The organism is Pelodictyon luteolum, from assembly GCF_001622165.1.
Lineage (GTDB): Bacteria > Bacteroidota > Chlorobiia > Chlorobiales > Chlorobiaceae > Chlorobium > Chlorobium luteolum_B.
This window is the reverse complement of record NZ_LVWG01000035.1, coordinates 56,420-111,717: the sequence shown is the minus strand read 5'-3', so window position 1 is coordinate 111,717 and position 55,298 is coordinate 56,420. Positions and strand designations below refer to the sequence as shown.

At 57.5% G+C, this 55,298-nt stretch carries 56 protein-coding genes, 3 tRNA genes and 1 pseudogene (2 of these 60 running past the window's edge); 32 read left to right on the top strand and 28 right to left on the bottom strand.

All coding sequences use genetic code 11. The features are described from left to right. The 4 genes in view from A3K90_RS09330 to A3K90_RS09315 are tightly spaced (at most 3 nt apart) and all read left to right on the top strand, a layout consistent with a single transcriptional unit that may run on beyond the window. Window positions 1-599 carry the 3' portion of a YicC/YloC family endoribonuclease gene (locus tag A3K90_RS09330; protein ID WP_303682343.1) on the top strand. The gene continues 289 nt to the left of window position 1, outside the view, so the window shows 599 of its 888 coding nt (coding positions 290-888); the start codon falls outside the window, past its left edge; it ends in the stop codon at window positions 597-599. Window positions 600-602: 3 nt separating this feature from the next. Beyond that, window positions 603-1,196, top strand: a complete 594-nt coding sequence (gmk, locus tag A3K90_RS09325; RefSeq protein WP_303682342.1) for a guanylate kinase — start codon at window positions 603-605, stop codon at window positions 1,194-1,196. A gap of 3 nt (window positions 1,197-1,199) precedes the next feature. After that, on the top strand, window positions 1,200-1,553 hold the full coding sequence (locus A3K90_RS09320) for a DNA-directed RNA polymerase subunit omega (protein WP_303682341.1): 354 nt from the start codon (window positions 1,200-1,202) through the stop codon (window positions 1,551-1,553). Further along, complete coding sequence (locus A3K90_RS09315; protein WP_303682340.1) at window positions 1,531-2,007, top strand: VOC family protein; 477 nt, start codon at window positions 1,531-1,533, stop codon at window positions 2,005-2,007. The genes A3K90_RS09320 and A3K90_RS09315 overlap by 23 nt, the downstream gene beginning before the upstream one ends. A gap of 266 nt (window positions 2,008-2,273) precedes the next feature. Here A3K90_RS09315 and A3K90_RS09310 read toward each other — a convergent pair whose 3' ends face one another. From A3K90_RS09310 to dprA, 5 genes are all read right to left on the bottom strand, one after another. Continuing rightward, on the bottom strand, window positions 2,274-3,008 hold the full coding sequence (locus A3K90_RS09310; RefSeq protein WP_303682339.1) for a sugar phosphate nucleotidyltransferase: 735 nt from the start codon (window positions 3,006-3,008) through the stop codon (window positions 2,274-2,276). A gap of 61 nt (window positions 3,009-3,069) precedes the next feature. After that, window positions 3,070-3,456 (bottom strand): aspartate 1-decarboxylase, encoded by a 387-nt coding sequence (gene panD / locus A3K90_RS09305; RefSeq protein ID WP_303682338.1) that lies wholly within the window; start codon window positions 3,454-3,456, stop codon window positions 3,070-3,072. Window positions 3,457-3,481: 25 nt separating this feature from the next. Continuing rightward, window positions 3,482-4,066, bottom strand: a complete 585-nt coding sequence (lptC, locus tag A3K90_RS09300; RefSeq protein ID WP_303682337.1) for an LPS export ABC transporter periplasmic protein LptC — start codon at window positions 4,064-4,066, stop codon at window positions 3,482-3,484. Between the two features lie 26 nt (window positions 4,067-4,092). Beyond that, window positions 4,093-4,641, bottom strand: a complete 549-nt coding sequence (locus A3K90_RS09295) for an OmpH family outer membrane protein (RefSeq protein ID WP_303682336.1) — start codon at window positions 4,639-4,641, stop codon at window positions 4,093-4,095. 164 nt (window positions 4,642-4,805) lie between these two features. Further along, complete coding sequence (dprA, locus tag A3K90_RS09290) at window positions 4,806-5,654, bottom strand: DNA-processing protein DprA (protein WP_303682370.1); 849 nt, start codon at window positions 5,652-5,654, stop codon at window positions 4,806-4,808. Between dprA and A3K90_RS09285 the strand changes: the two genes are divergently transcribed. Next, a complete protein-coding gene (locus A3K90_RS09285; protein WP_303682335.1) occupies window positions 5,544-5,786 on the top strand; it encodes a hypothetical protein in 243 nt (80 codons plus the stop codon). The two genes, dprA and A3K90_RS09285, sit on opposite strands and share 111 nt — an antisense overlap. On the opposite strand, the gene A3K90_RS09280 is transcribed toward A3K90_RS09285, so the two are convergent. Next, window positions 5,741-6,733 carry a polyprenyl synthetase family protein gene (locus A3K90_RS09280; protein ID WP_303682334.1) on the bottom strand — a complete coding sequence of 331 codons (993 nt, stop codon included), beginning with the start codon at window positions 6,731-6,733 and terminating at the stop codon, window positions 5,741-5,743. The two genes, A3K90_RS09285 and A3K90_RS09280, sit on opposite strands and share 46 nt — an antisense overlap. Before the next feature lie 11 nt (window positions 6,734-6,744). Further along, entirely contained in the window at window positions 6,745-7,830 is a 1,086-nt protein-coding gene (fni, locus tag A3K90_RS09275; RefSeq protein WP_303682333.1) for a type 2 isopentenyl-diphosphate Delta-isomerase, read from the bottom strand. Between the two features lie 108 nt (window positions 7,831-7,938). Here fni and A3K90_RS09270 point away from each other — a divergent pair, with 108 nt between their 5' ends. Both A3K90_RS09270 and A3K90_RS09265 read left to right on the top strand, forming a co-directional pair. Then, window positions 7,939-9,207 carry an FtsX-like permease family protein gene (locus tag A3K90_RS09270; RefSeq protein ID WP_303682332.1) on the top strand — a complete coding sequence of 423 codons (1,269 nt, stop codon included), beginning with the start codon at window positions 7,939-7,941 and terminating at the stop codon, window positions 9,205-9,207. 1 nt (window position 9,208) lies between these two features. Continuing rightward, window positions 9,209-9,286: pseudogene (locus tag A3K90_RS09265) on the top strand (hypothetical protein); the annotation flags it as partial. 130 nt (window positions 9,287-9,416) lie between these two features. Here A3K90_RS09265 and A3K90_RS09260 read toward each other — a convergent pair. The 3 genes from A3K90_RS09260 to glmM all read right to left on the bottom strand — a co-directional run bounded on the left by A3K90_RS09260 (window position 9,417) and on the right by glmM (window position 13,214). Next, entirely contained in the window at window positions 9,417-9,707 is a 291-nt protein-coding gene (locus A3K90_RS09260; protein WP_303682331.1) for a nucleotidyltransferase family protein, read from the bottom strand. 263 nt (window positions 9,708-9,970) lie between these two features. Next, entirely contained in the window at window positions 9,971-11,809 is a 1,839-nt protein-coding gene (locus tag A3K90_RS09255) for an ABC transporter ATP-binding protein (protein WP_303682330.1), read from the bottom strand. Then, on the bottom strand, window positions 11,802-13,214 hold the full coding sequence (gene glmM / locus A3K90_RS09250; RefSeq protein ID WP_303682329.1) for a phosphoglucosamine mutase: 1,413 nt from the start codon (window positions 13,212-13,214) through the stop codon (window positions 11,802-11,804). The genes A3K90_RS09255 and glmM overlap by 8 nt, the downstream gene beginning before the upstream one ends. Before the next feature lie 235 nt (window positions 13,215-13,449). Here glmM and rpsT point away from each other — a divergent pair, with 235 nt between their 5' ends. The 9 genes from rpsT (at window position 13,450) to A3K90_RS09205 (ending at window position 20,120) form a co-directional block, all read left to right on the top strand. Next, window positions 13,450-13,725 (top strand): 30S ribosomal protein S20, encoded by a 276-nt coding sequence (gene rpsT / locus A3K90_RS09245; protein ID WP_303682328.1) that lies wholly within the window; start codon window positions 13,450-13,452, stop codon window positions 13,723-13,725. Between the two features lie 42 nt (window positions 13,726-13,767). Then, complete coding sequence (gene ruvA / locus A3K90_RS09240; RefSeq protein WP_303682327.1) at window positions 13,768-14,370, top strand: Holliday junction branch migration protein RuvA; 603 nt, start codon at window positions 13,768-13,770, stop codon at window positions 14,368-14,370. Between the two features lie 10 nt (window positions 14,371-14,380). Next, window positions 14,381-15,682, top strand: coding sequence for a folylpolyglutamate synthase/dihydrofolate synthase family protein (locus A3K90_RS09235; RefSeq protein ID WP_303682326.1), 1,302 nt, complete (start codon window positions 14,381-14,383; stop codon window positions 15,680-15,682). A 264-nt stretch (window positions 15,683-15,946) separates the two neighbouring features. After that, a complete protein-coding gene (gene rho / locus A3K90_RS09230; RefSeq protein WP_011358482.1) occupies window positions 15,947-17,236 on the top strand; it encodes a transcription termination factor Rho in 1,290 nt (429 codons plus the stop codon). Between the two features lie 253 nt (window positions 17,237-17,489). Continuing rightward, a tRNA-Lys gene (locus tag A3K90_RS09225) sits at window positions 17,490-17,562 on the top strand. A gap of 36 nt (window positions 17,563-17,598) precedes the next feature. Next, a tRNA-Leu gene (locus tag A3K90_RS09220) sits at window positions 17,599-17,680 on the top strand. A 75-nt stretch (window positions 17,681-17,755) separates the two neighbouring features. Next, window positions 17,756-18,505: an electron transfer flavoprotein subunit beta/FixA family protein gene (locus A3K90_RS09215; protein ID WP_303682324.1), complete on the top strand. Its 750-nt coding sequence runs from the start codon at window positions 17,756-17,758 to the stop codon at window positions 18,503-18,505. Next, window positions 18,505-19,467, top strand: coding sequence for an electron transfer flavoprotein subunit alpha/FixB family protein (locus A3K90_RS09210; protein ID WP_303682323.1), 963 nt, complete (start codon window positions 18,505-18,507; stop codon window positions 19,465-19,467). The genes A3K90_RS09215 and A3K90_RS09210 overlap by 1 nt, the downstream gene beginning before the upstream one ends. 56 nt (window positions 19,468-19,523) lie before the next feature. Continuing rightward, window positions 19,524-20,120: a bifunctional nuclease family protein gene (locus A3K90_RS09205; RefSeq protein WP_303682321.1), complete on the top strand. Its 597-nt coding sequence runs from the start codon at window positions 19,524-19,526 to the stop codon at window positions 20,118-20,120. 104 nt (window positions 20,121-20,224) lie between these two features. On the opposite strand, the gene A3K90_RS09200 is transcribed toward A3K90_RS09205, so the two are convergent. The 3 genes from A3K90_RS09200 to A3K90_RS09190 form a co-directional block, all read right to left on the bottom strand. Then, complete coding sequence (locus tag A3K90_RS09200) at window positions 20,225-20,797, bottom strand: outer membrane protein (RefSeq protein WP_303682320.1); 573 nt, start codon at window positions 20,795-20,797, stop codon at window positions 20,225-20,227. Between the two features lie 178 nt (window positions 20,798-20,975). Beyond that, window positions 20,976-23,438 carry an outer membrane protein assembly factor BamA gene (bamA, locus tag A3K90_RS09195; RefSeq protein WP_303682319.1) on the bottom strand — a complete coding sequence of 821 codons (2,463 nt, stop codon included), beginning with the start codon at window positions 23,436-23,438 and terminating at the stop codon, window positions 20,976-20,978. Further along, window positions 23,435-24,310, bottom strand: a complete 876-nt coding sequence (locus A3K90_RS09190; protein ID WP_303682318.1) for an isoprenyl transferase — start codon at window positions 24,308-24,310, stop codon at window positions 23,435-23,437. Before A3K90_RS09190 ends, bamA begins: the two co-directional genes overlap by 4 nt. 225 nt (window positions 24,311-24,535) lie before the next feature. Here A3K90_RS09190 and gatA point away from each other — a divergent pair, with 225 nt between their 5' ends. Both gatA and sucD read left to right on the top strand, forming a co-directional pair. After that, the gene (gene gatA / locus A3K90_RS09185; RefSeq protein WP_303682317.1) at window positions 24,536-25,993 is read left to right on the top strand and encodes an Asp-tRNA(Asn)/Glu-tRNA(Gln) amidotransferase subunit GatA; all 1,458 of its coding nucleotides are present in this window, start codon (window positions 24,536-24,538) and stop codon (window positions 25,991-25,993) included. A 12-nt stretch (window positions 25,994-26,005) separates the two neighbouring features. Then, window positions 26,006-26,905: a succinate--CoA ligase subunit alpha gene (gene sucD / locus A3K90_RS09180; RefSeq protein ID WP_303682316.1), complete on the top strand. Its 900-nt coding sequence runs from the start codon at window positions 26,006-26,008 to the stop codon at window positions 26,903-26,905. A 115-nt stretch (window positions 26,906-27,020) separates the two neighbouring features. Here sucD and A3K90_RS09175 read toward each other — a convergent pair whose 3' ends face one another. After that, on the bottom strand, window positions 27,021-28,001 hold the full coding sequence (locus tag A3K90_RS09175) for an SIS domain-containing protein (RefSeq protein WP_303682314.1): 981 nt from the start codon (window positions 27,999-28,001) through the stop codon (window positions 27,021-27,023). A 113-nt stretch (window positions 28,002-28,114) separates the two neighbouring features. Here A3K90_RS09175 and A3K90_RS09170 point away from each other — a divergent pair, with 113 nt between their 5' ends. Both A3K90_RS09170 and A3K90_RS09165 read left to right on the top strand, forming a co-directional pair. After that, entirely contained in the window at window positions 28,115-28,468 is a 354-nt protein-coding gene (locus A3K90_RS09170) for a hypothetical protein (protein ID WP_303682313.1), read from the top strand. A gap of 19 nt (window positions 28,469-28,487) precedes the next feature. Next, a complete protein-coding gene (locus tag A3K90_RS09165) occupies window positions 28,488-30,008 on the top strand; it encodes a lipopolysaccharide biosynthesis protein (protein WP_303682312.1) in 1,521 nt (506 codons plus the stop codon). Here A3K90_RS09165 and A3K90_RS09160 read toward each other — a convergent pair. From A3K90_RS09160 to A3K90_RS09140, 5 genes are all read right to left on the bottom strand, one after another. Continuing rightward, window positions 30,005-30,826, bottom strand: coding sequence for a DUF4405 domain-containing protein (locus A3K90_RS09160; protein WP_303682311.1), 822 nt, complete (start codon window positions 30,824-30,826; stop codon window positions 30,005-30,007). The genes A3K90_RS09165 and A3K90_RS09160 overlap by 4 nt on opposite strands. Window positions 30,827-30,854: 28 nt before the next feature. Then, on the bottom strand, window positions 30,855-31,370 hold the full coding sequence (locus A3K90_RS09155; RefSeq protein WP_303682310.1) for a periplasmic heavy metal sensor: 516 nt from the start codon (window positions 31,368-31,370) through the stop codon (window positions 30,855-30,857). Window positions 31,371-31,441: 71 nt separating this feature from the next. Next, complete coding sequence (locus A3K90_RS09150) at window positions 31,442-31,819, bottom strand: hypothetical protein (protein ID WP_303682309.1); 378 nt, start codon at window positions 31,817-31,819, stop codon at window positions 31,442-31,444. 95 nt (window positions 31,820-31,914) lie between these two features. After that, window positions 31,915-32,457 (bottom strand): RNA polymerase sigma factor, encoded by a 543-nt coding sequence (locus A3K90_RS09145; RefSeq protein WP_303682308.1) that lies wholly within the window; start codon window positions 32,455-32,457, stop codon window positions 31,915-31,917. A gap of 74 nt (window positions 32,458-32,531) precedes the next feature. Continuing rightward, a complete protein-coding gene (locus A3K90_RS09140) occupies window positions 32,532-33,914 on the bottom strand; it encodes a phosphoglucomutase/phosphomannomutase family protein (protein WP_303682307.1) in 1,383 nt (460 codons plus the stop codon). A gap of 171 nt (window positions 33,915-34,085) precedes the next feature. Here A3K90_RS09140 and lpxB point away from each other — a divergent pair, with 171 nt between their 5' ends. Together lpxB and A3K90_RS09130 are read left to right on the top strand one after the other, a co-directional pair. After that, a complete protein-coding gene (gene lpxB / locus A3K90_RS09135; protein ID WP_303682306.1) occupies window positions 34,086-35,234 on the top strand; it encodes a lipid-A-disaccharide synthase in 1,149 nt (382 codons plus the stop codon). A gap of 38 nt (window positions 35,235-35,272) precedes the next feature. Further along, complete coding sequence (locus A3K90_RS09130) at window positions 35,273-35,533, top strand: hypothetical protein (protein WP_303682305.1); 261 nt, start codon at window positions 35,273-35,275, stop codon at window positions 35,531-35,533. On the opposite strand, the gene A3K90_RS09125 is transcribed toward A3K90_RS09130, so the two are convergent. The 4 genes from A3K90_RS09125 to ychF form a co-directional block, all read right to left on the bottom strand. Further along, complete coding sequence (locus A3K90_RS09125) at window positions 35,513-37,477, bottom strand: FAD-dependent oxidoreductase (protein ID WP_303682304.1); 1,965 nt, start codon at window positions 37,475-37,477, stop codon at window positions 35,513-35,515. The genes A3K90_RS09130 and A3K90_RS09125 overlap by 21 nt on opposite strands. Further along, the gene (locus A3K90_RS09120; protein WP_303682303.1) at window positions 37,474-38,436 is read right to left on the bottom strand and encodes a 4-hydroxy-3-methylbut-2-enyl diphosphate reductase; all 963 of its coding nucleotides are present in this window, start codon (window positions 38,434-38,436) and stop codon (window positions 37,474-37,476) included. Before A3K90_RS09120 ends, A3K90_RS09125 begins: the two co-directional genes overlap by 4 nt. A gap of 104 nt (window positions 38,437-38,540) precedes the next feature. Continuing rightward, window positions 38,541-39,356: a glutamate racemase gene (gene murI / locus A3K90_RS09115; RefSeq protein WP_303682302.1), complete on the bottom strand. Its 816-nt coding sequence runs from the start codon at window positions 39,354-39,356 to the stop codon at window positions 38,541-38,543. Window positions 39,357-39,370: 14 nt separating this feature from the next. Then, on the bottom strand, window positions 39,371-40,462 hold the full coding sequence (gene ychF, locus A3K90_RS09110; RefSeq protein ID WP_303682301.1) for a redox-regulated ATPase YchF: 1,092 nt from the start codon (window positions 40,460-40,462) through the stop codon (window positions 39,371-39,373). A 108-nt stretch (window positions 40,463-40,570) separates the two neighbouring features. Here ychF and cmk point away from each other — a divergent pair, with 108 nt between their 5' ends. Both cmk and rpsA read left to right on the top strand, forming a co-directional pair. Next, complete coding sequence (gene cmk, locus A3K90_RS09105; protein WP_303682299.1) at window positions 40,571-41,287, top strand: (d)CMP kinase; 717 nt, start codon at window positions 40,571-40,573, stop codon at window positions 41,285-41,287. Window positions 41,288-41,384: 97 nt separating this feature from the next. Beyond that, a complete protein-coding gene (rpsA, locus tag A3K90_RS09100; RefSeq protein ID WP_303682298.1) occupies window positions 41,385-43,157 on the top strand; it encodes a 30S ribosomal protein S1 in 1,773 nt (590 codons plus the stop codon). A 136-nt stretch (window positions 43,158-43,293) separates the two neighbouring features. On the opposite strand, the gene era is transcribed toward rpsA, so the two are convergent. Continuing rightward, window positions 43,294-44,211 carry a GTPase Era gene (gene era, locus A3K90_RS09095; RefSeq protein WP_303682297.1) on the bottom strand — a complete coding sequence of 306 codons (918 nt, stop codon included), beginning with the start codon at window positions 44,209-44,211 and terminating at the stop codon, window positions 43,294-43,296. 96 nt (window positions 44,212-44,307) lie between these two features. On the opposite strand from era, the gene rodA reads away from it, so the two are divergent. Further along, on the top strand, window positions 44,308-45,531 hold the full coding sequence (gene rodA / locus A3K90_RS09090) for a rod shape-determining protein RodA (protein ID WP_303682296.1): 1,224 nt from the start codon (window positions 44,308-44,310) through the stop codon (window positions 45,529-45,531). A 51-nt stretch (window positions 45,532-45,582) separates the two neighbouring features. Here the strand turns inward: rodA and A3K90_RS09085 are convergent, their stop codons facing one another. Continuing rightward, the gene (locus A3K90_RS09085) at window positions 45,583-46,029 is read right to left on the bottom strand and encodes a hypothetical protein (RefSeq protein WP_303682295.1); all 447 of its coding nucleotides are present in this window, start codon (window positions 46,027-46,029) and stop codon (window positions 45,583-45,585) included. Window positions 46,030-46,326: 297 nt separating this feature from the next. On the opposite strand from A3K90_RS09085, the gene mtaB reads away from it, so the two are divergent. Genes mtaB through A3K90_RS09065 form a run of 4 tightly spaced genes read left to right on the top strand, consistent with a single transcriptional unit; the run spans window position 46,327 to window position 50,046 of the window. Beyond that, window positions 46,327-47,643, top strand: a complete 1,317-nt coding sequence (gene mtaB, locus A3K90_RS09080) for a tRNA (N(6)-L-threonylcarbamoyladenosine(37)-C(2))-methylthiotransferase MtaB (protein WP_303682294.1) — start codon at window positions 46,327-46,329, stop codon at window positions 47,641-47,643. Between the two features lie 39 nt (window positions 47,644-47,682). Further along, entirely contained in the window at window positions 47,683-48,216 is a 534-nt protein-coding gene (locus tag A3K90_RS09075; RefSeq protein WP_303682293.1) for an adenine phosphoribosyltransferase, read from the top strand. Continuing rightward, window positions 48,217-49,620 carry a sodium:proton antiporter gene (locus A3K90_RS09070; RefSeq protein ID WP_303682292.1) on the top strand — a complete coding sequence of 468 codons (1,404 nt, stop codon included), beginning with the start codon at window positions 48,217-48,219 and terminating at the stop codon, window positions 49,618-49,620. A 39-nt stretch (window positions 49,621-49,659) separates the two neighbouring features. Then, window positions 49,660-50,046, top strand: coding sequence for a hypothetical protein (locus A3K90_RS09065; RefSeq protein ID WP_303682369.1), 387 nt, complete (start codon window positions 49,660-49,662; stop codon window positions 50,044-50,046). Window positions 50,047-50,088: 42 nt separating this feature from the next. Here the strand turns inward: A3K90_RS09065 and A3K90_RS09060 are convergent, their stop codons facing one another. Genes A3K90_RS09060 through ftsH form a run of 3 tightly spaced genes read right to left on the bottom strand, consistent with a single transcriptional unit; the run spans window position 50,089 to window position 52,800 of the window. Next, the gene (locus tag A3K90_RS09060) at window positions 50,089-50,397 is read right to left on the bottom strand and encodes an HU family DNA-binding protein (RefSeq protein ID WP_303682291.1); all 309 of its coding nucleotides are present in this window, start codon (window positions 50,395-50,397) and stop codon (window positions 50,089-50,091) included. A 34-nt stretch (window positions 50,398-50,431) separates the two neighbouring features. After that, entirely contained in the window at window positions 50,432-50,812 is a 381-nt protein-coding gene (locus A3K90_RS09055) for a sulfite exporter TauE/SafE family protein (RefSeq protein WP_303682290.1), read from the bottom strand. Then, a complete protein-coding gene (ftsH, locus tag A3K90_RS09050) occupies window positions 50,812-52,800 on the bottom strand; it encodes an ATP-dependent zinc metalloprotease FtsH (RefSeq protein WP_303682288.1) in 1,989 nt (662 codons plus the stop codon). The genes A3K90_RS09055 and ftsH overlap by 1 nt, the downstream gene beginning before the upstream one ends. A gap of 250 nt (window positions 52,801-53,050) precedes the next feature. Here ftsH and gltX point away from each other — a divergent pair, with 250 nt between their 5' ends. The 3 genes from gltX to A3K90_RS09035 form a co-directional block, all read left to right on the top strand. Beyond that, window positions 53,051-54,559: a glutamate--tRNA ligase gene (gene gltX, locus A3K90_RS09045; RefSeq protein ID WP_303682287.1), complete on the top strand. Its 1,509-nt coding sequence runs from the start codon at window positions 53,051-53,053 to the stop codon at window positions 54,557-54,559. Window positions 54,560-54,669: 110 nt separating this feature from the next. Further along, a tRNA-Phe gene (locus tag A3K90_RS09040) sits at window positions 54,670-54,742 on the top strand. A gap of 374 nt (window positions 54,743-55,116) precedes the next feature. Further along, window positions 55,117-55,298, top strand: the start of a protein-coding gene (locus A3K90_RS09035) for a carotenoid 1,2-hydratase (protein ID WP_303682286.1). It continues 961 nt past the right edge of the window; the window shows 182 of its 1,143 coding nt (coding positions 1-182); its start codon is at window positions 55,117-55,119; its stop codon lies beyond the right edge, outside the window.

The window sequence follows — 55,298 nt, the reverse complement described above, 5'->3', positions numbered from 1 at the left end:
AGGCTGCGGGCATCGACTCTCCCGTAACCCTTGAGCACCTGCTCCGTTTTCCTGAAGTCTTCGACAACGGTACCACCCCGCTTGACAACAGCGAGGTTCTCTGGCCAATGGTGAAACCAGTGGTGCTGGAGGCTGTCGAACGTCTTAAAGAGATGCGTCGCCGGGAGGGTGAAGAGCTGCTGCAGGATTTTGCCTCCAGGATTGCTGAAATTGAAGACACGCTTGCCCTTGTCAGCAAGCAGGCCGAGGGCAACCTTGAAGTGGTCCGCAAAAAACTTTCGGCAAAGGTCGAAGCCGTTGCCGGCAAGGATCTTGCCTACAGCCGCGACCGGCTCGAAATGGAGCTTGTGCTTGCTGCCGACCGGCTCGATATCACTGAGGAACAGATCCGGTTCAGAAGCCACAACAAGTTTTTCCTCGAGGAGATGCATAACGACGAGAGCGGTACGGGACGGAAACTGAACTTCCTTCTCCAGGAGCAGCTTCGCGAGGCCAATACGATCGCATCTAAATCACAGAGCGCGGAAATCTCCCAGAAGGTTGTCCATATCAAGGAGGAGCTCGAGAAGATCCGCGAGCAGCTCCAGAACATAGAGTAGCCAATGGCAGAAGAGAGAGAAAGAGAGGGGCGGCTTGTGGTGTTTTCAGCCCCGTCGGGAACCGGCAAGTCGACGATTGCCCGCCGTGTGCTCGAGCGCTTTCCCTCCATGCGGTTTTCCGTGTCGGCCACCACGCGTCCCATGCGGGAGGGAGAGGTTGACGGGGTCAATTACCATTTTCTTTCGATAGAAGAATTTGAGAGGGAGATAGAGAAAGGGGGGTTCATCGAACATGAATTCTTCTTCGGCAATCATTACGGTACCCTTTTCCAGAAGACCCGTGAGGCCATGGCGGAGGGCACGGACCTTCTGCTTGACCTTGATGTGAAGGGGGCCATGAACCTGAAAAAGCTTTTTCCGGACAGTTCGCTTCTGGTCTTTCTGGCGCCTCCCTCGATGGATGTGCTGAAAGAGCGGCTGCAGTCCCGCAAGAGCGAAGATGAAGAGAGCCTGAAGCTGCGTCTCGAGCGTGCAGAGCTCGAGCTGGGATTTGCCGACCGGTTCGATACGGTTGTCGTCAACGATATTCTGGAAGACGCGGTAGACGCCGTGAGTCTTGCCATCAGCAATTTTCTTTCAACCAAGCAAACTACCTGAACGATGTCAGTCAAACCCATTGACCTGAACAAGTTGAGAAGCGCCCACGACAACCTGTATGAAACAGTGGTCGCCATTTCCAAACGGGCAAAGAAGATCCACGAGGAAGAGCGGGCTGAACTCGAAGAGAAGCTCCTTCCTTACAAGGAGATGATCCGCAATCCGAGCAGCGAGTCGGAATCCGACCGTGTATTCCCCGAGCAGATCGCCATCAGTCTGGAGTTCGAGACCCGCGAGAAAGCATCGCACCGCGCTGTTGAAGAGTATTTCAACCACAAGTTCGATTACACCCTCGAGAAACCTGCAGAACCGAAAGTGATAAAACTCGAAGAAGATGCTGAAACTGACGGGGATTAACCAGATCACGCTCCGGGTAAACGATCTGCGTGAATCTGAAGCGTTCTACATCGATATCCTCGGGCTCGGCCTCGACCACCGGGTCGGGGCCAACATCACCTACCTGCGCATCAACTCCGATCTGCTTGTGCTGGTGAAGGCCGAGACCCCGGGCACCCGTGAGGCACGCGACATCCGCGTCGATCACTTCGGGTTCCGTCTTCCCTCCAATCATGAGGTCGACGATGCTGCAGCCTATCTGGAGTCCAATGGCGTACACCTCGTCACCCGTCCATCGAACCGCCGTGAAGGCCGTGCCTTTTTCGTCATGGATCCTGACGGCAACCTCGTCGAATTCTACTCCATGCGCGACAGCGGCATTGAGAAAGGGCATGAGGGCATCGACACCTCATCGCCGTCCGCAACCCTTCCACTAGGCGCACCGGAAGACAAGCCCCGCCGTTCCCGCAAATAAACCGACGTACCACCAGTTCACTGCCGAATACCCCTCATCAGGGGATCAATACGGCCTGTCCTCATTTCCAATTCTCTACGTAAGCTCCTCAGTGCGTCATACTGCTTAGGCTTCTTGATTGGTGTAAGGTTACTTTGTTATTGAGATGTAAGATAACTTTGTTTTTGCCCTGAAAAGCTGAGTGGCGTTTTCGCTCCAAGGCCTATGAACAAAGGCGCCCGTGGGTTTCACGGGCACTTTTGCATGGATGTTGCGTGTTCGTTTTTTTACGACTGCAGGAGGAGGCGTTCGGCGTGCAGCAGCTGCTCGGGGGTGTTGATGCCGTGGATCTCGTCGGGGTTGGGGGTTTTCCATGCGGCGACACGCAGGCCTTTCTGGAAACAGACACCAAAGACGTCGGTAAGGTAGTACTCCGCCTGGGCGTTGTCGGTCGTTATTTCCTTGAGGGAGCTGAAAAGAGTATGGGCATTGAAGACGTAAACGCCGGAGTTGATCTCCTGAACGGCTTTTTCCTCCTCTGATGCGTCTTTCTCTTCAACGATCTTTCTGACGCTGTCGGTGCCGGTATTTCTGATAATACGGCCGTATCCGGTGGGGTTATGCAAGTCGGCAGTGAGGACGGTGGCTGCTGCCCCGGTTTCCCGGTGGAAGCTGATGAGCGTTCGGAGCGTTTCCTCGGTAAAGAGCGGCGCATCGCCGGAGAGTATGAGGACTTCACCCCGGAACCCCTCGAGGGCAGCTTCGGCCTGCATGACGGCGTGACCGGTGCCCTGCTGTGGTTCCTGCAAAGCACAGGTGACCTGGAAGTGCCGGACGGCGTCTCTTACCAGCTCCGCCTTGTGGCCGACGATGAGGATGATGGTGTCGGGCTTGAGGCTTTCTGACTTCAGTATGACGTGCTCAATGAGCGCGCGCCCTGCCGCCTTGTGGAGGACCTTCGGCAGGTCAGACTTCATGCGGGTGCCTTTGCCCGCTGCCATGATGACGATTGCGAGGGACATGGGTAGGTGACTTGACTGATAGGTGGTTCGTTCTTCCGTGCTTCCCTTTTCCGGTTTCTGTTCAGTCGAGCTGCTCGTCTTCCTCCCCGATGCGGTGGCGGCGCTTGGGGTTGTTGTTGCGGTCGACGATGAGCACCATGGGCTTGAACTCCCTGGCCTCTTCGGCATCGATTTCACAGAAGGTCATGATGATGATTTCGTCTCCCGGAAGCGCACAGCGCGCTGCTGCGCCGTTCAGCTGGATTACCCGCGATCCCCTGACACCGTTGATGATGTAGGTTTCGAACCGTTCGCCGTTGTTGTTGTTGACGACAAGGACCTTTTCGTTGGGGATCATGTCAGCTTTTTCGAGCAGCTCACAGTCGATGGTGATGCTGCCTTCATACTCGAGGTCGCCGCTGGTGACGATTGCGTTGTGGATTTTTGATTTGAGCAGGTGTACTTTCATGAAAAACTGGACTTCGTTGTGTGTGTTACTTGTTGATCAGGCCTTCGCCGCTGCCACGGAATATACGATAATGCTTGAGTTCCTGATCGCTTTCAAATCCGTATCCGCTGATTGATTGTCCGGGCCTCTTGATGGTGACGAACCGGTCAGAGCGGATCTTGTGGTCGACGCCCGAGCGCTTGGCGTACTCTGTTCTGATGATGGTGCTGTCTTTGGAGGATATCACCACGTTGCCCATTCCCTCTATGTCCTGGTTCTCATAGACGATGGCACGGTCTGCCGAAATGTGGGTGGTGGTGTTGCCGTCTGCATCGAAAAAGTTGACCGCAACGCCCTCATCAAGATGCTGCTCGCTGCCGCCCTCAATCCTGAATTCGGCGGCATGGCCGGCCGTGATCAGTGATTTCCTGGTTCCCGCTTCGGTGACTGTGAACCGGAAGTTCCAGCTTTCCTGGACCGGGCTGTTATTTTTGACGACAGGGGCGTCCGGCCGGGCCTTATTGCCCTGCGGGGCCTGGCAACCTGCAGTGAAGAGGAGGATGAAGGCAGTAATAAGGATGGTATGGGCACCCCGTTGTGCGGTGGCGGTATGCTGTCGAGGGATGCCCATGAAACTGACTGGTGGTCTGCTGGAGGTTACTTGATGTTGAGCTGGTTCATGACCTTGAAGGTAAGATCGCTCTCCGCAGAACCGTACACCATGGCCTGCTTGTCAAGGACGAGCGAGTAACCCTCAGCGTCGGCGACGGTTTTGACCGCTGTGAGGAGTTTCTGGCGGATCGGGGTGATGAGCGCCTGCTGCTTGAGGTCAAGCACGCCGCCCTGGCCGAACTTGTCCTGTTTGTATTTCTGCATGCCCTGAGCCTTCAGGTTCAGATCTTTCTCTTTGAGATCGCGGGCCTGCTTGGTCATTGATGCGCGTGCGGTGCCGTATGCCTCAGCTGATTTCTGCAGTTCGGCCTGCTGGCGCTGGAGCTCCTTTTCAAAGGGAGCGGCAGTGGCTTTCAGGGTTGCTTCGGCCTGTTTGGCTTCCGGCATCTGCTGGAGGATCCTCGGAAAATCAACGACTCCGACCTTGCCGGCGGCGGGAGCGGCCTGCAGGGATGGGACGGCGACGATGATGCTGAATACGGCGGCCAGAGCGGTGCGGCGGCACAGGGTCATAAGGTCTCGGGTGCGGTTCATCTTGGTCGTGTTTTATTTTGAAGTGATTCCTTGCGGTTCCATGGTCGTTCCATGGAACGAAATACATGTTCAAAGGTAATAATTCCGCGATTAAAAACTATAGCGCCTCCGGTTCGGCTTCAGGAATTCTTTTACTGCTTCCTTGCTCCGCAATGCTGATCACTTCACCCCTTTCGGGAAGACGGCAGCATCGTCCCGAATTCCGCCAGTACGTCATCTATCTTCATGACCGGTTTGGCCCTGCCTTCCTGGATGAGCATGTTCGTGCCCTCTGAATGGGCGCTGAAGATTGAGCCGGGAACGGCGAACACCTCCCTGTTCTGTTCAAGGGCGCTTGATGCGGTGATGAGCGAGCCTCCCTTGAGGGCGGACTCGATGACGATGGTGCCGCTGGTGATGCCGGAAATGATGCGGTTGCGCTTTGGGAACTTCCCCGCACTGAGTTCCGAGCCTATCCACTCTTCCGAGATGAGTGCCCCCTGTTCGATGATCTTCGGCCAGAGCCGCCCTTTGGGGTCGGTGTATACGGTATCAATGCCGCTGGCGAGTACGGCTACGGTTGTGCCTCCGGCCTTGAGTGCTGCTTCATGGGCGGCCATGTCGATGCCGTAGGCAAGGCCGCTGTAGATGGTGATGCCGCATGCCGCAAGTCCTCCGGAGAACAGCGCGGCGCAGGCTTTGCCGTAGGTCGAAGAGTGCCGTGTGCCGACAACGGCGAGCCCCGGTTGCGGCGGAGGGGGCAGGGTGCCACGGATGAACAGGCATGCCGGCGGGTCGTAGATTTCGCGGAGCAGGGGAGGGTAGTCCGGGTCGAGGATCGTCATCATCCTGCCGCCGAGGCGGTGGAGCTCTTCGAGCTGTCGCAGGGCTTCGTCGAGTGACTGCTGAAGCCCCATGGGGCGGTGGAAAAAGGAGTGGATTTCACCCGAGAGCTGTTCGCCGATGCCGGGGATGAGGGCGAGCCGGTTCCGGCTGAGACCGGCAAGCTCCGCCGGTTCAGTGACGCTGGCCAGAAGTGCCTTCGTTTTTGCCGGGCCTATGCCCGGAATCCGGGTGAGGGCGAGCAGGAGGGTTCGGGGGTCAAGCCGCCCGGGCTCCTTCAGAAGTCCCTCTTCATGAGGATGTTGGCAAAACCCCTGAGGTAGTCCCTGCCCTCGGCGTTCGGGAGGTTCTCGAGTGCCTGAAGCGCCTCTTCGGTATCGCTGTTGATGAGGGCTGCAGTTTCCTTGAGCACCCCGCAGCGTTCGAAGACGGCCTTGACGTCGGGAACGCGTTCCTTGCCGATTCCCTTGTTCATATAGATGGAGCGGAGAAGTTCGTTGTCCGCACCGCTCGTGAGCTCGAGCGAGCGGAGCAGGAGGTAGGTTTTCTTGCCGTTGATGACGTCTCCTCCGGCCATCTTGCCCGACTTGCCGTCTTCGGCCATGATGTCGAGGTAGTCGTCCTGGATCTGGAAGGCGCGGCCGATCTTCTCTCCGAAAAGAACGAGGCTCTGGAGCTGCTCCTGGGTTGCATCGGCCGACACGCCGCCCGCCTCGAGCGCTGCGGAGATGAGCCGTCCTGTTTTTTTCGAGATCATGTCGAGGTAGTCGGCGATGGTGGCGTCCTGCTTCTCCTCAAGCTCCATGTCGAGTGCCTGGCCTTCGCAGATGGTGATGTTGGCATGGTTGAGGATGTGGATGAGCTCGCAGTGGCGGTGGCTCTCGGCCTCGAGCGCAAGCTCGTAGGCGTAGGCGATCATCATGTCGCCGGAGAGGATTGCGACATTCGCGTTCCACTCCCGGTGCACGGTCGGGCGGTTATGGCGGAGTTCAGCCTCGTCCATGATGTCGTCGTGCATGAGGGTGAAGTTGTGCAGCACTTCGACGGCGAGCGCAACCTTCAGGGCATTTTCAGAGCTGCCGCTGACGGCTTCGGAGGCGAGCAGGGTGAGGAATGGGCGGATGCGCTTGCCCTTGCCTTCAAGGATGTATCGGGCCGGAGCATAGAGGGTGGCCGGAGTCGTGGCGCTGAAGCACTCATTGAGCGCATCGTTGATCCGCTTGTGGTATGCCCTGTATTTTTGTTCTACGAGCTCGTGCGTTACGGTCATGGCTGGTTGTGTCAAGGTTGCTTGGCGGTGTCGCCGATGGGTCTGTTGTTCTGCAGTTCCGCTACATTGGCCGATCCGGTGAGGAACATCGAGGCCCTGAGGTCCTGGAGCCATGCGGTGATGGTTGCCTCAAGGGTCCCGTGGTGGAGCGCGCGCAGGAGTGCTCCGGCCGATGCGGCAAGGTCCGCGCCGAGCGCGATTGATTTTGCGATGTCAAGGCCGCTTTGGATGCCGCCGGAGGCAATGATGGAGAACGGGCGGGTTCCGGCTGTTTTCGGCCGGAGGGCGTCGACTTCCAGCACGCAATCTGCCGTTGGGATACCCCAGTTCAGCAGTTCCTCGATCCCTTCCTGGCTGAAGCGCGTGTCGGTGCCGAACCGTCTTGTATAGCGCGCCTCCTCGACTTTCTGCCAGCTGATGCCGCCGGCACCGGCAACATCGATCACCTGGACCCCTGCATCAAGGAGTTTCCGGGCGACAGGACCGGAGATGCCGCAGCCGACCTCCTTGGCGATGACCGGTACGGGGAGTTTGGCCGCAATGTCGGCGATGTTGTCGAGCACCCGGCGGAAATCGGTTCCGCCTTCCGGCTGGAAAAGTTCCTGTGCGGCGTTGAGATGGATGATGAGCCCGTCGGCCCGGATCATCTCCAGCATGATGTGAAGATCCTTTTCCGACAGGCCTTTGGCGACCTCTGGTGCGCCGATGTTGGCGAATATCTGTATGGTGGGGGCGTGGCGGCGCACGACGGAGAAGCTGTCGCGGTATGCGTCGTCTTCAAGCGCCTGGCGCATGCTGCCGACACCGAGAGGCAGCTGGAAGCGTTCGGCGGTTTCTGCCAGCTGGCGGTTGAGTTCAGCAGCCTCGCTGTAGCCTCCTGTCATGGAGGAGATCATGAGCGGTGCGCCGATCCTGCGGCCGAGGAACCGGCTTTCTGTCGTGATGTCGGCGAAGCTTACTTCAGGCAGGGCGTTGTGGCGGAGCCGGTAACGCTCGAACCCGGTCGTAGGGGTGCTGAATGCAACATCGCCGTTCAGGCAGATGTCGACATGGCTGTGTTTGCGTTCCGCGGTGCTGTTGGTGATGATTGTGCTCATGCCGCCCGGTTGCTTCTCTTGCCCTTTACCTGTGTTTCATACTTCTATGTAAAAGTCATAACTTAATAAAAAATCCCATAATATTTCCTTCTGAACCGCCCGTCCGCCATGCTGAAGACATTGTTCCAGATAGCCATGCGGCACCTGCTCGGCCGGCGTCGGCAGAGCTTGACCACCATCATCGGCGTGGCCGTCAGCACCATGGTGCTGATTACAACGATTTCCCTCACGCGCGGTCTGCTTGATTCCTTCGTAGAGACCATTATCGACGTCGCACCGCACATCACCCTGAAGGGGGAAAAGATCGATCCGGTGCCGGTCAACGTGATTGCTGGAACGCGCCCGTCATCGGTGGCGTTTGTTGTGGACAATATTGAGAAACTGGAGCGCGACGAGGTCCGGAGTTACCGGCGCATCCTTTCGGTGCTTGCCGCTGCCCCCTACGACCTGCTTGTGAGGGCTGCCTCTCCTTATGTGGAGTCGCAGGTGATGCTGGTGAAAGGCCGGCTGAACGAGCCGCTGCTCCTGAAAGGGGTGGACCTTGAGCGGGAGGACAGCATCAGTGGCATCAAGGGGAAACTGACAGAGGGCGATGCCGCGCTCTTCGCCCGCACCGCGAACGGTCTGCTTGTCGGCCGAACGGTCGCTCGCGAAATGGAGCTCAAGCTGAACGATGAGGTGACCATCATTCCCGGAACGGGCCCAAGCCGGCAGTGCAAGGTGTCGGGGATTTTCTTTTCGGGGGTCAACGCCACCGACAACAGCGTCTATTCCTCCCTCAAGCTCGCCCAGATTGTTGAAGGCATGCCGCCGGACAAGGTGAGCGGCATCGCCCTGAAGGTGCAGGATCCACTCAACAACACAGCACTTGCCCGTGAGCTCCAGTCGCTCACCGGCTACCGCACCCTTACCTGGCAGGAGGCCAACTCGGGCGTGCTTTCCCTGTTTGCCCGCATCGGCACTATCGTGTTTTCGCTGGTGGCGTTCGTGGGGGTGGTTTCCGGGTTCGGTGTGGCCAACATTCTCGTGACCACCGTGTTCGAGAAGAGCCGCGATATTGCCATCATGAAGTCGTTCGGCTTCTCACGCCTGCAGCTGGTGTCGCTCTTCGTGCTCGAGGGGTTCCTTGTGGGGCTTGTCGGGGCTGTGCTCGGCGGGATTCTTGCCATCGGCTCCATCGATATCTTCGCCAGCATCCCCATCGAGAACTCGCAGGGCCCCATCTCGAAAACCGGGTTCAGCATGTCGACGAACCCACTCTACTTCCTCTATGTGATCGGCGTCACGGTATTCATCAGCACCTTCGCCGCCATATTCCCTTCCGCCCGTGCCGCGAAGCTCGAGCCGGTGCAGGTGCTGCGCGACAGCTCGCTGTAACTGGAACAGCATCGGGCATCGACTGTTCTCCTTCATCAGCATGCATTGGCGCGCTCAGCCCTTGATCAGTCATGAGGTGGCATAAGGTGACATGAGGTGGCATGAGGGGTGCGGCAGTTCGTTGCTGACCCCCTGGTCTCGACCTTGCCCGGGCGGGGGCTCTCATATCGTACTATTGCCTTGACAAACGCCACTGGCGCTGGTTGGCATCAGACATTGATCTGCTCCCGTTCTATAAATGGGCGTAACGCTGTTCGAAGGGCTTTTTCAGTAACCAGATCTACCGGGCGGCCAAGGAGGTCTTCAAGAAAGAACTGCACCCCGAAATAGCGCTTGGCGGTGGCAGGTCCGTCGAAAGCAACCAACACATCAACATCGCTTTCACTGGTTGCCGTATTGCGGGAAGTAGAACCGAACAACGCCAGCCTGACTACACCGAAACGGGCTTGCAGTTCAGGCTTGCTGCTGCTCAGCAGTTCGAGAGCGCTTTGTTTGTTCATCGTATAGCCTCCGGTCTGACTGTACGCATCAATAGTATCATAACGTGACTGAGCCCGTGACAGAAGCAGTCACTTGAGCCTTCCTGTTTGGTAGAGGAGTACAGCTGAGCCTCATACTTTAATATATACATGAAAAAGGAAAACCATAGGGCTCGATGGTAACCGTTGTGGAGGGGGCGGCGACTGCTTCGGGATTTTCGGTCAGTACCACTGACAGGGGGAGTGTTGCAGTACTGAGCGGTCGTAACCGCAAGCGTGTTGCTTTACGCGCCTTCGGCGGTAAGGGTCTCGGGGTGCTGCAGGAGGTAGAGTTTGTGGTAGAGTCCGCGCTCTTTCAACAGTTCCTGATGGGAACCGGTTTCGCGGATGACCCCTTTGTGCAGGACGATGATGCGGTCCGCTTTCTGCACGCTGGAGAGGCGGTGGGCGATGATGATGGAGGTGCGGTCTTTCATGAGCCGCTCGGTGGCGCGGTCGATGAGCCCTTCGGTTTCGGTGTCGACAGAGCTGGTGGCTTCGTCGAGGACGAGGATCTCGGGGTTGTAGAGCAGAGCGCGGACGAAGGCGATGAGCTGTTTCTGGCCGGTTGACAGGCCGGTGCCGTTTTCAAGGACGCGGTAGCTGTAGCCGCCGGGAAGTTTCCGGATGAACCGGTCGGCACCGACTGTTTCTGCGGCTTCACGGAGCGTTTCAAAAGGCACGGAAGGGTTGCCGAACGCGAGGTTCTCCTGAATGGTGCCGGAGAACAGGAACACGTCCTGCATGACCACGCCGACAAGGCTGCGCAGAGACTGCTGGGGAATCTCTTCGAGCCGGATGCCGTCAACGAGGACTTCGCCCTGCTGGTAGGGGTAGAGGCGCGAGAGGATGTTTATGATGGTGGTTTTTCCGCTGCCGGTTGCACCGACGATGGCGATCTTTTCACCGCGCCGGATACTGAAGGAGACGTCCCTCAGAACCCAGTTCTCATGTTCATAGGCGAACCAGACGTTCTTGAACTCGATGCTGCCGGTGAAGGTGTCGAGGGGGGAGGCGGCGCTGCCCTCTTCCCCCCCTTCCTCAAGGCCCTCCTTTTCATCGAGCAGCCGGAATATGCGGTCTGAGCTTGCAATGGCGGTCTGCATGGTGTTGAACTTGTCGGACAGGTGCTGCAGGGGGCGGAAGAAGAGCGAGATGTACTGCACGAACGATATGACGATACCGATGGTGAGATCGGCCTTCAGGAGGCGTACACCGCTGTACCATATCACCAGGCCTGCGGCTACGGCACTGAGGGTTTCGATGAGGGGGAAGTAGATGGAGAAGTAGAAGACGGTGCGGATGTTGGCATCGCGGTGGTCGCGGTTGATTGATGCGTACGCTTCGCTTTCCCGCTCCTGGCGGTTGAAGAGCTGCACGATCGCCATGCCGGTGATATGTTCCTGGAAGAAGGTGTTGAGCCGGGCGACATGGGTACGCACGTCCTGGAATGCGATGCGGACCCGGCTCTTGAAGAAGACGGTGGCGTAGAGCATGAGCGGCAGGATGGCAAGCACCACCAGCGTGAGCTGCCAGTCGATCCATACCATGATCCCTACGATGAAGACGAGCTGGAGCGTGTCGCCGAGGATGGTGACGATGCCGCTCGAGAGCAGTTCGTTCAGGGACTCGATGTCATTGGTCGTTCGGGTGATGAGCCGGCCGATGGGGTTGCGGTCGTAGAATCGGGCGGGGAGTTTCTGGAGGTGGCGGAACACGTCCATGCGGATGTTGAAGACCGCTTTCTGTCCGATGACCTGGGCGAGCCAGGTGGCGGCGTACTGCTTGATGCCGTCGAGGAGGATGACGGCGCCGAGGATGAGGCTGATGGTGCCGAGCCCGTGAAGGTCACCTTTCGAGATGTGGTCGTCGATGGCGACTTTCGTGAGGTAGGGGCGCAGGGGGCCGAGGAACGAGCCGCCGACGGTTATGATGATCGCCGTTGCGACAAGCCCCTTGAGCGGCTTGATGTACTGGAGCAGGCGGGAGACGATATAGCTGTCCACCGAGCCCTTTTTCCGCCCGCGGAGGGTGTCGTCCTGCTGGGTCGTGAATCCGCCCTGCCCTCTTGGCCCTTTACCCATTGAGCGACTCGAGGGACTTCTGTATCGAGGAAGCGAGTGCTTCGGCCTCCTCCTTCGTGGGGGCCTCGGAGTATATACGTACGATCGGTTCGGTGTTGGAGGGGCGGAGGTGCACCCAGCTCCTCGGGAAGTCGAGTTTCAGGCCGTCCTGCAGGTCCGCCGCCGCTTCGGGGAACATACGCCGGACGGCTTCAAAGATTTCGGGGAGCCTGTCGCGGCCGTTTTTGCCGAGTTCGACCTTCTGCTTTGACATCTCATAGTCAGGAAACTCTTTCCTGAACGCCGACAGGGGGCCACGGGGGTGGCTCTGGCGCCAGAGGGCGAACGCCTGGAGGAAGATGGCGATGGCGACGAGGGCGTCGCGGCCGTAATGGAGCTCCGGGAGGATGACTCCTCCGTTGCCCTCTCCGCCGATGACGGCCCCTTTGGCCTTCATGACTTCGGTGACGTTGGCTTCGCCGACCTTGCCGCTGTAACACGCTACCCCGTAGCGTTCTGCGATGTCGCGGAGTGCGCGGCTGCTGGAGAGGTTGTTGGCCACCGGGCCGGGGGTGTGGCGGAGATGGAAGTCGGCGCAGGCGACGAGGGTGTACTCTTCGCCGAAGAGGGTGCCGTCTTCATTGATGAGGGCGAGGCGGTCGACATCGGGGTCGACGACGAGTGCGAAGTCGGCACCCGATTCCTTCAGGGCGGCAATCGTCGACTGCAGGTTCTCTTCAATGGGTTCGGGGTTGCGCGGGAAGATGCCGGTTCCGCCGCAGGCTACAGGAATGATTTCCTTGACGCCGAGCTGGCGGCAGAGTTCGGGGACGATTGAGGCTCCTGCGCCTTCGACGCAGTCGACAAGCACCCGGAACCCTTCCGCTTTGATGGCGTCAGTGTCGATGAAGGGCAGCCGGAGGATCTTTTCGATATGGAGGCCGTCATGGCGGCGGCTTTCGCTGAGGGTCCCGATGGCGTCCCACCGGGCACTTTCCGGCGCATCTTCAGCAGCAATCCGGAGCAGTTCCTCTACTTCGGCGGCGTCGAGGAACTCCCCGCGGCTGTTGAGCATCTTCAGTGCGTTCCACTTGACGGGGTTGTGCGATGCGGTGATGATGAGCCCTCCGTCGGCACCCTCCTCAGTCACGGCAAGCTCTACCGTCGGGGTAGTGGCGATGCCGATGTCCAGAACGTCGCACCCTGAGAGGACGAGGGCGTTCTCGACGAGGCCGCTGATGGCGGGGCCTGTCGGGCGGGTATCGCGACCGATGACGATGCGGGCTTTCCCCTCCGTGCTCCCTCGCCGGACCCTGTCGGCAGAGATCCACCGGGCAAAGGCCATGCTGAATGCTGTAAGGTTTTTCGGGGTGAGGCTTTCGCCGACGACGCCCCTGATGCCGGAAACGCTGATCATCAGGCTCATGCGGATGAGAGATATGGGTTGTGCCGGGAGCGGCTTATTTCTTTATCTATGCAGGGGTTGCCGGTTCGATGAACGTTTTGGGCCAATATAAGAAAAAAGAGGGGATGGGTTTTTGATTTTTTGTATGCTTCTGCTATATTACATGCCCTTTGTTATTGAATTGCCGGCGTGATGCCGGGATTTCGATGGACACCCGGGTTTCGTTACATCAATTTTCATCAAGAGCGATCGATTTATGCCTTTACACAAGTCGGCTGAAAAAAGACTGCGTCAGTCTGAAAGAAGGAATGCCAGGAACAGGGCTCGCAAAAAAGAGCTGAAGACCCTGATCAAGAATATGCAGAAACTCATTGAGGCCCGTGCCGCAAAGTCCGAGGTCGAGTCTGCATACCGTTCCGCCGTCCAGAAGCTCGACCGTCTGGGCGTGAAGAACTACATCCATGCCAACAAGGCATCGCGCAAGAAGTCGCAGCTTACACGCCTGTTCAACGGCTACGCCGAGGCCGAGTAACCCGCGTCCGGTCCCTCTGGGGCCGGGCTTCCACAGTCTTCCATGTACGCATATTTCCGCGGCAGGGTCGTTTCGGTCCTGCCTGAAGAGGCGGTTCTTGAGGTATCGGGCATTGCATACCGGTTCCTGATCTCCAGTTCTACGTCCCGCAGTCTGCCCCCGACGGGCAGCGAAGCCATCCTCTACACGCATCTTTCCGTAAGGGAGGATGCCCTCCAGCTCTACGGTTTTTCAAGTGAAGAGGAAAAGCAGCTGTTCCGCCTGCTTCTCCTTGTATCCGGCGTCGGCCCGAAGCTCGCCCTTGCGGTGCTTTCAGGGCTTCCGGTCGCTGAGGTACACGAAGCCATCCTCGCCAATGCTCCCGAACGCCTGTTCGGCGTGACCGGCGTCGGCCGCAAGACGGCGGCGCGCATCATTCTCGAACTGCGCGACAGGATTTTAAAGCTCTCTGCCGAGGGAACCGCACCTGCACCGGCCGGAGCGCTCTCGTGCGGAATACGCGAGGATGCCACAAGCGCCCTTCTGACGCTCGGTTTCTCGCGCACCGCAGCCCAGCAGGCGGTTTCTGGCGTGCTTGAGGCGAACCCCGGTGGGAGTGTCGAGGATGTGGTCAAGTCGGCGCTGCTTTTCATGCATAACCGTTAGCCGTTACCCCGTGACCTACCAGGAAACGCTTGATTTTCTGTTTCCCCTTCACCGCTTCGGCATCAAGCCGGGCCTCGAGCGGGTGCGCCTGCTTCTCCAGGCAGCAGGCTCGCCAGAGCGGCGCCTCGGCATGGTGGTGCATGTGGCGGGAACGAACGGGAAGGGAACGGCCGCTTCAGCCATGGCATCGATGTTCACGGCTGCGGGGAAGAAGACGGCGCTCTACACCTCTCCACACCTTGTCGACTTCACTGAGCGGATACGGATTGACGGCCGGAGGATCCCGGAAGATGCGGTCGCCCGTTACGCAACCCTTTTGAAGCCTGCCGCACTGGAGCATCAATCGACGTTTTTCGAGGTGACGACTGCCATCGCCTTCGCCTGGTTCGCCGACTGCGGTGTTGAGGTGTCGGTGCTTGAAACGGGGATGGGCGGCCGGCTGGATGCGACGAACGTGGTTGAGTCCGACTATGCGGTGCTCACCAGGATCGGACTTGATCATACCGAATGGCTCGGCTCCACGATCAGTGCCATTGCTAGGGAGAAGGCGGCCATCATCAAGCCCTCCTCCCGGGTGTTTACTTCCATCAATCCTGATGTTGATCCGGTGCAGGAAGAGGCGTTCGGGCCCGTCAGGGATGCGGCACAGGGGAACGGTGCTCCGCTGCATGTGGTAGGGCGGGATTTCAGTTTCGGGGGTGTTTCGGCTGAGCCGGGGATGCTGCAGCTGGATGTCGAGACTGGTTCCTGTCACTATAAGGGGCTCAGGGTCCCTGTGACGGGTGCTTTTCATGCTCCTGGCATCGCGACTGCGGTTGCGGTGGCTGAAGACGCCGGCGTGGGGCCGGAAGCAGTGCGGGCGGGGCTGGAGGCGCTTGCTTCGACAGGCTACCGCGGACGCCTTGAGCTTCTGGGACGCCGGCCGGACACCTTTCTCGACGTGTCGCACAATGCCGACGGCATGAGGGCCACCGTCGATGCCCTCATGCCGTTTCTTTCCCGGTACCGGGACGCCCGGGTGCTCTTCGGTCTTGTTTCCGACAAGGATTCGGAATCGATGATCCGGGAACTCATGCGGCTCCGGTGCCGGTTCGCCACTACCGGACTTCCGAGCGAGCGGGGTGTCGCATCTGAAGAACTGGCGGAAATATGCCGCGGCCTAGGGGCTGAAGCGGTTTCGTTTTCCTCGCCGCTCGAGGCGCTGCAGTTCCTTCGGGAAGAGGCCTCGCCGGATTCGCTTATTCTTATTACGGGGTCTTTTTATCTGGCCGGAGCCCTGCTTGAAAAAGGAACAGCGGGGAAGGCCGGGTGAACAGGTTTTTTTATCGAAAAAGTTGTATATTCAATCAGGATCTGCGCTTAAACGAACCTGGCTTCAATGCTTAGGGAGAAGCATCCCGAAGGATCCTCTTCACGACACTATCCCATTGCCAATACAGCTATTCCCCGATTGTTCCCATTCCATGCCATTGATGGCGTACTGCCGTCCGCATGCGGGTTTCGGGACTTCCTTTTTCCTCTCCATCATGTATTAAAAGGCGCACCAAAGGGCGCTTAACACAAGCACACCGAAAAAATGTCGAACAATCCTGTTGCCGCAAGTCTGGACATCAACATGCTCCAGAAAAAGAAGGTTTACGAGCTGAACGCCATGGCCAAGGAGATTGGCGTTTCTGCCGCAGGGCTTCGAAAAGAAGAGCTTATTTTCAAGATCATCGAAGCGCAGTCGCAGAAGAGCTCCGATCCGGAAAGCGGCAATGTCATGGTAAATACCGGCGTTCTGCAGGTGATCCCCGAAGGTTACGGCTTCCTCCGCTCCTCAAACTACAATTACCTCTCCTCTCCCGACGACATCTACGTTTCTCCCTCACAGATCAAGCGCTTCAGCATGCGGACCGGCGACACGGTTTCCGGCCAGGTGCGTGCGCCGAAAGAGGGCGAACGGTTCTTCGCGCTGCTGAAGATCAACACCATTGACGGTGCCGATCCCGACATTACCCGGGAGCGGCCGTTCTTCGAGAACCTGACCCCGCTGTTCCCGCATGAGCGTCTGAAGCTCGAGACGAAGCAGAACGAGTACTGCGGCCGCATCATGGACATCTTCACCCCGATCGGCAAGGGGCAGAGGGGACTCATCGTCGCACAGCCCAAAACCGGCAAGACCATGCTTCTCCAGATGGTCGCCAATGCCATCATCAAGAACCACCCGGAGGTTTACCTTATTGTGCTCCTCATCGACGAGCGCCCTGAGGAGGTGACCGACATGGCCCGCAGCGTTGAGGCCGAGGTGGTGAGCTCGACCTTCGACGAGGATCCCGAGCGCCATGTGCAGGTGGCTGACATGGTGATGGAAAAGGCCAAGCGACTGGTAGAAGTTGGCCGCGATGTGGTGATCCTGCTGGATTCAATCACCCGCCTTGCCCGAGCCCACAACACCATCATCCCGCACTCCGGCAAGATCCTGTCGGGCGGTATCGATGCCAACGCGCTGACCAAGCCGAAGCGCTTTTTCGGCGCAGCCCGCAACATCGAGGAGGGAGGCAGCCTTACCATCATAGCCACGGCGCTCGTCGACACCGGCTCAAGGATGGACGATGTCATCTTCGAAGAGTTCAAGGGTACCGGCAACATGGAGCTGGTGCTTGACCGCCGCCTCAGCGAACGCAGGATCTTCCCTGCCATAGACATCCTTCGTTCCGGCACCCGTAAAGAAGAGCTGCTCTTCAGCCAGGAAGAGCTGTCCCGCACCTGGCTTCTCCGCAAGTACCTTGCCGAGAAGAACCCGATAGAGTGCATGGAGTTCATGCGCGAGAAGCTCTCCGACACCAAGGACAATAAAGAGTTTTTCAAGTACATGAACCGATGAGTTCCGTTCAATCTGGATTGAAGTTGCGAATTCTTTCATTTTCTGTTTTTGGTTTATAAAAAAGTTCATATATTATCAGCCTTTAAAACAAGAGGAAAGGTTACTACATGCCCTGCGGAAAAAAGAGAAAAAGACATAAGATGGCGGTCCACAAACGCAAAAAAATGCGTCGTAAGAACCGTCATAAGAAGCGTCTGCGTTACCAGAACAAGTAAGTTCGGGTGTTGTCGCTGAGCGGATTGTAAGTCAGGTTGAGAATATAGCTCAGTTGGTAGAGCATCTGCCTTTTAAGCAGAGGGTCGAAGGTTCGAGCCCTTCTATTCTCACAATTGTTCATTGCAGAACGTTGGAATTTGTTTCGTGCCCGAGTGGTGGAATTGGTAGACACACTATCTTGAGGGGGTAGCGCCGCAAGGTGTAGGAGTTCGAATCTCCTCTCGGGCACACAGTCAAGAAAAGCCGCTTTCAAGCGGCTTTTCTTGTTGATATGGCTTTCTGAATCGATTGAGTGGGTGCCCTATGGAAATAGCCGTCTGCGTCTGCCTCGTTCCCGATACCGCTTCCGTCATCGGCTTTCAGGATAACCGGCTTGATATGACGAGGGTGAGTGAGGTCATGAACCCGTATGATGAATATGCCCTCGAGGAGGCGCTCCGGATGCGGGAAGGTGCCGGAGGGGGAGTTGTGCGGGTGTTCAGTGTCGTACCCTCAGAAAAGAAGGAGCTGCTTCGCAAAGCCCTCGCCATGGGAGCGGACCGGCTGGTGATCGTGGACGCTCCACACGCTCTCGATCCATGGCAGACGGCTTCTGCTCTCAGGGATGCGTTCCTTGACGTCTACGGGGACAGCATGCCGGAAATGGTGTTCTGCGGTCGTCGTTCAACCGATTTCGGGAGTGGTGAAGTGCCGGGGATGCTTGCCGCACTTCTCGGTGTGCCTTCAGTCTCCGCTGTCGTGTCGCTTGAGGCCGTTCCGGACGGGTCGTTTCTTCTCGTGCGCGAGATTGAAGGCGGTACGGAGCAGTTGAGGGTTGCGGTGCCCGCTCTGCTCAGTACGGAAAAGGGGTTGAACATACCGCGTAAAACCAGCATGAAAGGGGTCATGGAGGCCCGCAAGAAACCCGTGGACATCCTGCCGGATAGAGCCTTGCCCGCCCCGAGGGCGGCTCTTTCTGCCATCCGGCCTGCCGTGAAGAGAAAACCATGCCATATGGTTGAAGGGGTGGATGAGCTTGTCCGGCTGCTCAACCGGACGGAGGGCCTTTTCTGATGGGAAAGGTGCTGGTATTTCTTGAGCAGCGCGAAGGGCAACTGAAAAAGGCATCTCTTGACATTCTGCTCCGCGCCTATGAACTGGCCCGCATGACGGGGGACGGTCCGGTTGCCGCCGTGCTTCCGGGACCGGTCGATACAGCCTCCCTCCCTTCTCTCGGGGTGAGGCTCTACCACGCATCCGATCCCTCCCTTGCCCATTACAGTCAGTACAGCTATGCAGCCCTGATACAGGAGGCTTTCGCTCTTGAGGGTGCTGCCGACCTCCTGTTTGCCGATACTGCACTCGCACGCGATCTTGCTCCTTTGCTCTCCATCCGCATGAACGCATCTCTGCTTCAGGGTTGCTCCGCGCTCCCCGCGCCTGGCGAACCCTCCATCCGGCCGCTCTATTCGGGTGCGGCAACGGGGGAGTTCACTCCCTCCGCTCCTCTTCGCATCATTACCCTCATCCCGTCAGGGGAGCGCCCGGAACCCTCCACAGGAGGCCTGCTCCGTGTGATTCCTCTTCCGACCCCCAAGCCCGTCGGCCTTTCAGCCGTGGTCCGGGAAGTGGTTCTCCAGAGCGGCATGCCGGACGTCTCGGAAGCCGGGATCATCATTGCCGGTGGCAGAGGCGTGGGCGGTCCGGAAGGGTTCCGGCTTCTTGAAGAGCTTGCTCTCCTGCTCAAAGGGGCGGTAGGGGCAAGCCGTTCGGCGGTTGATGAGGGCTGGCGGCCGCATAGCGAGCAGATCGGCCAGACCGGTAAATCCGTTGCTCCTGCCCTCTACATCGCCTGCGGCATCTCCGGGGCGGTGCAGCATCTTGCCGGCATCTCCCGTGCCCGAACGGTCGTTGCCATAAACCGCGATCCCCATGCGCCGATTTTCGGAGCAGCAGACTACGGCCTTGTCGCCGACCTCCATACAGCCCTTCCTGCCTTGACTCTTGCCGTGCGGGAGTTGCAGGAATTGAAATGATTAGCAGTACATTGTTGTTGACATCTGGAAAGCAAATCCCCCCAAAGACCGATACCATGGAGAAAGTACAGGTAGATATACTGGGGCTGTCGACCAGCCCCCATACGAACGGAGCCTATGCACTCATTCTGTATGAACTGGAGGGGAACCGTCGCCTCCCGATCATCATCGGCGGGTTCGAAGCTCAGGCCATTGCATTGAAGCTTGAGAATATCAAGCCGCCCCGTCCGTTCACTCACGACCTTTTCAAGAACATCGCCGATGCCTTCAATCTTCATGTGAACGAAATCTTCATCGACGAACTGCACAACGAGACGTTTTATGCCAAGGTGGTGTGCGAGGTGAACGGAGAGATACAGGAAATCGATGCCCGGCCGAGCGATGCCATCGCCATTGCGGTGCGCTTCGGCGCACCTGTGTATGTAAGCGAGGAAATCATGGCTGAAGCAGGCATCAGGGAGGAACAGAAAGATGATGATGAGTCGGCTGAAACCGCGGCTGAAGAAGCCATCGAGCCGGAGCAGGCGGCCCCCGGTCCCGGTGCCCGTCTCGATGAGTTGCAGTCAGCTCTCGGGGAGGCTGTGAAGAGCGAGAACTACGAGGAGGCTGCCCGGCTGCGCGATGAGATCTCAAGGCTGAAGAGCAGCTCCTGAAGCGCACTGTTTCCATGAAACGAAGAGAGGGGGTGCCGCGGCAAAGCCGCGACACCCCCTCCGTCGTTTAGACCCCTTCAGCCTCTCAGCTGCGGATCATCTGTTCAGAACCCGACTCTGAATCCCAGAAGGGCGCTGTGGCTTCCAGCCTGCGTATTGTCAAGGAATTCCAGGGTGGAGAAGTAGCGGTAGCGTGCGTCGAGCATGACACCATCAGCAACCGGTATGGCCAGACCTGCACCGATCTGGTAGGCCAGTGTGGTTTCATTGGGGTCGGTGACGGCTACATTGTTGAAGTTGACATTGGCAACGCCGACGCCGGCTGTCAGATAGGGCTCGAAGCCGCCGGCATCGATGTCATAGTAGCCATTAGCCAGAAGCGAAAAGATCTTCACGTCGCCGCTTGAAGCAACGGCGTTGTAGCTGTCTACCTCGCTCTCCTGATAGCCGGCTTCAGCCTCAACACGGTAGCTGCCGTAATCGCAGCCGATGGCTCCGAGTACCATGTAGCTGCCATTCATTTCAAGATCGTCTCCCGCATTGGGCGCATTGTCCATGTCATCCATCCATGAGATGCCTCCGTTCAGGCTGCCGTACATGTCAGCAGCGACTGCTGGCTGGGCTGTAAATCCAGCCAGAGCCAGTCCGGTGAAGAGTAGTGCTAGTTGCTTTTTCATAGCAGTGATCATTTAGTGATTGTCATGTTGTCTGTTCTTATGATATACATATTACTGCTTTGGGAGTGCCTTCTTATATATAATGTATATGTTTTCGTAGAGTTTGGCAATAGAATAGGCAATAAAAAAACCGGCCTGTTCAGGGCCGGCTTTTTTATTGCTGCTGATTTGTCAGCAGTTATTCCATGCCGGTGCCGAAACTGAAGAGGAAATTCCATCCCTGCTTATCCTCTCCGGAGCGCGGGGCATCAAACCCGTATCCGTAGTCCAGACCCACCTGGCCGATGATGGGCAGGTAGAGGCGCAGGCCGACGCCTGCTGACTTTTTCAGCTTTGACAGATCCACGTCCGAAGTGCTCATCCAGAGGTTGCCGGCTTCGGCAAACAGCAGCGCGTAGACGCTGGCCGAAGAGGAGAGGGTCAGCGGGTAGCGGATTTCGGATGTGAATTTCGAATAGATCTTTCCACCGTACAGATCGGAGTTTGGGTCTGTTCCGAACTGCGTGCCGAGGCTGCGGTCGTCATAGCCGCGCAGCGCCACGGTCGGGAGTGACGACATGCCGCTGCCGCCCATGTAGAAGTACTCGGTGTAGGGGATGTAGTCCTTGTCGTCGAAGGTCGAGAGGTAGCCGTGCTGGGTCGAGAGGTTCAGGACGAACTTCCTGTCGAGCGGGATATACCAGCTTGAGCTGCCGGTGAACTTGTAGAAATCGACGGTTCCGGGCAGAACACCGCCGGCCAGCTGGGCCGATAGCGAGCTTTTGCTGCCGTGTCTTGGGTAGATCGGGTTGTCGATGCTGTTGCGCGAGATGGTCTGTGTGATGGAAAATTCGTCGGCCTGTTCAGGGGCAGTGTCGTCAATGAAGGAGAGGAAGCTTCCTTCACTGTGGAGGTACTTGAGTCTCCAGTTGATGGAGAAGTAGTCGTCGGGCCATGTCAGGCGCTTACCGATCGACACGGTTGTGCCGTACTGGTCAATGGGTTGCGGATCATATACGTCGTTGGTCGTGTAGTCGTAGGAGCGGTGGCTGGTGAAGGCCGAAAAGCCGACGGAGGTCGGGGTGTCGAACGCCCAGGGCTCGGTGAAGTTCAGCGAGATGGTCCGGTATTCGTCGCTTCCGAACTGCCACTGGAAGCCGAGTTTCTGTCCGTCGCCGTGCGGGATGGGTTTGTAGGCCTCGGCATTGAAGATGTCTTCAAGTGAGAAGTTGTTGAAGGTCACGCCGAGTGCTCCGGTGAATCCGGCATCGCTGTATCCGACCGATGCGTTGAAGGTGTCGGTCTGCTTCTCCTCGACATTGTAGGTCAGATCGACCGTGCTGTTTTCCGGGTTCGGGTCGATGTCGGGGGTCAGGGTTTCGGGATTGAAGTAGTTGAGCATGTTGAGCTCACGGATGCTTCTGACAACATTTTTGCGGCTGAACATGTCGCCGGGTACGGTGTACAGCTCGCGGCGGATGACATGGTCTTTCGTTTTCGTGTTGCCCTTGATGCTGATGCTGCTCAGCTGGAACTGGCCGCCTTCTTCAATGTTGATGAGGAGGTCGACGGAGTCTGGCTGAACGATCTGTTCCTGCAGCTTCGCGCGGAAAGAAAGATAGCCGCGGTCGAGGTAGAGCGAGCTGACGTCGGTGTTGTCCTCCGAGTAGTTGAGGCGCTCCTGTATCCTCTTTGCATTGTATACGTCGCCTTTCTTGATGGCGAAGGTGGTGTTGAGGATGTCGGTGGTTGCGAAATCCTTCGAGTTGCCGGTCCAGGTGATGTTGCGGATGAAGTACTTGGGTCCTTCAAGAATGTAGATGTCGAGCAGCAGCCCCTTGTTGTTTTTCGTGTAGGCGACATCGTGGCGCAGGATGCGTGCATCACGGTAGCCGTTGTTGCGGTAGAACTCCACGAGGAGGTCCTGATCCTCCTGCAGCTTGTCGCGGTCGAGTTTCGGGCTGCCGAATATCTTCCTCCACCAGGAGTTCTGGTGGGTCTCCTTGAAGACGCTGCGAAGTTTCCCCTGGTCGAAGGCCTTGTTGCCGTGGAACGTTATTTTGTCGATAGATACTTTCCGTCCTTCGGTGATGGTGAAGACGGCATTGACATGGTTCTTCTTTTTTGAGCTCTGCAGCTTGAACTCGGCGCCGGCCGCCAGGTATCCCTTGCCGGCGTAGATTTTCTCGATTTTGTTTGCTGCTGTGACCAGCTCCTGCTCGGTTACGGTTTTGCCTACCGGGAGGGCTGCGGTCTTTTCAAGTTCTTCGGTCTTGATTTTTTTGTTTCCCCTGAATGTCACTCCCTCCAGTACCGGCAACTCTCCAACAACGAACTTCAGGGCGATTCTCCGGCCTCCGAGGTCGTTCTGTTCGATCCGGATGTCGCTGAAGTAGCCGAGGTTCCAGAGATACTGCATCGCCGTGGAGAGCTCGGCGCCGGGGATGGCGATCCGCTGGCCCTCCTTCAAGGGCAGGCTTCCTTTGATGTCCTCCTCCTTGAGGGCCTGAAGGCCGCTGAATGAGATGGAGTCAAGGGTGTAGAGCTCATTCTGGGGGGCAGCGGCCGTTTTCTGTGGCGTTGCGGCCCCGGCTTCTCCCGTAGGGGAAAGAAGAAGTGCGGCAAGGAGGAGGAAAAATGCGGGTTTCTGTGGAATGTTCATCGAGCGTTCTCTTTCAGACGGGTTAATGCTTCTGTGTGATGTTCAACGGTTTTCCGGATCTGGTCGCTGGTCTGACCGAAACGGCGCTCACGGCCCTGATAGTCCCGGATGGCCTCGTAAAGCTGTGCCCGGCGGAAATCGGGCCAGTAGGTGTTGGTGAAATAGATTTCCGAATACGCACTCTGCCAGATCATGAAGTTGCTGATCCGGAATTCCCCGCTTGTGCGGATAATGAGCTCCGGGTCCGGCATGGATGCTGTCGAAAGGCGTGACTCGATCAGCTGCTCGGTGACGGCATTGGGGTCCAGGAGCCCGGTCTTCACATCGCGGGCGATGGTGGCGCAGGCCTGGGTGATGTCCCATTTGCCGCTGTAGCTGAGGGCGATGTTGAGGACAAGGCGGCTGTTGTTCTTGGTGAGCTCTATGGTGTTTTCCAGCACCGTGCGGACTTTCTCCGGCAGGAGTGCCGTGTTGCCGATGACGTTCAGCCTGACATTGTTGTCGTGCAGTGCGCGGGTTTCACGGCCGAGGATGCGCACAATCAGCTGCATCAGGGCGGAAACCTCTTTTTCAGGGCGCTTCCAGTTTTCGGTGGAGAACGTGAAAAGGGTGAGGTAGGGAATGCCGAGCTGGATGCTTGCCTCCACCACGTCGCGGACCGAGCTGACTCCTGCGGCGTGCCCTTCGATGCGTGTTTTGCCCTTCAGGCGCGCCCAGCGGCCGTTGCCGTCCATGATGATGGCTATATGGGCAGGCAGTTCACACGTTTCCTTCAACTCTCGTTGTACCCTGCCGTCTTCGGTTTCAATCTCCCCGGAAAACCAGTGAGCTTTTTTTGTGGCCGACGGGTCCAGTTTTTTTATCAGGGCCATGTTCTTTGTTCGCTCGGTGTCTGTGGTTCCGGTGCTGTTCGGGGACGTGATGCAGCGGGATCTCGAATAGCTGTTCAAAACGGTTCAAATTGAATAATATGGATCTATTTGTTATTATACAAACCTTACAGTCAATCGGGCCCCCTGCAATTTCAAAGGGTTTTCGGGGCCGGGTGTCAAGGCTCCGCTGTCCCGGGCCGTCCATTAAAACCATTCAGTAGAACCGTGCAATTCAGTAGTTACGAAGATCTGCGCTCCAGACTGCTGTCGCATGCGGTGACGTGTGAAGCGGTGGTTCGCCACTACCTCGACCGCATACGAAGCCACGAGGGCGACAACATATACATAACGGTGTTCGAGGATGAGGCTCTGCAGCGGGCCCGCGCACTCGACCGGAAGCTCGCCCTTGGCGCTACTCCCGGCCGGCTGTTCGGCATGCCGATGGCCATCAAGGACAACATCTCGATGAAGGGGGCCCCGCTTACCTGCGCTTCGAAAATGCTTGAGGGATATACGAGCGTCTATGATGCCACAGCTGTGATCCGCCTTGAAGCCGAAGACGCCATTTTTCTCGGCAAAACCAATATGGACGAGTTTGCCATGGGCAGCTCGAATGAAAACTCGGCGTTTGGTCCGGTGCCGAACCCGTTCGACAGCACACGGGTTCCCGGCGGAAGTTCGGGCGGATCGGCAGCTGCCGTTGCCGCAGGACTCGCAATGGTTGCCCTTGGGTCCGATACCGGCGGTTCGGTCCGCCAGCCGGCAGGGTTCTGCGACATTGTGGGACTGAAGCCGACCTACGGAAGGATTTCCCGGTACGGCCTGGTTGCGTTTGCTTCCTCGTTCGACCAGATCGGTGTGCTTGCCCTGAACTGCGACGATGCCGCTCTCGTGCTCGAGGTGATGGCAGGAGTCGATGGCAAGGATGCGACCTCCTCGGCAAACGAGGTTCCGTCCTATGCCTCCGAAATGACGGATGTGTCTCTCAAGGGGCTCCGGATCGGCGTTCCCGAAGAGTTTTTCAACGAGAGTCTGAACCCCGATGTTGCCGGTGTCGTACGTGCCAGGCTTGAGGAGCTTCGTCTGCAGGGTGCCGAGCTTGTCAACCTCACCCTTCCGCAGAGCGATTACGCAATCGCTGCATACTACATTCTCGTAACAGCCGAGGCCTCATCCAACCTTGCCCGCTTCGACGGCGCCCGGTACGGGTACCGTTCGGAAGCCGCCGACGACCTCTCCTCGATGTATGTAAAGTCGAGGACTGAAGGGTTCGGGGCTGAAGTGAAGCGCCGCATCATGCTCGGCACCTATGTGCTCTCTGCCGGCTACTACGATACCTACTACAAGAAAGCCCAGCAGGTCCGCCGCCTTTTCCAGGACCGTTACCGCGAGGCGCTCAAGGGGGTTGACGTCATCGCCGGCCCCACTTCACCCTTTCCTCCCTTCGGCATCGGTGACAAGACGGCTGACCCGCTTGAAATGTACCTGGCCGATGTGTTCACGGTGCCGGCAAGCATCGTCGGCATGCCGGCACTCAGCGTCCCGGTGGGGTACGACAGCCTCGGCCTTCCGGTTGGCATCCACCTTATCTGCAATTTCTTCGAGGAGGGTAAACTGCTCGGCATCGCCCGCCATATGCAGCGGCCGGACTCCTCGCGCAAACCAGCTCCCAGCAACCATTAAATCATCGATATTATGAGTGTATTGGTCAACAAGGATACCCGCCTGGTCGTCCAGGGCATCACCGGCGGCGAGGGGACCTTCCATACTTCCCAGATTCTTGAGTACGGCACCAACGTTGTTGCTGGCGTAACGCCCGGCAAGGGCGGGGTGCTTTACCACGGCAACGACCGCGACAAGTTCTGCCGCCCCGTTCCGGTGTTCAACACCGTGAAGGACGCTGTTGAGAAAGCCGAGGCGAATGCCACGGTGATTTTCGTGCCGGCTGCATTTGCAGCCGACGCCATCATGGAGGCCGCTGAGGCGGGGCTGAAGGTCATCATCTGCATCACCGAGGGCATTCCGGTGAACGACATGATGAAGGCATATGCATTTGTTCAGGAGAAGGGCGCGGTGCTTGTCGGGCCGAACTGCCCTGGCGTCATCACCCCCGGTGAAGCGAAAATCGGCATCATGCCGGGCTTCATCCACAAGAAGGGCACCATCGGCGTGGTTTCGCGCAGCGGCACCCTGACCTATGAGGCCGTTCACCAGCTGACGAGCGTCGGGCTCGGCCAGTCGACCTGCATCGGCATCGGCGGCGACCCTATCATCGGCACCCGCTTCATCGATGCCGTAAAGCTTTTTGCCAAGGACGATGAAACCGAAGGACTCATCATGATCGGCGAAATCGGCGGCAGCGCCGAGGAAGAGGCTGCCGAGTACATCAGGAAATATTTCAAGAAGCCTGTCGTCGGCTTCATTGCAGGCCGCACCGCGCCTCCGGGCCGCAGGATGGGCCATGCCGGTGCCATCGTTTCGGGCGGCAAAGGTACTGCCGAAGAGAAGATCAAGGCGATGGAGGCCGCAGGCATCCACGTCGTTGACAGCCCTGCCGATATCGGTGAAGCAATGCTGAAAGCGCTTGGTCGCTGAGAGTCGCTCTTTTTCCCGCTCATACCGGGTACTATAACACTGAACCCCTGCCTTTGGCGGGGGTTCAGTGCTTTATGGATGTTGCTTCCCGGGGTGCTGCTTCCCGGGTGGCGGTTCAGAGACCGAGTGTCAACAGGTCATGCAGGTGGATGAGGCCTATAGGGCGGTTCATGGCATCGCAGACCATGAGCTGCGTTATGCGCCAGGTTTCGAGGATGTCGAGGCACTCTTTTGCGAGCATGTCAGCCCCGGCGGTTTTTGCGCCTGCCGTCATGACCTCTCCTGCGCTGTGGGAGAGGAACTCTTCGCCTTTCTGGACAAGGCGGCGGAGGTCGCCGTCGGTGAAGATCCCTTTCAGGCGACCATCGCTATCAACAACGGCACTGACTCCGTAACGCTTGGAGGTCATTTCAAGGATCAGCTCAGCAATGGATGCGCTTTCGTGAACCACTGGTACCGCATCTCCCTTTGCCATGATGTCGCTGACACGGACGGTCAGGCGCCGTCCTAGCGCCCCTTTTGGGTGGCTGAGGGCAAAGTCGCGTTGTGTAAACTGTTTTTCCTCCATGAGGGCAATGGCCAGGGCGTCTCCCATGGCGAGCATGGCTGTTGTGGAGGTGGTCGGCGCCAGATCGTAGGGACAGGCTTCCGTGTCGATGCCGGTGTCGAGCGTGATGTCAGCGTTTTCACCGAGGAAAGAACGACGGCTTCCGGTCAGGGCGATGATTTTTACCCCGATCTGACGGAGCGGGGGAATGATGAAGTTCAGCTCCTCGGTGGTGCCGCTTTTGGACAGGCCGATGACAACATCTTCCTTCTGGACGATGCCAAGGTCACCGTGGGCGGCTTCGGCCGGGTGGAGGAAGACTGCCGTCGATCCGGTCGAGGACATGGTGGCCGCCATTTTCTGGCCGATGATGCCCGACTTGCCCATGCCGGATATGATGATCTTGCCTTTGCAGCCTGCAAGAAGGCTCACTGCACTTGAAAAACTGTCGTCGAGGCGTTCGGCCATCCGGCTGATGGCTCCTGCTTCCTGCAGGAGGATCCGGCGGCCTTTTTCGGTGATGGTATCGGGGGCTGCTGCTCGATTCATGGATTTGTCTTGCGGGGTTCGCCAAAAGAACCTGAGTTGTACTTTCAATAAAAAGGAATATCGGCTACATTGCAATAACTACCGTTTTCTTCATCAAACAGAGTGCTGCGATTATGAGCTGGATCCCCATCATGGTGTTTTCGCTGCTGGTGTTTTTTTTCTTCATCTTTCTGCTCAGGAAGTTCGTCGGGTACATGAAAAAGGAGCAGTCTCTGGAAATTGAATCCTTCAAGTCTTCACTCATTGACCCTGACAACCCCGTCGGCCTTTCGGGCACGGAACTCGAAAAGCTCAAGCAGCAGCAGAAGGAGGCCCAGGCCCACCTGCGCGAGGTGATCTCGAAAATTCCCGTCATGGAGAAAGACGGCCGGTTCCAAGTTGACGCGGATGCTGTGCGCCGCCGCCGTGAAGCCGAAAACGGCAGCGCGGAAGGTGCCGGGAAGTCCGGCGTTTCAGAAGAGGCCTAGGCCGAGAGGAGCACCATCAATGCTGCTTGGAAAGCTCAAGCTTCTCTTCAAGGATACCGTCATCTACGGGACGAGCACCATTCTGGCCCGCAGCCTCAACTATCTGCTCGTCCCGCTCTATGCCAACCAGCTCTCTACCTTCGACAACGGCATCCAGACCCTGGTGTACGCCAATATCGCCATCGCCAACGTCATCTTTTCCTACGGGCTTGAAACCTCGTACCTGAAGACAGCTTCCGATGCGATCCGCCTGCAGAAGGATGAGCGGGGCCTGTTCTCGACGGCCTTCATCTCACTCTTTACGACCGCAACCCTTTTTACCGCGATACTCTTTCTGCTGGCTCCATCGGTTTCCTCCATGATCGGCCTCTCGCCCGCCGAGCAGCCATTCATCCGCTATGCGGCCGTGATTCTCTGGATCGACACCCTGCTTGTGATTCCTTTTGCAGAGCTTCGCCTCAAGCGCCAGGCGGTGCGATTTGCCGTGGCGCGCATCGCGGGCGTCGTGGCCGTTGTCATCAGTGCCTTCATCCTCCTCGGGCCCCTGCAGGCGGGCCTCGGCGGTGCATTTCTCTCCAATATTCTTGGTTCCCTCCTTACCCTCATCCTGCTCATTCCCGTCCTCCGGCGCCTTCGGGCGGCGTTCTCTTTCGCCGACCTTCGCGATATGCTTCGTATCGGACTTCCCTATGTGCCGACCGGCATTGCAGGCCTCCTCATACACCTCATAGACCGCAACATCCTGATCCGCATGCCCTCGGGCGATATCGAGAGGATATATGGCAAAGGGCTCGAGGCCTCCGATGTGGTGGGTATCTACGGCAGGGTAGTAGCGTTCGGGGTGGTGCTGCAGCTGTTTATCCAGGTGTTCAGGTTCGCATGGCAGCCGTTTTTCCTCCAGCACTCCAGCGACCCCGACGCCAAACGCTTGTTCCGCCACGTGCTCAGCATTTCGACCATGCTTACCATGTTCATGGCGCTTGCAGCGACCTTTTTCGTTCCGGACCTGGTTCGTTACCACTACGGGGGTTCACTCTACCTGCTGCCGCCGGGCTACTGGATAGGTCTTTCGGTGCTGCCGTGGATTTTTCTGAGCTATGTGTTCGACATGGTTTCAACAAACCTCTCGGCCGGTATCCTCATCACAGGGACGACCCGGTACCTCCCGGTCGTGACCTTTGCCGGAGCATCGGTGACCGGCTTTTTCTGCTGGTGGCTGATTCCCGTTTCGGGGATGGAGGGGGCGGCTTATGCCATCGTTGCCGGTACGGTGGTGATGTGCATGATGATGGCCTATTATTCCCTGCGTGCATACCCGGTGCAGCATGACTGGGGGAAACTTTCACTCCTGCTTGTCGGGGGTATCGGGGCCGGCTGGGTCGGCATGTCTGCCATTGTGTTCCTTCCTGCCGGGCCCTGGGTTGGACCCGGCTTCAAAATCGCACTGCTCGGTCTCTACGTGCTCTTTTCTGCCCTCATGTTTCCTCAGGAATCCGGGCTCCTCATCGAAAAACTGCGAGGCAGGATCCGGCGCATCTAGCGCAGGATTTCCTCTACACGCTGGCGCAGTTCCTGAACGCTGATGCCGTTGGATTCGGCAATGCTTCTCATGCTGTCTGATGGCTCTGCCTTCATACCCTTCGCTTCAAGGGCGAGCTGCAGCGATGCAGCCGAAACGCCGTTTTCTTCGGCTACCTCAAGCAGTGTCTTTCTGCCGAACCCCTCTTTCTGCAGTTCCTTGTTCGCCGGGGCAAGGAGCTGGTATGCCTGCTCGGCCGAGATGCCGCTCTTTCGGGCTATTTCACCGAGGGTTTCGGATGTTGAGGACGCCTTAAGGCCGGCTTTCTGGAGGGTTTCGAGGATCTCTTCTGCGCTTTTGCCGACAGAGGGCTGCTGGGCGAGCTCTTCAAGCGTCATTGTTTCGGCATGGGCGACGGGTGGCTGCCTGATGCTGCTTTCCCATGATCCTTTAAGCTGTTCGCCAAGCGTGGTGATAGCTGAGAACGGCTGCATGTGCTGTGCGGTTCCGACACCGAAAAGGATGGTGAGCAGGAGAATGGATACGAGCTCAAGCGGATGGCTGAGCCCGCTGGTGGCTTTGGCCTTGATGTAACTGACAAACGCCTTCCAGTTGATGACGAAGAGGTGGAACACCGACAGCAGGGCGAAGGTGAATCCGAAAATGGTATGCTGGTCCTGCCATTCGCTCTTGCTGAGAGCGAGAAGCTGCCATCCGGTCCAGTTCGCCACCCTTCCGGGAGGGGCGATGAAGAGCACGATGCCGGAGACGAGGAGCATCATAAACGAGGTGACGAGCCCGAGGCTGATGAAGATGCGCCAGTTGAGAACTTTTTTCATGTTGTTTAGGAGTGGGTTGGTCGCTGTTTTACCGGGTTGCTTCAGCCGGAGTGCTCCGCCAGTGCTCTTCGTGCATGGTGATTTTGCGGATTGCGAGCTGTCCGAGCATGGATTTGAGTGAGTCACGCTGGGCGGGCGTGCAGGTCATTGCGAGTTCATGGAAGTGATGGGCGAGTTCACGCTCTATTACCGCCTGGTGGTTGCCGAGCTCTGTGGCAAGCGCGGTGATCTTCATGGTGTCGGGGGCCTCCTTGAAGGACTCTTCTACAAGCTGCTGCTTCAGTGATCCGATGGCCTGTATCTGGGGGCGGACTGTCTGGAAGTGCTGACGGCGGAGCTCCCTGAAGTCGGCAACCTGTCTGCGGCTGAGGGAGAGCGGGAGCTGGAAGTAGATCTGCCGGCTCACCTCGCGGGTGAGGGTCACCGGCCGTGGTGCCGGGGCATGGGTGTTCTGCCACCAGAGTACGCTGAGCAGGGTCACGTTCAGGATGACGAGCAGGATGAGGGCAGTGGTAACGAGCCGTTTTGTTGTAAGGAAGTTCATGGTATCGGTGAAGTCATGTTGAGGGTGCCCGGCAGGGGGGGGGACGCCATCCGTTTGTGGCGGAGCTCCCCTCAGGGAGCCTGCAGGTCTGCAGGTGCTGCTTCGAGGGGTTCCCCGGCGTAGGGGGCCGGCTCCTGGTAATAGGCAAACGTTGAACTTGAATACTCATCGCCGAAATTCCCCAGTATTTCGCTGATGGCCGGAGCTGAGTCGCCTGCGTTCTGGAGCAGAACGACCAGTGCGGAGCCCAGATTGATGATGATGAGCAGAAGCATGAGGGCGAACCGGTAGTTCAACCGGGACGCGATGCCGTTGGCAGTAAGGGCGCCGGCATTCGATTCCTCCTCTATGCGCTGCATCAGCCGCACCCGGAAACCGGGGTGCACCTCGATCGGCCGGATTCCATCAAGGACGGCCATGGTCCTCTTCACTTCTTCTCTTGTATGCATGTCGTTATGGCTCATTCGGGGCATCGTATCCTTGGTGTTTCTTTTATTTGACGACAGGTCTGTAAAAAACTTGTGCTGGCTCGCACACCTTCATTTCAGTGGCGCCGGTAATAGTCCTCAAGCAGCTCCTGCAGCTTTTTCTTTGCCCGGTGCACCAGGGATTCCACCGCCGAGACCGACGTTTCCATGATGTCGGCGATCTCCTGATTGCTGTATCCGTCCTGCTTGCTGAGCAGGAATGCGGTTTTCTGGCTGTCGGGCAGGGCATCGAGTGCCACTTGCAGCACCTGTATGCGTTCGTTGTCCTCAAGGGCCTCTTCGGGGTTGTCCCTCGAAGGGGCCGCGATGTTGATTGCCGGATCTTCCGCTCCAATCATCCGCTTCAGCGAACTGAACCGTTTTTTACGTTTCAGCCGGCGGAGGTGGTCGAGGGATTTGGTGACGGCAATGCGGTAGATCCAGGTTGAGAGCTTCGAGTCCTCCCTGAACCGTTCCAGCGAACGGTGCACTTCTATAAACACGTCCTGGGCAATGTCTTCCGCGTCCTCGCGGTTGAAGACGAAACGGTAACAGGTATTCACCACCATCTCCTGGTGCTCTTGTACGATGTCCCTGAACTGTTCTTCCCTCGGTGTCATCTGTCCTGTCCCCTAAGGACCTGTTCTATGTTTCGAGGGCGGTGCCCTCCGTATGCGCCGCCCTCGATGGTCGCTCAGGCGAGTTTTGAAGTGAAAGCGAGCACCTTTTCAACCTTTTCCCGGGAGTCGGCTTCGCAGTAGATCCTGAGGATCGGTTCCGTGCCTGAGGGTCGGATCAGCATCCATCCTCCTTCAAAATGGTATTTGTAGCCGTCCAGATCGCTGAACTTCACGACAGGGTAGCCGGCAATCGAGGGAAGGGTACCCGTTGCCGCTTTGTCGATGATTGCCTGTTTCTTCACATCGCTGACATGGAGATCGAGCCGGCGGTATGCAAAGAAGCCGTACTCGTCGTAGAGCTCCTGTACAAGCTGTGAGAGGGTCTTTTCCTTGCGGGCCATCATTTCGAGGATGAGCAGGCCGATATAGATGCCGTCGCGTTCGGGAAGAAATGCCGTGATGCCGATGCCTCCGGACTCTTCGCCGCCGATGAGGATGTCGCGGGTAGCCATGAGGGTGCTGACATACTTGAATCCGACCGGCAGCTCATGCATCATGAGGCCGTGTTTCTTGCAGATCCTGTCGATGACATCCGTCAACGCAAAGGTCTTTGCCACTTCGCCATGCTGGTGCTTCTCTTCGACAAGGTCTTTCAGGATGATGGCAAAGAGCTTGTGGGAGTCGACGAACTCCCCTTTTTCATCAAGCATGCCGATGCGGTCTGCGTCACCGTCGTTGATGATGGCCACATCGGTCTCCACCTCGCGGAAGAATTCAACGAACTCTTCAATGTAGGGGGGAATCGGTTCGGGGTTGATGCCGCCGAAGCCGGGGTTCTGGCTGCAGTGGTAGCAGTTCACCATTGACTCGTCGAAAAGGCGGGTGATGATGTCCTGACCAGCGCCGTACATGGCGTTGTGAGCGATCTTGATGCGTGACTGCCGGATCAGCTTGAGGTCGATGTGGGCTTCGAGGTAGTTGACATAGAATCCTTTCATGTCGACCGGTTCGATAAGCTTCGGGTCCGCCTTGATGTCCGCAGCAGGATCGACAAGCGGCAGATAGGACTCGATCTCAGAGATCACTTCCGGGCTGGCCGGGCCGCCGTAGGAGGCCTTGACCTTGAATCCGTTGTATATGGCGGGGTTGTGCGATGCGGTGATGACGATGCCACCGGCCAGCTGCTTGGCTTTGGTGTAGAGCGAGACGGCCGGCGTTGAAGCGAAGCTGTCGGCAAGAAACACCCTGAGGCCCTGTGAGGAGAACACCTCGGCGGTGTAACGGGCAAACTCCTTTGACATGAAGCGGGTGTCGTAGCCGATGCAGACCCCTTTTGCCTTCAGCGGGTGGTTCAGGAAATAGCGTGCGCTGGCGAGTGCTGCGAGTTTAAGGTTGTCGAAAGTATAGTCTTTTGCAATGATCGCTCTCCATCCGTCAGTGCCGAATTTGACTTGCATTCTGTATCGTTTTTAATATAATGGGAAATGAAAATCCGTGATGGATTCCCTAAAATCTTTCACAAAATACAGTTTCCCCCCCGTACATACAATGTTCCGGAGCAATCTTCCCTCATCATTGTCAATCCTTCATCAATCCTCCCTCATTGATTAATCATTGATCCCTCATTGATGCCAAAGAAGCTGTTTGTCCTTGCCGGCGAAGTATCCGGCGACCTGCATGCATCGGGTCCGGTGGCAAAGCTGCTTGAGCTGGCCCCTCAAACAGAGGTGTTCGGTGTGGGGGGAGACAGGCTGAAGGCGCTCGGCGCCCGTCTGCTGTACGATACCCGGCAGATGAGCATCATGGGCTTTGTCGACGTGCTCCTGCACGCGCGATTCCTTCGTAGGGCAATCCGTGACATCAAGGCGGCCATCGTCCGTGAAAAACCCGATGTGGCGCTGCTTGTCGACTATCCGGGCATGAACCTCATGCTTGCAAAGTTCCTGCATGAACAGGGAATCCCTGTGGTATACTACATCTCCCCCCAGGTCTGGGCCTGGAAGGAGCGCAGGGTGGAGGCGATACGGCAGTATGTCGACCGCCTGCTCGTCATATTCCGTTTTGAGGTCGACTTCTTCCTCCGGCACGGCATAAAGGCCGAGTTCGTCGGCAGTCCGGTGGTGGAGGAGCTTCAGGAGGTGCCGGGTGAGCCGAAGGAGGCGTTCTTGCGCCGTCACGGCATATCGGACGGCACCCTCCTTGTCGGTCTCCTTCCCGGCAGCCGCCGCCAGGAGCTTGCCCACATTTTTCCCTCAATGGCCGGCGCGGCAGCAATGCTGGCTGAGACACGTAACGTGGTTTTTTTGCTCGGCCGGGCCCCGCAGCTCGACCCGCAGCAGTTTGATGCTCTCCGGGACCATCCGGGGGTAAAGGTCGTGGAGTGCAGTGCCTATGAAGTGATGCAGCAGAGTGACCTTGGCCTGGTGACTTCCGGCACGGCGACCCTCGAGTCGCTATGCTTCGGCATGCCGATGATCGTCATCTACCGGACCGGATGGCTGAACTACACGATCGGTCGCCATCTGGTGAAATTGACGAGCATTTCGCTGGCCAACATTGTCGCAAAGGGACTCGGTGCCGCGGAGCAGGCGGTTCCAGAACTGATTCAGGGTGCGGCATCGGCTGAGGGGATATTCCGTGAGGCAACGCGCCTGCTTGATGAGCCTCAGGCACTCGGGTCCATGCGTGAGGAGCTGCTTCGGGCACGTTCCGGACTTGCCAGCCTGTCGCCCTCCGAGAACGTCCGCGAGGTGCTCGCCGGTTATCTAAAGCAATGAGAACCCCCCCGTTACCGGGGGGAGTGAGGAGTGGCTTGATGGAGCAGATTGTCGCATATTTTTCCCAGCACCCTGCGCTGTTCGCCGTGGCTGTGGTGCTCTCGATCGCAGTGCTTGCGTTCGTTTTGATGTTCATCCTGAAGAAGGTCGTACAGGTTGTGCTGGTTGCGGCAGCCTTTGTGGTGCTCTACGCCGCCTACCTCTCTGTTACCGGCGCTGGGGTCTCACCCCTTTTTGGGCAGCTCTGGCAGCAGTTCACAACCGCACTTCACTTCATCTCAGCCCTGTTTGGCCACTGAGAGCGCTCCTGTGGGGCAGTTTCCCGCAATGACTTCCATCCGGCCGCTTCCCTCTTCCTGCAGTGTGCGGATGCAGATGCCGCAGTCCACGCATTTCTCCCGTTCAACCCGTATTCCGCCAAGTATTTCGCGGCTGAATCCGCGGTGTTCTGTTTTGATGGGCTGCGTTTCCGGCCGGTAGCGGGTGGCCAGTTCGCGCAGGCGGCAGGTATTGATGTCGCTGCAGCGGCACTGCATGCAGCGCAGGGCCTCTCTGCGGGCTTCATCCGGGCTGTAACCCTTTGCGACCTCTTCAAACCCCCCGGTTCTCATCTCGTGTCCGATTTCCTGCATGGGGATTCTGCTTTCAGCTGATGCATTTGCCCTGAGTGCATCGGGCGCTTCGTGTCTCGGCCCGTAGGATGAGTTGAACGGGCGAGGGGGGGACGAGGGTTCCTTGCCGGCGAGGAACTGCTCGATTGAATGTGCGGCTGTTTTTCCCGCCGCCACGGCTTTGACGGCAATGTCGGCTCCCGTCACGCAGTCACCGGCAGCGAATATCCACCCTTCGGTGGACTGGAGCGTGTGTCGATCGACGGGCATGCGGTTGTTCTGGAACGGATGCAGTCCGGCTGCTTTTGAAATCTCCCGATCAATCTCCTGGCCGATGGCCGTAATGAGGGTATCGGCCGTGATGGTGAAGTCGGAGCCAGCAACCGGTACAGGCCTTTGCCTGCCGCTTTTGTCCGGGGTTCCGGCTTCCATTCTGAGGGCGGTGAGAACCAGCTGCCCGTCGGATGACTCGATAGAGAGGGGAGCGGTGTACGGGGTGATCCTCACTCCTTCGGCAAGCGCTTCCCGGATTTCCGGCCGGTTGGCCGGCATGTCTTCAGTCGAGCGGCGGTAGATGATTTCCACCGACTCTGCGCCGAGGCAGAGGGCGGTCCGTGCTGCGTCGATGGCCGTGTTGCCGCCTCCGATGACGAGTACCTTTCTGCCGATCTCCAGCTTTTCGCCGAGAGCGGCTTTTTTCAGGAAACTGATGCCGCAGATGACCCCCGGAGAATCTTCACCGGGGATGCCGAGCCGGGCGGACAGCTGCGCTCCGACGGCAAGGAGCAGGGCGTCGTAGTCCTTCTTCAGCTCTTCAGTGGTGACATCCCTTCCGAAGGCGGTGCCGCAGCGGAACTCCACGCCCATGGCTTCGAGCGGGGCGATGTCGGCCCTGATCACTGACTCGGGCAGCCGGAATCGGGGAATGGCTTGTCGCATCATGCCGCCGGGCTCCGGTTCGGCTTCGAAGACGGTGACACGGTGGCCCCCCTTTCGGAGGTAGTATGCCGCGCTGAGGCCGGCGGGGCCGGAACCGATGACGGCAACCTTTTTGCCGGTTTCCGGCGCGGGCGGGGGAATGAACCGTTCCTCCGAAGCAATGTCGATGTCGGCGGCATGGCGCTTGAGGGCGCAGATGGAGACCGGTTCGTCTACTCCGTTCCGGCGGCACTCTTCCTCACAGGGTGCCGGGCAGATCCTTCCGAGCATGGCCGGAAGGGGGATGGAGTCCTTGATGATTTCAATGGCCCGTCGATCGTTGCCGTTTGCGATGGCGTCGATGAACCCCGGGATATTGCAGCCGGCAGGGCAGGATGTTTCGCATGGACCCTGGCAGTCGCCGGTATGCTGGTCAAGGATGCGCTGGAGGCTCTCCCGCCGCATCTTGTCGATGTCCGCGTTTTCGGTCTCGATCTCCATACCGTCCGTTGCGGTGGTGCTGCAGGCCGGCACAAAGCGGTTCCGGCCTTTCAGCTCCACGATGCACATCCAGCAGGATCCGGTGGATTCCAGTCGTTCACTGTGGCAGAGGGTGGGGATCGTAACGCCGGCGTCGGCCGCTGCGGCAAGGATGGTGGTGCCCCGCGCGGCCCTCACGGGTAGGCCGTTGATGATGAGGGATATGGTGTTCATCGCTCCAGTGATTCAATGTGACGGGCAACTTTTTCCAGAAGCCACATAGGGGTGGACGTGGCTCCGCAGATTCCGACGCTTCCGACCGGGGAGCCGTTTGCTTCTTTCAGCCAGCCTTCGTCGAGGTCCCCGGTATCTTCAATGAAATAACTTCGGGGGTTGGCGTCGCGGCATATGTTGTAGAGTACCTGGCCGTTGGAGCTTTTCTTTCCGGCAACGAAGATGATGCAGTCGTTCGAAAGGGCGAAGTCGTGCAGTTTACTGTTGCGGCTTGAGACCTGGCGGCAGATGGTGTCCTTGTATACATGGGGGGCAGTCGGCTGCATGCCGGTGAGACCGAGCGTGATGTCGATGTCCCGCACCTCTGTCCATGGTTTTTCCTGAGGGTTTCCTGCATTGCGGAACAGGGCTTCGAGGTTCTCCTTGAGCTGGTAGAACCCGGGGACATCCATGGTGGTCTGCGAGATGAGCGCCGTTTTCCTTGAGAGGTCGAGCGGTGCCGTTTCGGCAGGGTCCGAGAGGTCGGCATGCTTGATGATGACAGCGCTGTTGGAGGCGTGGCCGTTGATGCCGATTACTTCCGGGTGAACCGGTTTGCCGTAGATGACGACCTGATAGCCTAGCTGATAAAGCTGGCGCGCCGTACGCTGCAGTTTGGCAACGACGGGGCATGTGGTGTCGGTGACTTCAAGGTTGTTTGCTCTGGCTGTTTCGTAGGTCGAGGGGGGCTCGCCGTGCGCACGGATGAGGACCGGTGCGTCTCTGAGCTCCCGGAATGCCTGGTCATCGATGGTCACGAGCCCGAGGCTTTCAAGGCGTTTTACCTCCACTTCGTTGTGGACTACGTCACCGAGAGAGTAGAGGCCGATTTCGGCCCGGAGCTTTTCTTCAGCGACATGGATGGTTCCCTGAACGCCGATGCAGAAGCCGGAGGAGTTTCTGTCGAGGTTTACTTTCACGCTTGCACTCTTGATAGGATGAATGATCCCGGCGGATTTGCCGCAAGTGAAAGTAAGAAGAAATGGAATGGTTTGAAAGTGCCGGGGCGATACCTTCCGGGTCCTCAGACCTCCACCAGCTCCACGTCCGGCATTTCGGAGTCCATGAAGAGGCGGTAGAGGCTCCCGAATTTCTGCGGCAGATCGCTGACCATAAGGTGCGGTACGGGGGGCTCGGTGCGGGATGACAGCATGCCGGAACTGCGGAGCATCCCGGCGGTCCGGATGGCGACTGCTTCAGCCGAGTCGATGATACGGACGGCAGGGCCGACCGTTTCTTCAATGACACGGCGCAGGATAGGGTAGTGGGTGCAGCCGAGCACCAGGGTGTCGATGCCTTCTGCGACGAGCGGCAGGAGGTACTGGCGTGCTATGAGGCGGGTCGCTTCATCCTCCACCATGCCTTCCTCGGCGAGCGGAACGAAGAGAGGGCAGGCACTTGAAAAGACCTCTATCTGGGGGTCAAGGCGGTTGATGGCGTAAGCATAGGCGTTCGAGCAGACGGTGGCCTGGGTGCCGATGACGCCGATGCGGCGGTTTTTTGTGACCTCTACGGCAAGGGTTGCGCCGGCTTCGAGCACTCCAAGCACCGGGAGCGGGTCGGCTGCGTGCTCGACCACGTCCAGGGCAAGCGCCGAGACGGTGTTGCATGCGACGATGATCATCTTCGGCTGGTGGCGGAGGAGCGCCTGGGTGTCGTCCTCTGCGTAGCGGCGGATGGTGACCTGGGACTTCGGCCCGTAGGGGACCCGCGCGGTATCGCCAAAGTAGAGGATGCGCTCACCCGGCAGCGCGTGACGGACAGCTTTGACGACGGTCAGGCCGCCGACGCCGGAGTCGAAGATGCCGATGGGGTTCTCAGGGCCGGGGTTGCGATGCATGGGGGGTGCCTCGGTTAAACGTTGAAGCGGAAGACGATGACGTCACCGTCCTTGACGATGTAGTCCCGGCCTTCGCTGCGGAGCTTGCCGGCCTCTTTCACCTTCTGTTCGGAACCGAGCTCGACGAGGTCGCGCCACGACATCACCTCCGCACGGATGAACCCCTTCTCGAAGTCGCTGTGGATCGCTCCTGCGGCTTCAGGTGCGGCTGCACCTTTGCGGATGGTCCATGCATGGACCTCCTTGACGCCGGCCGTAAAGTATACCTGCAGACCGAGAAGGTCGTGGGCGGTCTGGATAAGGCGGTCGAGGCCCGACATCTCGAGGCCGAGGCTCTCGAGGAACTCCGGGCGCTCCTCCACCGGGAGTTCGGCGATCTCGGCTTCGGTTTTCGCACTGATGATGAGCATCTTCGAGCCGGATTCGGCCGCTATGGCTTCAACCAGTTTCGTGTACCCGTTGCCGCCCGGCAGGTCGTTCTCGCCGACGTTGGCCGCATAGAGGAGCGGCTTGGACGTGAGAAGGAAGAACTGCTTGGCCGCCTCGGCCTCTTCGGGGGTTTCAATGATCCTGCGGGCAGGGATGCCGTCGGAAAGGCCCTTGATGATTTTCTCTCCGAGCTCGACCTGCAGGATGAGCTCTTTTTCCTTCCGGGCATTTTTGCGGAGCTTCTCCATCTTTTTCTCCATGCCCTCGAGGTCGGCGAGCATGAGTTCAGTATCTATGGTGTTGATGTCGTCCTGGGGGTCGATCTTTCCTTCAACATGGATGATGTCGGGGTCGTCGAAGCAGCGGACTACGTGGACGATGGCGTCGACCTCGCGGATGTGCGAGAGGAACTGGTTTCCGAGCCCTTCGCCTTTGCTGGCGCCTTTGACGAGGCCGGCGATGTCGACGATTTCAAGGGTGGTCGGTACCAGAGTAGGTGTCTTGACAACGTCGGCAATCGCCTGCATCCTGGGGTCGGGCACGAGGACCGTGCCGACATTGGGTTCAATGGTGCAGAACGGGTAGTTGGCCGCTTCCGCCTGTTTCGCGGTGATGGCGTTGAAGAGGGTTGATTTGCCGACGTTGGGGAGGCCGACGATGCCGCAGCGGAGTGCCATATGGAGAAATATTTTGATTCAAAACGGACGTAAATATAAGGCCTTTTCATCTAACCATTATGTTTGGAAAAAGCAAATTTATTTTATAAAATAGCAGGCTAATTCAAAATGCAGGAGAACGGCGAAATCAGTACCCACAGGATCATCATAGCCATTGACGGACCGGCCGCTTCGGGCAAGAGCACGACAGCGAGGAAGGTGGCGGGAAAGCTTGGCTACACCTACATAGATACCGGGGCGATGTACCGCTCGGTGGCCCTGAAGGCGATCGAAAACGGACTGCTCGACACCCTGAAACAGGCACCCGAAAAGGTGGCTGGAATCCTTGAAGGAATCTCCATTGCGTTTGAAGGCGACCGGGTCCTGCTTGAGGGGCGCGACGTCAGCCGTGAAATCCGAGACAACAGGGTGAGCCGTGAGGTGAGCTTCATCAGCTCCCTGAAGCCGGTCCGAGACACCCTCCTCGTCATGCAGCAGACGCTTGGCCGCGGCCGCGGGGTTGTGATGGACGGTCGCGATATCGGCACCGTTGTGTTCCCGGAAGCCGAACTGAAGATTTTTCTTGTCGCCGATGCCCGCCAGCGGGCCATGAGGCGGCTGCTCGAACTCCAGGCGAAGTCCCCCGACGGGACCGGCCTGCCGGATCTCGAGTCCCTCGAGCGGGAGATTGTTGAACGGGACCGTGCTGATGCCGAGCGGGAGCTTGCTCCCCTCCGGAAGCATCCCGATGCCGTAAAGATCGATACTTCGACACTCTCAATCGATGAGCAGGTCGAGATGGTATATGGAATGGCTGTAGAGAAAGAACGGGAAAACCGCTCTTAGCGGGTTTTTCCGATAGTAATTTTTAATCAACCCTGAAACCCCCTGCCGAAATCTCTCGCGGCAGGCCCGGAAATCACCTGAGAGAAAGGAAAAAAGCATGTTAGAAACTGTAGCAGTCGAAAAAACGGTCAAGGAAAAACCCGCGAGAAAGAAAATCAAGTATTTTGCTCACTACGAGCCCGCAGAGCTTTCCCAGATGGAGCAGCTGTACACCAGCACGCTCAATGAAATCACCGAAGACGAGATCGTAAAGGGACGCATCGTCTCGATCTCCAACAAGGACGTCACCATCGACGTCGGATTCAAGTCGGAAGGCATCGTCTCCCTGCTCGAGTTCCGCGATGATGATGAAATCAAGGTCGGCGACGATGTCGAGGTCTACCTCGAGAACATCGAGGACAAGATGGGCCAGCTCATCCTCTCCAAGAAGAAAGCCGACGTCCTTCGTATCTGGGACAAGATCTACGATTCAATCGAGAACGACACGATCATCAACGGCAAGATCATCAACCGCGTCAAAGGCGGCATGACGGTTTCGCTTTCCGGCGTGGAGGCCTTCCTTCCCGGCTCGCAGATCGATGTCAAACCTGTCCGCGATTTCGACGCACTTGTCGGCCAGACCATGGACTTCAGGGTCGTCAAGATCAACCCCGTCACCCAGAATATCGTCGTCAGCCACAAGGTCATTCTTGAGGAGGAGTACGCTGCACGCCGCGAGGAAATGCTTGCCAACATCAAGGTCGGCATGGTGCTCGAGGGCACGGTCAAGAATATCACCGATTTCGGTATCTTCGTCGATCTCGGCGGTCTCGACGGTCTCGTCCATATCACCGACATCACCTGGGGCCGCATCAACCATCCTTCCGAGGTTGTTGAGCTCGATCAGCCGATCAAGGTCGTTGTCGTCGGTTTCGACGAGAACACCAAGCGTGTCTCCCTCGGTATGAAGCAGCTTGAGGCGCACCCCTGGGAAAACATCGAACTCAAATACCCTGTGGGCTCCAAAGCTCAGGGCCGCGTTGTCTCCATCACCGATTACGGCGCTTTCGTCGAGATCGAGAAGGGCATCGAAGGCCTCGTCCATATCTCCGAAATGAGCTGGACGCAGCATATCAAGCATCCGGGTCAGTTCGTCACCCTCGGACAGGAAGTCGAGTGCGTGATTCTGAACATCGACAAGGATCATACCAAGCTTTCGCTCTCCATGAAGCGGGTCAACGAGGACCCCTGGATCGCTCTCAGCGAGAAGTACACTGAAGGGTCGCTTCACAAGGGCACCGTCAGCAACATCACCGACTTCGGCGTCTTTGTCGAGCTCGAGGCAGGTGTCGATGGTCTGGTGCACATTTCCGACCTGTCATGGACAAAGAAGATCCGCCACCCGAGCGAACTGGTGAAGAAGAACCAGGAGCTCGATGTCAAGGTGCTGAAGTTCGACGTGCACGCACGCCGCATCGCCCTCGGCCACAAGCAGATCAACCCCGATCCGTGGGGTGGCTTCGAGCAGCAGTACGCTGTCGGTGCTGAAACCCCGGGCCAGGTCTCGCAGATCATCGAGAAGGGCGTCATTGTGATCCTTCCGGGTGATGTCGATGGCTTTGTTCCGGTGACCCATCTTCTTCAGGGTGGAGTGAAGGACATCCACACCTCCTTCAAGGCCGGCGACGAGCTTCCGCTCCGCGTCATTGAGTTCGACAAGGAGAACAAGCGCATCATCCTCTCCGCACTCGAGTACTTCAAGGACAAGAGCAAGGAGGAGATCGAGTCGTACCTTCAGGCTCATCCGAACGAGAAAAAGGAGATCGAGGACGCTACCGCCGAGCTGGAACCCCAGCCGAAGGGATCCGACAGGAAAGGCGACAGGCAGTAAGCCCCGCCCGTTCCTCGATACAACAATGAGAAAAGCCCTCCCCTTTACAGGTGGAGGGCTTTTCTGCGTTCCATCAAAAAAGGACCCTGAAGAGAGGGCTGCATATTTCGGGTCGTCGCGGCTACTGCTCCTTATTTTAATAGCCGTATGATTTCAGGAGGGTATGTTTTTTTCGCCAGTCAGGGCGGACCTTGATGAAGAGCTCGAGAAAGACCGGGCGGCCGAGCAGCTCCTCGATTTCAGTACGTGCGGTCTGACCGAGCTTTTTGAGGGCCTGGCCTTTGTGGCCGATAAGGATCTGCTTCTGGGTATCGCGCTCTACAATGACGGAGCAGCGGATGAGGTCTTTGCGGGAGGGGTCATTCTCATGCTGTTCACGGAACTCGTCGACGACGACCTCGGCCGAGTATGGGACCTCGCGGCCGTAAAGGAGGAAGATCTTCTCGCGGATGATTTCGCTCACGAAGAACCTCTCGGGTGCAGTGCTCAGCGCATCTTCGGGGTAGAGCGGCTGGTTCATGGGAAGAAAAGGCCGTAGGGCTTCGAGGAGCTCCGGGAGGTTTACCCCCTTCAAGGCCGAGATGCTCAGCACGGCGGCGGGGTTCCACGCCTCCCTGATGAAGGCTTCGGCTTCGCTTTGTTCTTTAAGGGTGACGAGGTCACTCTTGTTGAAGACGGCGACGACGGGTTTGCCTGCGGTTTTCAGCCAGTCGTTCTGGAGTGTTGAGGCAAAATCGCGATCAAAGGGCCCCTCTTTTTTCCTGAAGGGGAGCATGGCTATGATGACGTCGGCGTCTCGAAGGGTGTCGCGGGTTGCCAGAAGCATCGCTTCGTGCAGCTTCTGCATGGGTTCCATGATGCCCGGGGTGTCGAGGAAGACGACCTGCATCCGCTCGTCGTGATAGATGCCGGTGATGCGTTTACGGGTGGTCTGCGGCTTCGGTGTGACGATGGAGAGCTTGCAGTCGAGCAGCGCGTTCATGAGGGTGGACTTGCCTGCATTCGGCGGTCCGATGATGCTGGCGAAACCGCAGGAGAATGAAGATGATGGCATGAAGGAGAGCCTTGTTATTTTTGGCGGGTGCTGTGAATGTTTACTATACTAAATTAAGGTTTACGGAGACAATGAAAAATTGAAAGGCGACGCGTGATGATGAAACAGCATGGAGTTGATTACTGGCTTCTGGGACCGCTCGCCGGACTTGTGGTGTTCGGGCTCATGGCGGTCTACAGCGCGACGAACGGGTCGGGCGATACCACGCTTTTCTATCGTCAGCTGACCTGGGCGCTTGTCGGGGTGGTAGCGATGATGTTCGTCTACTTCAACGATGTGCGTGTCATCAAGGATGGTTCCTACATCTTTTACATCCTTGGCATGCTGATGCTTGTTGCGGTATTGATCTTCGGCAGAAAGATCGCCGGCCAGACCAGCTGGGTGCGGATAGGGCTCTTCAGTTTCCAGCCCTCCGAGATCGCCAAGATGGCCACCATTCTCGCTCTCGCACGCTTCCTCTCAGACGACGAGACCGACATCCATTCCCTTCCGCATCTTCTGACAGCCCTTGCCATACCGATCTTTCCCGCAGTGCTCATCATGCTGCAGCCGGACATGGGCACCACCCTGACCGCCCTTTCCTTCATTGCGCCGATGATCATCATGGCGGGGTTCGACATCTACATCCTTATGATCCTCGTCGTACCCCTGCTTCTCCTCCTGACAGGTTTTTTCAGCGTATGGTTTGTCGTGGGGCTCAGTGTGCTTTTGCTTGCGGCGATGATGGTGCAGAAGCAGGGGTTCAAGCCACATCAGCTCGCCGTGGTTGGTTCGGGTCTCGCTGCAGGGTTGTTTGTGCACCGGTTTGCCGGTGAGATCCTCAAGCCGCACCAGATGAAAAGGATCCAGACCTTCCTTGACCCGATGTCGGACCCGCAGGGAGCGGGCTATAATGCGCTGCAGGCAAAGATTGCAATCAGTTCGGGAGGGCTGTTTGGAAAGGGATTTCTTGAGGGGACCCAGACCCAGCTGCGCTTCATTCCGGCACAGTGGACGGATTTCATTTTCTGTGTCATTGCCGAGGAGTTCGGCTTCATCGGTTCGGCGTTGCTGATCATGCTGTTCGCCGCCCTCACGCTTCGCCTCATCTGGGCTATCTTTTCAATCAAAAACCGTTTTGTCGAATTGACGCTTGCCGGTTTTGTTTCATTGCTTCTGATTCATGTCATCATCAACATCGGCATGACGCTTGGTCTTATTCCTGTCATCGGCGTGCCGCTTCCGTTTATTTCTTATGGGGGATCTTCGCTTGTCGGGAATATGATCATGGTTGGCCTGGCTCTCAACTTTTTCCATAATAAGCGCAACCTCGGCTACTGAACAGAAAAAGCGCACAGAAGCGCGCTTTTTCCAGTATGAAACCGTTTGTTCTTACTTGATTTTGTAAAGGAACCGTTTGCCTTCCTTGCCGGTAGGAATACGTTCGATGTCGTTGTCATGCACACCGTATTTGTTGAACCAGACGCTGAAGGCGCCACCTGTAGTTCCCAGTGCATCGCCGATCTCTTTCGGCTTGAAGGCTTTTGCTGGATGTGCACGCAGCAGGTCCTTTACGGCGGTGCCGAGCTGTCCGCGTGAAATCCTCGGGGAGCTGGCTTTCACGGGAGCGCCGCTTTCCAGGCGCGACAGGTTGGTTTCAAGATTGCGGATGATGCCGGCCAGATCGTTTTCGAGGGGGCGGATTGTTGCATTGAACTCATCCCGCATCTGTGCTATTTTTGCCTGCAGGTTCTTTTTCTCTTCAACCAGCGACTGGAAATGATCGATTTTCTGAATGAAGCGATCATATTTATCCGGTGATGTTACATCCTGTGCCATAGTGTCTATGATTATTGTTCGTGGAATATGTTGTCAATGGACAAACGAAATATAGAAGAATGCAATTTTGTCTGCAAGGGAATATTGCTCAATCATATTCAGTTATTGTGTTCATGGTGTATCGTGTCGCAGGTGCAGTGCTGTTTTTTTGTGTTTCTTTAACGTTGCTATACGGTGGGCTAGTGGCAGCTGAATGGTTATCGAATCGTTATTGGATCATATGGGATCATTATGGGATCGTAATTGGGTCGTAATTGGTTTGTTATAGAGTTCTTGTCGTAATGGTTGTGAAACATCATGAGTAAAAAGAAAGTTGCGGCGGTGACGCTTGGCTGCAAGCTGAACTACGCAGAATCATCCTCCATCCTCCAGAGCCTTGTTGATGGGGGCTGGGAGGCGTGCGGTCCCGAAGAGGGCGCAGATCTCTTAATCATTCACACCTGCGCGGTCACGGGGCAGGCTGAACAGAAGTGCCGCCAGAAAATCAGGCGCCTCATCCGCCGCAATCCACACAGCCGGGTTGCGGTGATCGGCTGCTACGCCCAGCTGAGTCCCGAGGTGCTCGGGGGGATTGAGGGTGTGGATGCGGTTTTCGGCAACAAAGAGAAGTTCGAGCTTGATCGCTATTTGGCGGTTGCTGAGGCTGGTAGGTCCGCTCTGCCGGCAGTGGCCGCAGGGCCGTTGTCTCGTCTCCGTACGGCCTCTCCGGGGTGTTCCCTCCCGCCAGGCTCGGGTCGGACACGGGCGTTCCTGAAAATTCAGGACGGGTGCGACTACATGTGTGCGTATTGCACTATTCCTCTCGCACGGGGGCGTTCTCGCTCCATCGAACCCGAAGAGGTTCTTCGCCAGGCCCGCCGGCTTGCCGATTCGGGGTACCGGGAGATCGTGCTCAGCGGGGTCAATACCGGGGATTACCTGAGCCGGGGGGTGGATTTCGCCGCTCTTCTCCGGATGCTCGAGGATGTGCCGGTGTCGCGCATCCGCATCAGTTCCCTCGAGCCCGATATGCTGAATGAGGACCTGCTCCGGGTCGTTGGCGCATCAGAGAGGATCGTCCCGCACTTCCACCTGCCGCTCCAGAGCGGTTCGGACTCCGTGCTTAAGGCAATGCGCCGGCGCTACACGACCGATGATTATCGCCGTGCGGTGCACTCTTTGCATGATGTTCTCCCGGGGTGTGCGGTTGGTGCCGATGTGATGGTGGGGTACCCTGGCGAGGAGGAGGGGGATTTTCAGGCGATGTATGGCTTCATCGGAGAGCTTCCGCTCAGCTACCTCCATGTCTTCAGCTGTTCGGTTCGTCCCGGTACCCTTCTCCAGCGACAGGTTGCCGATGGTGAACGGGAGAGGGTGAGCCCGAAGGAGGCTGCCCGGCGGAGTGCACTGCTCGTCGAACTTGGGGAGCGGAAGGCCCGCACGTTCGCACTCTCCCGGATAGGCAGCAAGCAGATGGTGCTCTTTGAAGAGGGATTCAGCGGCTACACTCCCGAGTATCTGAGGGTCGTCGTGCCCGCTGCCGCCGGCGGAGAGCCGCTTGCCGGAAGAGAGCTGCCGGTAAGGGTTGAGGGGCTCGGCGATGGTTTGCAATTACATGCGAGACTGTTATCTTGAAGGTTCCGTTTATCAGCTTAAACTTAACCGCAACCTCCCATGCCGATAAAGTCCCGCATCCGTGCGATTCCCGACTACCCGAAGAAGGGCATCATGTTCCGTGACATCACCACCCTCATCAAGGACCCCGTCGGGTTCCGGCTCGTCATTGACAACCTGACCCAGCGCTATCTGGAGAACGGTGTTGATTTTGATGTGATCGTTGGTATCGAGGCCCGTGGCTTCATCATCGGCAGTGCGCTTGCCTATGCGCTCGGAAAGGGGTTCGTTCCGGTCCGCAAGCCCGGAAAGCTTCCCGCCGACACCGTGTCGCAGGAGTATGCGCTGGAGTACGGCACCGACAAGATTGAAATTCACATCGACGCCCTCGAAAAGGGAGCGCGTGTGCTGCTCGTCGACGACCTGCTCGCAACCGGCGGAACGGCGCTTGCCGCTGCGTCTCTGGTTGAAAAGGTTGGCGGTGTGGTCTCCGAGATGGCCTTCATTGTGAACCTGCCGGACATCGGTGGCGAAGCGAAGATTCTTGCAAAAGGCTATAAGGTGTTTTCTCTCACTGAATTCGAGGGGGAGTAAATGGCTTTAGCTGAACATCAGGATGCGGCAGTTTCGGCTGCCGCAGCAGTTTCAGGCCTGCTCCACATGCCTCCCGTATGGCTGGTGCTGCCTTTCGTTTTTCTGCTTCTCATGATTGCCACTGGACCGCTTTTCTACCGCCGGTTCTGGGAACACCATTATCCCAAGGTTGCTGTAGGGCTTGGCGCGATTGTTGCTGGTTACTACGCCTTCATGATGGAGCACGGTCCGCAAACCCTCCTTCATACCCTTGAGGAGTACATTTCCTTCATTGCCCTCGTCGCCTCCCTCTTCATCGTTTCAGGGGGCATCCTGATCCATATCGAGCGCAGGGGTAAACCTCTCGTCAACGGCCTCCTTCTTCTTTTCGGCGCGGTGCTGTCGAACGTCATCGGCACCACGGGAGCCTCGATGCTGCTCATCCGCCCCTACATGCGCATCAACGAAGGTCGGTTGAAGGCGTTCCACATCGTCTTTTTCATCTTCATTGTAAGCAATATCGGTGGCGGGCTGACCCCCATCGGCGATCCGCCGCTGTTTCTCGGGTTCCTCAAGGGAGTTCCGTTCTTCTGGGTTATTTCGAAGGTATGGCTTCCCTGGGTCGTCGCTGTCGTCGCTCTGGTACTCGTCTTCATGGTGCTTGACATGCGCTCCGGAGACGGCGGGGTGCAGGAGCCTGCCAAGAATGGAGGTATCTCCATCACCGGAACGCGCAACTTCCTCTATCTCGGCATGATCATTGTCGCGGTTTTCCTCGACTCTGCCGTCATTGCGGGCTTCCCAAGCCTGCAGGAGCTGCTCGGTGTGCCCTTCGGCATCCGTGAAGTGATTATGGGTACGGTTGCCATCGTGGCCTACAAGACCGCTGACAGCCAGGCACTCAAGGGCAACGAGTTCAACTTCGAGCCGATCAAGGAAGTTGCATTCCTCTTCATCGGCATTTTTGCCACCATGATTCCCGCCCTCCAGCTGATCGGCGAGTACGCCAGCTCGCATGCCGGAGATTTTTCGGTGACACGTTTCTACTGGATGACCGGTGCGCTCTCGGGCGTGCTCGATAATGCGCCGACCTACCTGAACTTTCTGGCCGGTGCCCTAGGCAAATTCGGTCTTGATATCAATGCACCGGATGCTGTGGCCCAGATCCGCTCCTTCGCCGCAGGAACCGGTTCACCTGTTGCCGGTGATGTCAGTTCAGACATTTACCTGATGGCTATCTCCGTGGCTTCCGTCTTTTTTGGAGCGATGACCTACATCGGCAACGCCCCGAACTTCATGGTGAAGAACATTGCCGCGCAGGCTGAAGCCGATGTGCCGGATTTCGTGGAGTACATCTACAAGTATTCCATTCCATTCCTGATCCCGATCTTTATCGGGCTCTGGCTCCTGTTCTTCAATTTCTGATACTAACGAACCCCCGTATAAAACAAGGGACGCATGGCTATGAAGAGTTTTACCGACGCCGTAAAGAGCGGCAGGAAGGGGCTTGTAATCCGCAATTCGGTGTTTCTGCCGTTCCACTGTGAACTGCTGAGCATCTGGGTTGGCAAGGAGATGTCGCTGATTTCAGCACCTGATCTCATCAGCGACCTGACCGACTGCGGGCAGGTCGCCTTGAGGGTGGGGGAGTCTTATACGAACATCGTCCTGAAGAAGTGGGGAGATCTGGCAAAAGAGCTGGGTCACCACAAGGGCCACATCATCCTGCACGCGGCAGAAAAGGGCGCTGACATCTTTCTGCCCGAAAACCTGCATTACATAAGGATCGGGTTTGTTGATCACGGCAAAGAAGTTTCCCTGGAGATCATCGACGATCCCTTTGAGCTCTGAATGGTGCCTATCCGGCGGCCGCTGGCCGCCAGTGTATGAGACTCAGGATATGGTGGATTTCAGGCTTTCGCTGACGGCCTGCTTGAACTCTTTGGAAATCTTGAAGGTCGGGACGTTTTTCGCCTCGACCGTCACTTTTTCGCCGGTCCTGGGGTTGCGGGCCTGCCGGAGGTTCTTGTAGCGGATGTTGAAGGATCCGAATCCCCGGATTTCAATGCGCCGACCGGATTTGAGTGAGTCGATGATGCCTTCGAACAGCGCATCAACCACCGACTCGGTCTCATTCTTCGTCAGGCCGGTTCTGTGGGCAATGACATTGACCAGATCGGCTTTCGTGGTAGTGGTTCCCATAGTGAGGTGGATTGGGTTATTGGTGGTGCGACAGTTACTTAAACCATAGACGAAGGGCGACAATTCCTGTGAACACCGCGAACGCACGTCGGAGGACTGTCCCCGACAGGTGTGTTGCGATTTTCGCTCCGAAGTACGCCCCTATAAAGAGTCCGGCGGCGAGCAGAAGTCCGAGCCAGATATTATCCATCGATATCCGTCCTTCCCGATAGTATTCCAGCACTCCGAGTATGCCTACCGGTAGGAGCAGTGCCACGAGAGAGGTTGCACTGGCGGTCTGCTGGGTCATGCCGAGGATCAGCACCAGGGCGGGAACGATGATGATTCCCCCGCCGATTCCGAACATGCCGGAGAGCACGCCTGCCAGCAGGCCGATGAAGAGCATGATGATGTTCTGCAGAATGATGCTGTCCATTATTCGGCCGTCATTTTCAGTATTTCCTGATGAATGCCTGTTATCTCTCCGATCTCCTCTGCGCCGAGTGACTCTTTCTCGATGAGCCTTCCTGCAAGCCGGTGAAGCATTTCGGTGTTCTCCCGGAGAATTCTCTCGGCGTTCTGCATGCACCGGACGATGATGCTGCGAACTTCCACGTCGATCTGCAGGGCGGTTTCCTCGCTGTACTCACGCACATGCGAGTAGTCCTTGCCGAGAAAGACCTCCTTATGGCTGCCGCCGTAGTTGATGGGTCCGAGTTTTTCGCTCATGCCCCACTGCCGTACCATCTTCCTTGCGATTTCTGTTGCCTTCTCGATGTCATTGGCCGCGCCGGTGCTGGTCTCCTGGAAGATGATCTCTTCTGCCACCCGTCCTCCGAGTGCGTAGGTAATCATGGCTTCGAGGTACTCTCTGTTCTGGGTGTAGCGGTCCTCAAGCGGGAGGTAGGCGGTAAGGCCGAGGCTGCGGCCGCGCGGAATGATGGTGACTTTGTGGATCGGGTCCGAGCCTTTGGTATGGAGCGCCACAAGGACGTGGCCGGCTTCGTGGTATGCCGTCAGCTTTTTCTGGTCGTCTGAAATGTACATGCTCCTGCGCTCAGGGCCCATCAGCACTTTGTCGCGGGCCTGTTCGAAGTCCTCCGCGGTGATCATCTCCTGGCCGAGGCGTGCGGCAAGCAGGGCGGATTCGTTGACAAGGTTTGCCAGATCGGCACCTGAAAATCCCGGCGTGCTCTTGGCGATGATGGATATGTCGACGTCCGGGTCGAGCGGAGTCTTTTTCGTGTGGATGTCGAGGATTGCTTTCCGGCCGCGTATATCGGGTTTGTCGATGGTGATCTGGCGGTCGAAGCGGCCGGGACGGAGCAGCGCTGTGTCGAGCACGTCGGGCCGGTTTGTCGCGGCAATCAGAATGACATTGTCGCTTGTGGTGAACCCGTCCATCTCGACGAGGAGCTGGTTCAGGGTCTGTTCGCGTTCGTCGTGCCCTCCGCCGAGCCCTGCTCCGCGGCTTCTGCCTACTGCGTCGATCTCGTCGATGAATACGATGCAGGGAGAGTTTTTCTTGGCCTGCTCAAAGAGGTCGCGCACTCTGGCCGCACCTACGCCGACGAACATTTCGACAAAGTCCGCGCCCGATATCGAGAAGAATGGAACCTTCGCTTCACCGGCTATCGCTTTGGCAAGCAGGGTTTTTCCTGTACCGGGAGGTCCGAGAAGGAGGACTCCTTTGGGGATCTTGCCGCCTATTTTCTGGAACTTTTCAGGATTGGTGAGGAACTCGACGGTTTCCTGAAGCTCCTCGACCGCTTCATCCACGCCGGCAACGTCCTTGAAGGTGGTCTTCACGTCGAACTCGCTGACCAGTTTAGCCCGGCTCTTGCTGAAGCTGAAGATGTTTTTTGCCTGTCCGGCGTTCTGCCCGTTCATCCGACGGATGAAGAAGAAGTAATAAATGGCGCCGAAGATGATCCAGGGGAGGAACAGCATGAGGATGGTGTAGATGCCCCCGCGACCCTCTTCAACCTTGACCCGGATCCCTTTTTCGGCGAGCATGTCTACCTGTTCGACGTCGAATGATGGGAGGCGGACCGAAAACCGGTCACTCTCCACCGTGGTGTTGTCGGTGAGCTGCAGTTTTGCTGCTTCCTTGAGGCGGCCTTTGAGGATGACCGACTTGTCTTCGAGGGTCTGGACGTCGATTTCCGATATGGCCTGACTTTCTATAAGGGAGCGGTAACTGTTGTAGATGATTTCGGGCCCGGCGGGCGGAGGCGCGAATCGGGCGATGGCGAAGAACGCAATCACTCCGAGCATTACAATAATCAGAATCCGCGGGAGTTTTCCCTGGGGCCCTGTTCCGTTGCCCTGCATCCAGCCCGGTTCATCTCCGCTTTCACGGACGGGTTTGAATTTGTTGCGGGAACGGTTGTCCCCCGGCGGTTTCACGGGTGTTTCAGGCATGGAGTGTGTTTGGTGTTACAGTAAAATGTAACTTACGACGTTACAAGTAATTAAAAGTAAAACTGCGATGGAAAGCAAAAAGTTTATTTGCAAGGGGGCTTCACTGTGCAAAAACAGGTAGTTTTTCTTAAATTCAAAGCTCTTACGATCGGGCGCCCCCTTCCCTCGCCCCTCGTCGAGCTGGAGGAAGCCAAGAGGGTGGGGGCGGTACTGCGTCAACTCATTGTCAAATTTTTAACAGCCAATGCACATGGTCGGTAAAAGGGTCAGAACCAGGTTTGCTCCGTCTCCAACAGGGTATCTTCATGTCGGAGGGCTCCGCACAGCGCTGTACAACTACCTGTTCGCAAAAAAAATGAACGGTGACTTCATCATCAGGATTGAAGACACCGACCAGAGCAGGAAAGTTGAAGGGGCGCAGCAGAACCTCATCAAGACCCTTGAGTGGGCCGGGCTCCTGCCGGATGAAAGCCCTGTGCATGGCGGTAACTTCGGCCCCTACCTCCAGTCCGATCGTCTTGAGCTTTACGCCGGGTACTGCCGGCAGCTTCTTGAAGAAGGGAATGCCTACTACTGTTTTGCAACGTCCGAGGAGCTTGAGGAGAACCGCCAGCTGCAGATGAAGCAGGGACTTCAGCCGAAGTACAACCGGAAATGGCTTCCCGAGGATATGGGCGGTTCTATGCCCCGCAGCGAGTCCGAGAAAATGCTCGCCTCCGGAGCACCCTATGTTATCCGCATGAAGGTGCCTGACTATGTTTCTGTCTGGTTTGAGGATATAATCCGCGGCCCCATCGAGTTTGATTCAGCCACCATCGACGACCAGGTGCTGATGAAGTCCGACGGGTTCCCGACCTACCATTTTGCGAGCGTCATCGACGATCACCTGATGGAGTTTACCCACATTATCCGCGGCGAGGAGTGGCTTCCTTCTATGCCGAAGCATCTTCTGCTCTATGAGTTCTTCGGCTGGGAGCCACCGAAGTTCGCTCACCTTCCGCTTCTGCTCAACCCCGACCGCTCCAAGCTCAGCAAGCGTCAGGGAGACGTTGCCGTGGAGGACTATATCCAGAAGGGCTACAGCAAGGAGGCGATCATAAACTTCATCGCCCTTCTCGGATGGAACGAGGGCGAAGGGTGTGAACAGGAAGTCTACAGCATGGAGCAGCTGATTGAGAAATTCAGTCTCGAGCGTGTCGGCAAGGCAGGCTCCATCTTCACCCTCGACAAGCTCAACTGGCTCGAGAAGCAGTACATCAAGAACCGGCCTGCCGAGAAAATCATCGACACCATCCGTCCGCTGCTCCAGAATGAGCTTTCTCTGAAAGAGACCATGCTCGAGCGTGAGGTAATCACCAGCGACGCCTACCTCCGTCAGGTGATCGAATTGATGCGCGAGCGCGTCGGCTTCGAGCACGAGTTCGTGACTTTTTCATCCTACTTCTTTTTTGAACCCGATGCCTGGGAGGAAGAGGCGGTCAAGAAACGCTGGACTCCCGATACCAACGCATTGCTTTCGGAGTTCCTCCCGACGCTCGAAGTGCTTCCTGAGTTCACTTCGGAGGCCATCGAAGCGGCCCTTAAGGCTTTTGTCGAACCGAAGGGCCTGAAGGCGGCAGTCCTCATCCATCCTCTGCGTATCCTTGCCTCCGGCGTCAGTTTCGGCCCCAGCCTCTACCACATGCTTGAAGTGCTCGGCCGGGAAGCGGTGCTTCGCCGCATCAGGAAGGGGATGGAGTGCATCACGGTGCCGGCCTGAACCAGGTTGTCCAAATCGGGGCCCGGTCACGGGCTCCGTTTTTTTTGTTTTCCTGTTTGGGGGTTTTGAAAAACTTCCTATATTTTGCCTCTCTAGCGAGAATGAACGATGGACAGATAGCTCAGTTGGTAGAGCAATGGACTGAAAATCCATGTGTCGTGGGTTCGACTCCCTCTCTGTCCACTCACTCTATATCGGGCGACACGCATTGATGTCCCGCAAAACCCCTGAAACCCAGGGGTTTTGGCTTTTCGGGTCTCCAGTGGGGATGCTCTCTGAACCGGTGCCGTTGATGCAGCGGTGCTCTGGGTGCCAGGGGAAAATTAAAGGAATCAGAATGGGGACAAAACCATTACATTCCGATGGAAAGAAGGCTTTATGCGTCCAGTATACTTCCACCGAGTTCGTCAGCGTTTTTTTTGCAGGTCTCTTTCTGCGTTCGCTATATCTTATGCACCAACGGGCATTGCCTGTCAACAGGATTATTTCAAAATTCTCTTTTCCCTCCATTCAGCCGCATGCCGGCTTCCGGAGCCTGAACCCCATCGATACCCGATATGAACATCACCACTGAGCCGGCAGAGGAGCGATGGCATGACCTGCAGGACCCCGGCGCCTATGAATGGTGGTATTTCGACATCGAAGACCCGGAGAGCGGCATCTCCATCGTCGTCATCTGGTTCGCCGGCTTTCCGTTTTCCCCTTCCTACCAGGAGCATTATGAGCGATGGCGCAACCG

Coding starts and splice junctions, on each gene's coding strand:
- cmk (WP_303682299.1), top strand. CDS start 40,571: ATGCAGGAGAACGGCGAAATCAGTACCCACAGGATCATCATAGCCATT.
- bamA (WP_303682319.1), bottom strand. CDS start 23,438: ATGAACATTCCACAGAAACCCGCATTTTTCCTCCTCCTTGCCGCACTT.
- A3K90_RS09155 (WP_303682310.1), bottom strand. CDS start 31,370: ATGAACTTCCTTACAACAAAACGGCTCGTTACCACTGCCCTCATCCTG.
- ruvA (WP_303682327.1), top strand. CDS start 13,768: ATGTACGCATATTTCCGCGGCAGGGTCGTTTCGGTCCTGCCTGAAGAG.
- A3K90_RS09170 (WP_303682313.1), top strand. CDS start 28,115: ATGAGCTGGATCCCCATCATGGTGTTTTCGCTGCTGGTGTTTTTTTTC.
- A3K90_RS09215 (WP_303682324.1), top strand. CDS start 17,756: ATGGAAATAGCCGTCTGCGTCTGCCTCGTTCCCGATACCGCTTCCGTC.
- murI (WP_303682302.1), bottom strand. CDS start 39,356: ATGCATCGCAACCCCGGCCCTGAGAACCCCATCGGCATCTTCGACTCC.
- A3K90_RS09055 (WP_303682290.1), bottom strand. CDS start 50,812: ATGGACAGCATCATTCTGCAGAACATCATCATGCTCTTCATCGGCCTG.
- ftsH (WP_303682288.1), bottom strand. CDS start 52,800: ATGCCTGAAACACCCGTGAAACCGCCGGGGGACAACCGTTCCCGCAAC.
- A3K90_RS09280 (WP_303682334.1), bottom strand. CDS start 6,733: ATGACCGTAACGCACGAGCTCGTAGAACAAAAATACAGGGCATACCAC.
- A3K90_RS09310 (WP_303682339.1), bottom strand. CDS start 3,008: ATGTCCCTCGCAATCGTCATCATGGCAGCGGGCAAAGGCACCCGCATG.
- A3K90_RS09295 (WP_303682336.1), bottom strand. CDS start 4,641: ATGAACCGCACCCGAGACCTTATGACCCTGTGCCGCCGCACCGCTCTG.
- era (WP_303682297.1), bottom strand. CDS start 44,211: ATGCCATCATCTTCATTCTCCTGCGGTTTCGCCAGCATCATCGGACCG.
- A3K90_RS09145 (WP_303682308.1), bottom strand. CDS start 32,457: ATGACACCGAGGGAAGAACAGTTCAGGGACATCGTACAAGAGCACCAG.
- A3K90_RS09060 (WP_303682291.1), bottom strand. CDS start 50,397: ATGGGAACCACTACCACGAAAGCCGATCTGGTCAATGTCATTGCCCAC.
- A3K90_RS09065 (WP_303682369.1), top strand. CDS start 49,660: ATGAAGAGTTTTACCGACGCCGTAAAGAGCGGCAGGAAGGGGCTTGTA.
- A3K90_RS09210 (WP_303682323.1), top strand. CDS start 18,505: ATGGGAAAGGTGCTGGTATTTCTTGAGCAGCGCGAAGGGCAACTGAAA.
- A3K90_RS09175 (WP_303682314.1), bottom strand. CDS start 28,001: ATGAATCGAGCAGCAGCCCCCGATACCATCACCGAAAAAGGCCGCCGG.
- A3K90_RS09150 (WP_303682309.1), bottom strand. CDS start 31,819: ATGCATACAAGAGAAGAAGTGAAGAGGACCATGGCCGTCCTTGATGGA.
- A3K90_RS09200 (WP_303682320.1), bottom strand. CDS start 20,797: ATGAAAAAGCAACTAGCACTACTCTTCACCGGACTGGCTCTGGCTGGA.
- rpsT (WP_303682328.1), top strand. CDS start 13,450: ATGCCTTTACACAAGTCGGCTGAAAAAAGACTGCGTCAGTCTGAAAGA.
- lpxB (WP_303682306.1), top strand. CDS start 34,086: ATGCCAAAGAAGCTGTTTGTCCTTGCCGGCGAAGTATCCGGCGACCTG.
- A3K90_RS09070 (WP_303682292.1), top strand. CDS start 48,217: ATGGCTTTAGCTGAACATCAGGATGCGGCAGTTTCGGCTGCCGCAGCA.
- gltX (WP_303682287.1), top strand. CDS start 53,051: ATGGTCGGTAAAAGGGTCAGAACCAGGTTTGCTCCGTCTCCAACAGGG.
- A3K90_RS09165 (WP_303682312.1), top strand. CDS start 28,488: ATGCTGCTTGGAAAGCTCAAGCTTCTCTTCAAGGATACCGTCATCTAC.
- A3K90_RS09260 (WP_303682331.1), bottom strand. CDS start 9,707: ATGAACAAACAAAGCGCTCTCGAACTGCTGAGCAGCAGCAAGCCTGAA.
- rodA (WP_303682296.1), top strand. CDS start 44,308: ATGATGAAACAGCATGGAGTTGATTACTGGCTTCTGGGACCGCTCGCC.
- glmM (WP_303682329.1), bottom strand. CDS start 13,214: ATGAGCCTGATGATCAGCGTTTCCGGCATCAGGGGCGTCGTCGGCGAA.
- rho (WP_011358482.1), top strand. CDS start 15,947: ATGTCGAACAATCCTGTTGCCGCAAGTCTGGACATCAACATGCTCCAG.
- A3K90_RS09160 (WP_303682311.1), bottom strand. CDS start 30,826: ATGAAAAAAGTTCTCAACTGGCGCATCTTCATCAGCCTCGGGCTCGTC.
- A3K90_RS09075 (WP_303682293.1), top strand. CDS start 47,683: ATGCCGATAAAGTCCCGCATCCGTGCGATTCCCGACTACCCGAAGAAG.
- A3K90_RS09190 (WP_303682318.1), bottom strand. CDS start 24,310: ATGGCCCTGATAAAAAAACTGGACCCGTCGGCCACAAAAAAAGCTCAC.
- gmk (WP_303682342.1), top strand. CDS start 603: ATGGCAGAAGAGAGAGAAAGAGAGGGGCGGCTTGTGGTGTTTTCAGCC.
- lptC (WP_303682337.1), bottom strand. CDS start 4,066: ATGGGCATCCCTCGACAGCATACCGCCACCGCACAACGGGGTGCCCAT.
- A3K90_RS09320 (WP_303682341.1), top strand. CDS start 1,200: ATGTCAGTCAAACCCATTGACCTGAACAAGTTGAGAAGCGCCCACGAC.
- A3K90_RS09270 (WP_303682332.1), top strand. CDS start 7,939: ATGCTGAAGACATTGTTCCAGATAGCCATGCGGCACCTGCTCGGCCGG.
- A3K90_RS09255 (WP_303682330.1), bottom strand. CDS start 11,809: ATGGGTAAAGGGCCAAGAGGGCAGGGCGGATTCACGACCCAGCAGGAC.
- panD (WP_303682338.1), bottom strand. CDS start 3,456: ATGAAAGTACACCTGCTCAAATCAAAAATCCACAACGCAATCGTCACC.
- mtaB (WP_303682294.1), top strand. CDS start 46,327: ATGAGTAAAAAGAAAGTTGCGGCGGTGACGCTTGGCTGCAAGCTGAAC.
- A3K90_RS09315 (WP_303682340.1), top strand. CDS start 1,531: ATGCTGAAACTGACGGGGATTAACCAGATCACGCTCCGGGTAAACGAT.
- A3K90_RS09205 (WP_303682321.1), top strand. CDS start 19,524: ATGGAGAAAGTACAGGTAGATATACTGGGGCTGTCGACCAGCCCCCAT.
- rpsA (WP_303682298.1), top strand. CDS start 41,385: ATGTTAGAAACTGTAGCAGTCGAAAAAACGGTCAAGGAAAAACCCGCG.
- A3K90_RS09140 (WP_303682307.1), bottom strand. CDS start 33,914: ATGCAAGTCAAATTCGGCACTGACGGATGGAGAGCGATCATTGCAAAA.
- A3K90_RS09130 (WP_303682305.1), top strand. CDS start 35,273: ATGGAGCAGATTGTCGCATATTTTTCCCAGCACCCTGCGCTGTTCGCC.
- fni (WP_303682333.1), bottom strand. CDS start 7,830: ATGAGCACAATCATCACCAACAGCACCGCGGAACGCAAACACAGCCAT.
- ychF (WP_303682301.1), bottom strand. CDS start 40,462: ATGGCACTCCGCTGCGGCATCGTCGGCCTCCCCAACGTCGGCAAATCA.
- A3K90_RS09125 (WP_303682304.1), bottom strand. CDS start 37,477: ATGAACACCATATCCCTCATCATCAACGGCCTACCCGTGAGGGCCGCG.
- sucD (WP_303682316.1), top strand. CDS start 26,006: ATGAGTGTATTGGTCAACAAGGATACCCGCCTGGTCGTCCAGGGCATC.
- A3K90_RS09085 (WP_303682295.1), bottom strand. CDS start 46,029: ATGGCACAGGATGTAACATCACCGGATAAATATGATCGCTTCATTCAG.